Annotated in this window: 49 protein-coding genes, 1 rRNA gene, 1 pseudogene and 1 riboswitch (1 of these 52 running past the window's edge); of the genes and pseudogenes, 21 read left to right on the top strand and 30 right to left on the bottom strand. The window is 70.3% G+C overall.

Annotation, left to right across the window (positions count from 1 at the left end):
• Positions 1-947: the 5' portion of a LacI family DNA-binding transcriptional regulator gene (locus tag BM085_RS36560; protein ID WP_093891351.1), read on the bottom strand. Its footprint begins 139 nt before the window's first position; the window shows 947 of its 1,086 coding nt (coding positions 1-947); it begins with the start codon at positions 945-947; its stop codon lies off the left edge, out of view.
• Positions 948-1,083: 136 nt separating this feature from the next.
• On the opposite strand from BM085_RS36560, the gene BM085_RS36555 reads away from it, so the two are divergent.
• The gene (locus tag BM085_RS36555) at positions 1,084-1,773 is read left to right on the top strand and encodes a TetR/AcrR family transcriptional regulator (protein WP_093891350.1); all 690 of its coding nucleotides are present in this window, start codon (positions 1,084-1,086) and stop codon (positions 1,771-1,773) included.
• A gap of 156 nt (positions 1,774-1,929) precedes the next feature.
• On the opposite strand, the gene bldC is transcribed toward BM085_RS36555, so the two are convergent.
• Together bldC and BM085_RS36545 are read right to left on the bottom strand one after the other, a co-directional pair.
• The gene (gene bldC / locus BM085_RS36550; RefSeq protein WP_012895355.1) at positions 1,930-2,133 is read right to left on the bottom strand and encodes a developmental transcriptional regulator BldC; all 204 of its coding nucleotides are present in this window, start codon (positions 2,131-2,133) and stop codon (positions 1,930-1,932) included.
• Positions 2,134-2,452: 319 nt separating this feature from the next.
• A complete protein-coding gene (locus tag BM085_RS36545; protein ID WP_093891349.1) occupies positions 2,453-3,310 on the bottom strand; it encodes a DUF8083 family protein in 858 nt (285 codons plus the stop codon).
• Between the two features lie 222 nt (positions 3,311-3,532).
• On the opposite strand from BM085_RS36545, the gene BM085_RS36540 reads away from it, so the two are divergent.
• On the top strand, positions 3,533-4,636 hold the full coding sequence (locus tag BM085_RS36540; protein WP_177245455.1) for a Leu/Phe/Val dehydrogenase: 1,104 nt from the start codon (positions 3,533-3,535) through the stop codon (positions 4,634-4,636).
• 150 nt (positions 4,637-4,786) lie between these two features.
• Positions 4,787-5,020: a DUF3073 domain-containing protein gene (locus tag BM085_RS36535; RefSeq protein ID WP_031157741.1), complete on the top strand. Its 234-nt coding sequence runs from the start codon at positions 4,787-4,789 to the stop codon at positions 5,018-5,020.
• A 356-nt stretch (positions 5,021-5,376) separates the two neighbouring features.
• Here the strand turns inward: BM085_RS36535 and purM are convergent, their stop codons facing one another.
• Together purM and purF are read right to left on the bottom strand one after the other, a co-directional pair.
• Entirely contained in the window at positions 5,377-6,402 is a 1,026-nt protein-coding gene (gene purM / locus BM085_RS36530) for a phosphoribosylformylglycinamidine cyclo-ligase (RefSeq protein ID WP_093891348.1), read from the bottom strand.
• 100 nt (positions 6,403-6,502) lie between these two features.
• Entirely contained in the window at positions 6,503-7,939 is a 1,437-nt protein-coding gene (purF, locus tag BM085_RS36525) for an amidophosphoribosyltransferase (protein ID WP_093891347.1), read from the bottom strand.
• A 572-nt stretch (positions 7,940-8,511) separates the two neighbouring features.
• Here purF and BM085_RS36520 point away from each other — a divergent pair.
• Positions 8,512-9,732, top strand: a complete 1,221-nt coding sequence (locus BM085_RS36520) for a DUF4190 domain-containing protein (RefSeq protein ID WP_093891346.1) — start codon at positions 8,512-8,514, stop codon at positions 9,730-9,732.
• 250 nt (positions 9,733-9,982) lie between these two features.
• Here BM085_RS36520 and BM085_RS36515 read toward each other — a convergent pair whose 3' ends face one another.
• Positions 9,983-10,429: a sterol carrier family protein gene (locus BM085_RS36515; RefSeq protein WP_245789911.1), complete on the bottom strand. Its 447-nt coding sequence runs from the start codon at positions 10,427-10,429 to the stop codon at positions 9,983-9,985.
• 138 nt (positions 10,430-10,567) lie between these two features.
• On the opposite strand from BM085_RS36515, the gene BM085_RS36510 reads away from it, so the two are divergent.
• On the top strand, positions 10,568-12,652 hold the full coding sequence (locus tag BM085_RS36510; protein WP_218158927.1) for a PhoX family protein: 2,085 nt from the start codon (positions 10,568-10,570) through the stop codon (positions 12,650-12,652).
• A gap of 156 nt (positions 12,653-12,808) precedes the next feature.
• Here BM085_RS36510 and BM085_RS36505 read toward each other — a convergent pair whose 3' ends face one another.
• Entirely contained in the window at positions 12,809-14,254 is a 1,446-nt protein-coding gene (locus BM085_RS36505; RefSeq protein WP_093891344.1) for an MFS transporter, read from the bottom strand.
• An 82-nt stretch (positions 14,255-14,336) separates the two neighbouring features.
• Between BM085_RS36505 and BM085_RS36500 the strand changes: the two genes are divergently transcribed.
• Positions 14,337-14,999, top strand: coding sequence for a TetR/AcrR family transcriptional regulator (locus tag BM085_RS36500; RefSeq protein ID WP_093891343.1), 663 nt, complete (start codon positions 14,337-14,339; stop codon positions 14,997-14,999).
• 245 nt (positions 15,000-15,244) lie between these two features.
• A complete protein-coding gene (locus BM085_RS36495) occupies positions 15,245-16,024 on the top strand; it encodes a methylenetetrahydrofolate reductase (RefSeq protein WP_093891342.1) in 780 nt (259 codons plus the stop codon).
• Between the two features lie 3 nt (positions 16,025-16,027).
• Here the strand turns inward: BM085_RS36495 and BM085_RS36490 are convergent, their stop codons facing one another.
• The 8 genes from BM085_RS36490 to purS form a co-directional block, all read right to left on the bottom strand.
• On the bottom strand, positions 16,028-16,513 hold the full coding sequence (locus tag BM085_RS36490) for a hypothetical protein (RefSeq protein ID WP_143121220.1): 486 nt from the start codon (positions 16,511-16,513) through the stop codon (positions 16,028-16,030).
• A gap of 204 nt (positions 16,514-16,717) precedes the next feature.
• Entirely contained in the window at positions 16,718-18,205 is a 1,488-nt protein-coding gene (locus tag BM085_RS36485; RefSeq protein WP_093891340.1) for an MFS transporter, read from the bottom strand.
• Positions 18,206-18,340: 135 nt separating this feature from the next.
• On the bottom strand, positions 18,341-19,009 hold the full coding sequence (locus BM085_RS36480; protein ID WP_093891339.1) for a Crp/Fnr family transcriptional regulator: 669 nt from the start codon (positions 19,007-19,009) through the stop codon (positions 18,341-18,343).
• Positions 19,010-19,072: 63 nt separating this feature from the next.
• Complete coding sequence (locus tag BM085_RS36475; RefSeq protein WP_093891338.1) at positions 19,073-21,127, bottom strand: adenylate/guanylate cyclase domain-containing protein; 2,055 nt, start codon at positions 21,125-21,127, stop codon at positions 19,073-19,075.
• A 417-nt stretch (positions 21,128-21,544) separates the two neighbouring features.
• Positions 21,545-23,842 carry a phosphoribosylformylglycinamidine synthase subunit PurL gene (gene purL, locus BM085_RS36470; protein WP_425443293.1) on the bottom strand — a complete coding sequence of 766 codons (2,298 nt, stop codon included), beginning with the start codon at positions 23,840-23,842 and terminating at the stop codon, positions 21,545-21,547.
• On the bottom strand, positions 23,839-24,522 hold the full coding sequence (gene purQ / locus BM085_RS36465) for a phosphoribosylformylglycinamidine synthase subunit PurQ (protein ID WP_093891337.1): 684 nt from the start codon (positions 24,520-24,522) through the stop codon (positions 23,839-23,841). Before purQ ends, purL begins: the two co-directional genes overlap by 4 nt.
• A gap of 296 nt (positions 24,523-24,818) precedes the next feature.
• Positions 24,819-25,259: an ATP-binding protein gene (locus tag BM085_RS36460; protein ID WP_093891336.1), complete on the bottom strand. Its 441-nt coding sequence runs from the start codon at positions 25,257-25,259 to the stop codon at positions 24,819-24,821.
• Positions 25,260-25,429: 170 nt separating this feature from the next.
• Entirely contained in the window at positions 25,430-25,675 is a 246-nt protein-coding gene (purS, locus tag BM085_RS36455; RefSeq protein ID WP_031157712.1) for a phosphoribosylformylglycinamidine synthase subunit PurS, read from the bottom strand.
• 323 nt (positions 25,676-25,998) lie between these two features.
• Here purS and pdhA point away from each other — a divergent pair, with 323 nt between their 5' ends.
• From pdhA to BM085_RS36425, 5 genes are all read left to right on the top strand, one after another.
• Positions 25,999-27,090 carry a pyruvate dehydrogenase (acetyl-transferring) E1 component subunit alpha gene (pdhA, locus tag BM085_RS36450; protein WP_031157710.1) on the top strand — a complete coding sequence of 364 codons (1,092 nt, stop codon included), beginning with the start codon at positions 25,999-26,001 and terminating at the stop codon, positions 27,088-27,090.
• Positions 27,087-28,070, top strand: coding sequence for an alpha-ketoacid dehydrogenase subunit beta (locus tag BM085_RS36445; RefSeq protein WP_093891335.1), 984 nt, complete (start codon positions 27,087-27,089; stop codon positions 28,068-28,070). The genes pdhA and BM085_RS36445 overlap by 4 nt, the downstream gene beginning before the upstream one ends.
• Positions 28,071-28,084: 14 nt before the next feature.
• On the top strand, positions 28,085-29,515 hold the full coding sequence (locus tag BM085_RS36440; protein ID WP_093891334.1) for a dihydrolipoamide acetyltransferase family protein: 1,431 nt from the start codon (positions 28,085-28,087) through the stop codon (positions 29,513-29,515).
• A 693-nt stretch (positions 29,516-30,208) separates the two neighbouring features.
• The gene (locus BM085_RS36435; protein ID WP_245789910.1) at positions 30,209-31,957 is read left to right on the top strand and encodes an ABC transporter ATP-binding protein; all 1,749 of its coding nucleotides are present in this window, start codon (positions 30,209-30,211) and stop codon (positions 31,955-31,957) included.
• A gap of 793 nt (positions 31,958-32,750) precedes the next feature.
• Positions 32,751-33,044: a Dabb family protein gene (locus BM085_RS36425; RefSeq protein WP_093891332.1), complete on the top strand. Its 294-nt coding sequence runs from the start codon at positions 32,751-32,753 to the stop codon at positions 33,042-33,044.
• 203 nt (positions 33,045-33,247) lie between these two features.
• On the opposite strand, the gene BM085_RS36420 is transcribed toward BM085_RS36425, so the two are convergent.
• The 3 genes and pseudogenes from BM085_RS36420 to BM085_RS36415 form a co-directional block, all read right to left on the bottom strand.
• Positions 33,248-33,430: a hypothetical protein gene (locus BM085_RS36420; protein ID WP_218158928.1), complete on the bottom strand. Its 183-nt coding sequence runs from the start codon at positions 33,428-33,430 to the stop codon at positions 33,248-33,250.
• A 44-nt stretch (positions 33,431-33,474) separates the two neighbouring features.
• Positions 33,475-33,519: pseudogene (locus BM085_RS46490) on the bottom strand (hypothetical protein); the annotation flags it as partial.
• 153 nt (positions 33,520-33,672) lie between these two features.
• Positions 33,673-34,563 carry an alpha/beta fold hydrolase gene (locus BM085_RS36415; RefSeq protein ID WP_093891331.1) on the bottom strand — a complete coding sequence of 297 codons (891 nt, stop codon included), beginning with the start codon at positions 34,561-34,563 and terminating at the stop codon, positions 33,673-33,675.
• Between the two features lie 148 nt (positions 34,564-34,711).
• On the opposite strand from BM085_RS36415, the gene BM085_RS36410 reads away from it, so the two are divergent.
• A complete protein-coding gene (locus BM085_RS36410; RefSeq protein ID WP_093891330.1) occupies positions 34,712-35,047 on the top strand; it encodes a winged helix-turn-helix transcriptional regulator in 336 nt (111 codons plus the stop codon).
• 176 nt (positions 35,048-35,223) lie between these two features.
• Here BM085_RS36410 and BM085_RS47600 read toward each other — a convergent pair whose 3' ends face one another.
• From BM085_RS47600 to BM085_RS36380, 6 genes are all read right to left on the bottom strand, one after another.
• Complete coding sequence (locus BM085_RS47600; RefSeq protein WP_093891329.1) at positions 35,224-35,478, bottom strand: transposase; 255 nt, start codon at positions 35,476-35,478, stop codon at positions 35,224-35,226.
• A 136-nt stretch (positions 35,479-35,614) separates the two neighbouring features.
• Positions 35,615-35,839, bottom strand: a complete 225-nt coding sequence (locus BM085_RS36400) for a DUF6458 family protein (RefSeq protein WP_093891328.1) — start codon at positions 35,837-35,839, stop codon at positions 35,615-35,617.
• A 52-nt stretch (positions 35,840-35,891) separates the two neighbouring features.
• Entirely contained in the window at positions 35,892-37,112 is a 1,221-nt protein-coding gene (locus BM085_RS36395) for an adenylosuccinate synthetase (RefSeq protein ID WP_093891327.1), read from the bottom strand.
• Positions 37,109-38,065 (bottom strand): hypothetical protein, encoded by a 957-nt coding sequence (locus tag BM085_RS36390; RefSeq protein WP_093891326.1) that lies wholly within the window; start codon positions 38,063-38,065, stop codon positions 37,109-37,111. The genes BM085_RS36395 and BM085_RS36390 overlap by 4 nt, the downstream gene beginning before the upstream one ends.
• Before the next feature lie 164 nt (positions 38,066-38,229).
• The gene (locus BM085_RS36385) at positions 38,230-39,186 is read right to left on the bottom strand and encodes a lipopolysaccharide kinase InaA family protein (RefSeq protein WP_093891325.1); all 957 of its coding nucleotides are present in this window, start codon (positions 39,184-39,186) and stop codon (positions 38,230-38,232) included.
• A complete protein-coding gene (locus BM085_RS36380; RefSeq protein ID WP_093891324.1) occupies positions 39,183-39,917 on the bottom strand; it encodes an NUDIX hydrolase in 735 nt (244 codons plus the stop codon). The genes BM085_RS36385 and BM085_RS36380 overlap by 4 nt, the downstream gene beginning before the upstream one ends.
• Before the next feature lie 231 nt (positions 39,918-40,148).
• Here BM085_RS36380 and blaOXA point away from each other — a divergent pair, with 231 nt between their 5' ends.
• Positions 40,149-41,057 (top strand): class D beta-lactamase, encoded by a 909-nt coding sequence (gene blaOXA / locus BM085_RS36375; protein ID WP_093891323.1) that lies wholly within the window; start codon positions 40,149-40,151, stop codon positions 41,055-41,057.
• A 168-nt stretch (positions 41,058-41,225) separates the two neighbouring features.
• Here blaOXA and BM085_RS36370 read toward each other — a convergent pair whose 3' ends face one another.
• The gene (locus BM085_RS36370) at positions 41,226-43,049 is read right to left on the bottom strand and encodes an acyl-CoA dehydrogenase (protein ID WP_093891322.1); all 1,824 of its coding nucleotides are present in this window, start codon (positions 43,047-43,049) and stop codon (positions 41,226-41,228) included.
• A gap of 213 nt (positions 43,050-43,262) precedes the next feature.
• Here BM085_RS36370 and BM085_RS36365 point away from each other — a divergent pair, with 213 nt between their 5' ends.
• The 3 genes from BM085_RS36365 to BM085_RS36355 all read left to right on the top strand — a co-directional run bounded on the left by BM085_RS36365 (position 43,263) and on the right by BM085_RS36355 (position 45,045).
• Entirely contained in the window at positions 43,263-44,048 is a 786-nt protein-coding gene (locus BM085_RS36365) for a class I SAM-dependent methyltransferase (RefSeq protein ID WP_093891321.1), read from the top strand.
• A gap of 19 nt (positions 44,049-44,067) precedes the next feature.
• Positions 44,068-44,134: riboswitch (guanidine-III (ykkC-III) riboswitch) on the top strand.
• 17 nt (positions 44,135-44,151) lie between these two features.
• On the top strand, positions 44,152-44,475 hold the full coding sequence (locus BM085_RS36360) for a DMT family transporter (protein ID WP_086578115.1): 324 nt from the start codon (positions 44,152-44,154) through the stop codon (positions 44,473-44,475).
• Between the two features lie 99 nt (positions 44,476-44,574).
• Positions 44,575-45,045, top strand: a complete 471-nt coding sequence (locus BM085_RS36355) for an SRPBCC family protein (RefSeq protein ID WP_093891320.1) — start codon at positions 44,575-44,577, stop codon at positions 45,043-45,045.
• A 68-nt stretch (positions 45,046-45,113) separates the two neighbouring features.
• Here BM085_RS36355 and BM085_RS36350 read toward each other — a convergent pair whose 3' ends face one another.
• Positions 45,114-45,581 carry a hypothetical protein gene (locus BM085_RS36350; RefSeq protein ID WP_093891319.1) on the bottom strand — a complete coding sequence of 156 codons (468 nt, stop codon included), beginning with the start codon at positions 45,579-45,581 and terminating at the stop codon, positions 45,114-45,116.
• A 90-nt stretch (positions 45,582-45,671) separates the two neighbouring features.
• Here BM085_RS36350 and BM085_RS36345 point away from each other — a divergent pair, with 90 nt between their 5' ends.
• Positions 45,672-46,121 carry a GNAT family N-acetyltransferase gene (locus tag BM085_RS36345; protein WP_031157682.1) on the top strand — a complete coding sequence of 150 codons (450 nt, stop codon included), beginning with the start codon at positions 45,672-45,674 and terminating at the stop codon, positions 46,119-46,121.
• 81 nt (positions 46,122-46,202) lie between these two features.
• Entirely contained in the window at positions 46,203-46,988 is a 786-nt protein-coding gene (locus BM085_RS36340; RefSeq protein ID WP_143121218.1) for an alpha/beta hydrolase, read from the top strand.
• Here BM085_RS36340 and BM085_RS36335 read toward each other — a convergent pair.
• Together BM085_RS36335 and BM085_RS36330 are read right to left on the bottom strand one after the other, a co-directional pair.
• A complete protein-coding gene (locus BM085_RS36335; protein ID WP_093891317.1) occupies positions 46,957-48,981 on the bottom strand; it encodes a molybdopterin-containing oxidoreductase family protein in 2,025 nt (674 codons plus the stop codon). The two genes, BM085_RS36340 and BM085_RS36335, sit on opposite strands and share 32 nt — an antisense overlap.
• A gap of 93 nt (positions 48,982-49,074) precedes the next feature.
• The gene (locus BM085_RS36330; RefSeq protein WP_093891316.1) at positions 49,075-50,637 is read right to left on the bottom strand and encodes a M28 family metallopeptidase; all 1,563 of its coding nucleotides are present in this window, start codon (positions 50,635-50,637) and stop codon (positions 49,075-49,077) included.
• Between the two features lie 854 nt (positions 50,638-51,491).
• On the opposite strand from BM085_RS36330, the gene BM085_RS36320 reads away from it, so the two are divergent.
• Positions 51,492-53,918: a lysylphosphatidylglycerol synthase transmembrane domain-containing protein gene (locus BM085_RS36320; RefSeq protein ID WP_245789908.1), complete on the top strand. Its 2,427-nt coding sequence runs from the start codon at positions 51,492-51,494 to the stop codon at positions 53,916-53,918.
• A gap of 4 nt (positions 53,919-53,922) precedes the next feature.
• Here the strand turns inward: BM085_RS36320 and mgrA are convergent, their stop codons facing one another.
• Both mgrA and BM085_RS36310 read right to left on the bottom strand, forming a co-directional pair.
• Positions 53,923-54,951, bottom strand: a complete 1,029-nt coding sequence (gene mgrA, locus BM085_RS36315) for an L-glyceraldehyde 3-phosphate reductase (RefSeq protein WP_093891314.1) — start codon at positions 54,949-54,951, stop codon at positions 53,923-53,925.
• Positions 54,948-57,035 carry a S9 family peptidase gene (locus BM085_RS36310; RefSeq protein WP_093891313.1) on the bottom strand — a complete coding sequence of 696 codons (2,088 nt, stop codon included), beginning with the start codon at positions 57,033-57,035 and terminating at the stop codon, positions 54,948-54,950. The genes mgrA and BM085_RS36310 overlap by 4 nt, the downstream gene beginning before the upstream one ends.
• Before the next feature lie 568 nt (positions 57,036-57,603).
• On the opposite strand from BM085_RS36310, the gene BM085_RS36305 reads away from it, so the two are divergent.
• Positions 57,604-57,671, top strand: a 16S ribosomal RNA gene (locus BM085_RS36305); the annotation flags it as partial.

Raw genomic sequence — 57,671 nt, 5'->3', positions numbered from 1 at the left:
TCGACGGTGGTCAGCGAGATCGGCTGCGCCGCCGAGAGATGGGTGTTGTCGTACCCGATCACCGAGAGGTCCTCGGGCACCCGCAGGCCCAGCTCGGCCGCCGCGGCGAGCACGCCGATGGCGACCGCGTCGTTGGCGGCGAAGATCGCGGTGGGCCGGGGGTCGCGGGTCAGCAGGCTCCGCGCGGCCAGCATGCCGCCCTCTTCGGTGCAGTCGCCCTGCTCGACCATGATGTACGGCGCCAGCGCGTGCCTGCGCATCGCGACCAGGTAGCCCTCGCAGCGGAACCGTCCGGATGAGGAACGGGTGCCCTCGATGTGGGCGATCCGGCGGTGACCGAGCTCCACGAGGTGGTCGATGGCCAGGCGGGCGCCGAGCTGGTCGTCGTCCACGACGATGTCCACGCCGCCGAGGTCGATGTCGCGTTCGCCCACCACGACCGTCGGCGTGTAGCCGGTGGCCTCGATGAGCGTCTCGCTGGTGGGCGCGATGCCGAGCAGCACGAGCCCGTCCACCCGCAGTTCCAGGAACGCCTCGACCGCCTCGTCCTCGAACGCCGGATCCCACTGGCTGTTGCCGATGAGCAGCCGGAGCCCGTCGCCGTGCAGGCTCTCCTGCAGGCCGTCGAGGAACTCGGCGTAGAACGGGTTGTGCAGGTCGGCGACGAGCGCCCCGACCAGGTGGGTGCGGCCTTCGACCAGGCTGCGCGCGACCGCGTTGGGCCGGTAGCCGAGTTCTCTGGCCGCCTGTAGCACGGCTTGCCTGCGGTGCTCGCTGACGTGCGGCGAGCCGCGCAGAACAAGCGAGACCAGTGATTTGGAGACACCGGCCCGCTCGGCCACGTTGCGGATCGTGGGCCGTGGGCGTGGTCCGAAGCCGTCCGGCGAGACGGGCTCGGCGAACCCACGGGCTCGGGTGACGGTGGTGTTGACCGACGGTCCTGACATGGCTCTCCCCCGGGATGGTGGATGGGCACCTGTCACTCAAAACGATCGAGTTCCGAATGGGGTACGGCTTCCGCCCAAGGGAACTCCGATCTTGACGCCGCCGCCGCCGTAGATGGACTCCGATAGTCTGCGGACTGTGGGTTCGACATCCGGAGCCGCCAAGCAGGACAAACCTGCGGCGGAGGGCGCGCGACCGGCGCGGCGCAGACTCAGCGTGGACCGGCGTCGCGAGGAGCTCATGGCGGCGGCTCTGGAGCTGTTCAGCACGCGTGACGCCGAAGACGTCTCCATCGACGACGTGGCCTCGGCGGCGGGCGCGTCACGGGCCCTGGTCTACCACTACTTCGGCGGCAAGCAGGAGCTCTACGTCGCCGCGCTGAAGAGCGCCGCGGCCCAGCTGGAGGCGCGGTTGCGGCCCCCCGAGGGCGGCCGCCCGCTCGACGACCTCGCCGGAGGGCTGAGGCGCTACTTCGACTTCGTCGAGGAGCACGCGGCCGGCTTCGCCGCGCTGCTCAAGGGCGGCCCCGCCAATCGCAGCGGCGAGATCGGTGAGATCGTCGACAGCGTCCGGCACCGCCTGTTCCGTCTCATCATGAAACAGATGCGGGTCGACGAGCCGGGGCCCGCGCTCCGGATCACGCTGCGTTCGTGGATCGCCTCCGTCGAGACCGCCGGTCTCGACTGGCTGGAGCACCGGGACATCGAGCGCCCGGCGCTTGAACGCATGCTGGTCGATCAGATGGTGGCGCTGCTCGGGGTGGCCGCGGCTCACGATCCGCAGGTCGAGCAGCTCCTTGAGGGCCTGGTCCGCGAACACGCACCGTAGCCGGCCGGGTCGCGGAAGATCGGCGAGGGCCGTACGGGACGATGCCGGGGCGGCGCCGGGCGGGCGACGCCGCTCCCCACAAACAACCCGTGTGGCCTACGCGCTCACGCGGTGGGCGCACACGTGGTTCCCCCCAGGTCCGTGACGGCCCCCGTCTTACTCGGTGCGCTGCTGCGGAATCCCCGCGAGCAGCGCGCGAACCTCGGTCTCCCGGTAGCGGCGGTGCCCACCCAGGGTGCGGATGGACGTCAACTTGCCGGCCTTCGCCCACCGTGTAACGGTCTTGGGATCGACGCGGAACATGGTTGCGACCTCCGCCGGGGTGAGCAGCGGCTCTGCCTCGGGTGTACGAGCTGACATTTGTGCGGCCTCTCCTCCATGTGGACCGGCGACAGCGATCCTGCGACTTGACGCTTGTCACGGATGTCCCCCTATGGCCCCTTGCGTGCGGCTGTTCGGGCCATATGCGGCATCACCCGATGTGACCATACAGCCACGTAGAGCGATTGGCGAGCCTTTGAGTGGCTCATCTCTCTTGTGTACCTGTTGTTGTCACGCTCGGTGATTCTAGCGACACGTTTCGTGGTATCGCAGTGAAAACGGCAAACTACTCAGTTCGTAGACGTGTCGCCGGTCATCGACCGAACTACTTATGCAGGTCAGAGGGATGATTTGCGACTCAGTTTGCTGATTCGAGAAGTTGTATTGATCGCCAACGGAGAATCACCCGCTGGTACATGGCGAAGGCCAACTCTTCCTCGCCGGTTTCCAGACCGGTGAGAGCGGCCGCGAGCTCCGCCGCGGACTGGTCGGCCTGGAGTTTCTCGGCGTCCATGAGATGGACGATGCCGCCGTAGTCGAGCTCAACCAGCGAGTGCGGGTGGAACTCCTCCAGCCAGCGTGCCACCTCCTCGACCTCGGCGGTCACCGCCACCTCGCCGACCTGCCTGCGGATGATCTGCAGGGCGCGGGCGCTGCGGCGCCGGGCGTGGGCCATGGAGGTGACGTAGATGAGGTTACGGGTGGTGGTCGTGCCCCCGGGCCCCCGCTGCCCGTCGAGGACCAGCCAGCGCTCGTTGCCGTCGAAGGGCACGAACCAGGACGTGGGAACGTGCCAGGTCGAGGTCCGGATGTGGGTGCGCAGGGCGGCCGAGTCGCTGCGGCGCTTGAACCTGTCGAAGTCGTCGGCCGTCTGCTCCGCGACGGAGACCGGCACGAACCGCTCCATCAACCTCACCGGCGTCGCCCCGCGGAAGCGCGAGAAGGCCAGCCACGACCGCAGCCTGCTCTGCCAGGGGCAGACGTAGAGCACGTCCTCCACGCGTCTGAGATAGGCGTTGGGGCTCTCCTGGGCGGGCGCGGGGGTGGGCGGAACCCCCAGGAGGCGGAGGACCGCCTCGCCGTGCTCGGCGTGGAGCGCGCTCGCGCGGCGGGGCCGGTCGGTCGCCTCGGCGTAGGCGGCCCACGAGACGCGTTCCGACGGGGTGAACGCGGCCAGTGGTTCATAGACACGGAGGTACGCGGCATAGGGCAGCACGACCGCATCGTGTCACGAAGGACCTGCTGTTGTCCGGTATCGACCCTGTGTGGGCCGTGGCGTCGCTTGTCGCGTCCCGAGTACCGAGGTGGCGTCACCTGTCGCGTCTCGGTCAGTGAGACCGAGCCGTTCCCCCCGTCGTTCCACCCCGAGTTCTGGTTACGCTGAGAGTGATCTCCGCCGCGACGGAGCGGCGGACCTGAACGACCGGGAGTCACCACCGTGACCGACGTCTTCGGGCTGTCCCACAAGGACACCAGCCCCGCAAGCGGCCAAGCCAAGCACGAGCAGGTCATCTTCTGCTCCGACGAGCGCAGCGGCCTCCACGCGATCATCGCGATCTACAACACCGCCCTCGGCCCGAGCCTCGGGGGCACCAGGTTCTACCCCTACGAGAACGAGCAGGCCGCACTGGCCGACGTGCTCAACCTCTCGCGGGCGATGGCCTACAAGAACGCCCTGGCCGGACTCGACCTCGGCGGCGGCAAGGCCGTCATCATCGGCGATCCGGCGACCGGCAAGAGCGAGGCGCTGCTGCGCGCCTACGGCCGGTTCGTGCAGTCCCTGGGGGGCCGCTACTTCACGGCGTGCGACGTGGGCACCTACAGCGAGGACATGGACATCGTGGCCCGCGAGAGCTCCTACGTGACCGGCCGCACGGTGGCCAACGGCGGAGCCGGCGACTCCTCGATCCTGACCGCCTACGGCGTGTTCCAGGGCATGCGGGCCGCGGCCGAGCACACCTACGGCGCGCCGTCGCTGCGCGGCCGGCGGGTCGGCGTCGAGGGGGTGGGCAAGGTGGGTCACCGCCTGATCGACCACCTCGTCGAGGACGGCGCCGAGGTGGTGCTCTGCGACGTCAGCGAGCAGGCGGTCGAGCGGGTCCGGCGGCGCCACCCCCAGGTCGAGGTCGTCGCCGACCGGCTGGAGCTCACCGGGGCCGACATCGACGTCTACGCGCCCTGCGCGCTCGGCGGGGCGCTGGACGACGACACGGTCGCCCGGCTGCGCGCCACGATCGTCTGCGGCGGGGCCAACAACCAGCTGGCCCACCCGGGAGTGGAGAAGGAGCTCGCCGACCGCGGCATCCTCTACGCGCCCGACTACGTGGTCAACTCCGGCGGAGTCATCCAGGTCGCGGACGAGATCCACGGTTTCAACATGGACAGAGCCCGAGCAAAGGCGACCCAGATCTACGACACGACTCTCAAGATTTTTGCCGCGGCGGCAGAGGATGGCGTTCCCCCGGCGGTCGCAGCCGATAGGCTAGCCGAACGCAGAATGTCGGAAGTCGGGCGAATTAGGGGCATTTGGCTAGGCCACTAGTCCCTCACGCCCATACGGCGTACCGAGCCGGGCGTAAAACAGGTACGGTTGTAGTCGAACGAGAGCTGACGCCTCAAGTCAGGTGGCGTCAGTGCGTGGTGCGTTAGCGACGAGGGGTCGGGCACGACCCCACACGAGGGGGTCGAGCCAATGGGGCGCGGCCGAGCAAAGGCCAAGCAGGTCAAGGTTGCTCGCCAGCTGAAGTACAACAGCGGTGGCACTGATCTTGAGCGTCTTCGCGACGAGCTCGGAGTCAGAGACGACTCCAACCACAATGACGACGCCGACGACTCCTACGATGAACTGGCGGATCGGTATGCCGATTACGCCGATGACTTCGGCTCCGGAGACGACCGGGACGAAGGGTCGCCCGGTCGCCGCTAGGCGAGCTTCAGGTTGTGTGAGCAGGCACCCGGTGGTCGAAGACCACCGGGTGTTTTCTCCTTGCGCGTCAGCCCGTGACAGCGCCCCGGTGATCCGGGGCGCTGTTCGGCATGTCCGCCCCTGACAACGGTTTCCACAGGTACGGCGGTGCACCGGTGTTTCCGCGCGCGGGGTGCGCCGGCGGGGAGCCGTCGTCTCCGTCCCCGATCCGGCGGCCTTCGCGGGTACGGCGGGGCGCCGGTGTTTCCGCGTGCGCCGAGGCCGATGGACGGCCGTGCCGTACCAGGTGGTCCCCAGCTGCGGTGTGGGGCGCCGGCCGGTGACGGCCGGCGCCCTTCTGGCATCGGGTCGCCGGGCTAGCGGTAATGTGCCCGGCCGGTGCCGGGGACGACCTCGCCGAGCACCCAGGCCGGGAGGCCCCGCTCCTTGAGCAGGGCCAGGGCCGGGTCGACGGCGTCGGCGGGGACGATCGCCGCCATGCCCACACCCAGGTTGAAGGTGCGGTCCATGTCGGCCTGGGCGACCTTGCCGTGCCCTGCGAGCACCTCGAAGACGGCGGGCGGGGTCCACGACGAACGGTCCAGCAGCGCGTCCAGCTCCGGCGGCAGGGAGCGGGACAGGTTGCCCTCCAGACCGCCGCCGGTGATGTGCGCGTACGCGTGGACGTCGATCGAGCGGGCCAGCTCCAGGCAGTCCAGGGAGTAGATCCTGGTCGGCTCCAGCAGCTCCTCGCCCAGGGTCCGGCCGAGCTCGGCGAGCTCGGCCTCCAGGGAGAGCCCGGCGAGCTTGATGATGTGCCGGACCAGCGAGTAGCCGTTGGAGTGCACGCCGGAGGAGGCCAGCGCCAGCACCACGTCGCCCTCGCGCACCCGGTCCCGGCCGAGCATCCTGTCGGCCTCCACCACGCCGGTGGCGGCGCCCGCGAGGTCGTACTCGCCGGCGCCCATGGCCCCGGGGTGCTCGGCCGTCTCGCCGCCGATCAGGGCGCAGCCCGCCAGGCGGCAGCCCTCGGCGACGCCGCCCACGATCTCGGCGATCCGCTCGGGGACGACCTTTCCGCAGGCGATGTAGTCGGTCATGAACAGCGGCTCGGCGCCGCAGACCACCAGGTCGTCCACGACCATGCCGACCAGGTCGATGCCGATCGTGTCGTGCTTGTCCAGGATCTGCGCCAGCATGACCTTGGTGCCCACGCCGTCGGTCGAGGTGGTCAGCAGCGGACGGCGGTAGCTCAGCAGGGCCGAGGCGTCGAAGAGACCGGCGAAGCCGCTGGCGTCGTCCACCACCTCGGGCCGTCGTGACCGCGCGACCTTCGACTTCATCAGCTCGACGGCGCGCTCGCCCGCGTCGATGTCCACACCGGCAGCGGCGTAGCTGGTCATGCGTCCCCCTCCCTCGGTCGCACGACCGAGGTGCTGTGCTTGTCGGCCCGCCCGAGCGCGGCCTCCCTGGCCGGCCCCGTGGTCTCCGTGCCGCGGCGGCTCAAAGCTTGGCCTCCAGGACGTACTTGCCCACGTTGTCGCGGTCGATGGCGATCGGGTAAACGCCGTCGAAGCAGGCGCGGCAGAGCCGCTCGGCGGGGATCGTGGTGGCCTGGGTCAGGCCCTCCAGCGAGATGTAGCCGAGGGAGTCGGCCCCGAGAGAGGCGCGGATCTCCTCCACGCTCAGCGAACCGGCGATCAGCTCGGCCCGGGTGGCGAAGTCGATGCCGTAGAAGCACGGCCAGGAGACCGGGGGGGAGGAGATCCGGACGTGGACCTCCCGCGCACCGGCCTCGCGCAGCATCTTGACGATCGCCCGCTGGGTGTTGCCGCGCACGATCGAGTCGTCCACGACGACCAAACGCTTGCCCGCGACGACTTCCTTCAGCGGGTTGAGCTTGAGCCGGATGCCGAGCTGGCGGATCGTCTGCGACGGCTGGATGAAGGTCCGGCCGACGTAGGAGTTCTTGACCAGGCCCTGGCCGTACGGGATCCCGCTCTCCTCGGCGTAGCCGACGGCGGCGGGGGTGCCCGACTCGGGCGTCGGGATGACCAGGTCGGCGTCGACCGGGTGCTCGCGGGCCAGCACGCGGCCGACTTCGACGCGGGTGGTCTGCACGCCGCGCCCGGCGATCGTGGTGTCGGGGCGGGCCAGGTAGACGTATTCGAACAGGCAGCCCTTGGGCTCAGCCAGCGCGAACCTGCGGGACCGCACGCCGCGCTCGTCGATGGTGATCAGCTCACCGGGCTCGATCTCGCGGACGAAGATGGCGCCCACGATGTCCAGGGCGGCGGTCTCGGACGCGACGACCCAGCCGCGCTCCAGCCGGCCCAGCACCAGCGGGCGGATGCCCTGCGGGTCACGGGCCGCGTACAGCGTCGTCTCGTCCATGAACACGAGCGAGTACGCGCCCTTGACCTGGGGCAGGAGCTCGGCGGCCGCGTCGTCGATGGGCTGGCTGCGGTCCTGGGCCAGCAGCGACGTCAGCACCTCGGTGTCGGTGGTCGCCCTCGTCGAACCCGGAGCGAGACGCCGGGCCAGCTCCGGGGTGTTGATCAGATTCCCGTTGTGGGCGAGCGCGAGCCCACCCTCCTCGGTCGAGCTCAGCGTCGGCTGGGCGTTCTCCCAGACGCTCGACCCGGTGGTCGAGTAGCGGCAGTGACCGATGGCCAGGTGGCCGCGGAGGGTCCCGAGCACCGACTCGTCGAAGACCTGGGACACCAGGCCCATGTCCTTGTAGACGAGGATCCGGCTGCCCTCGCTGACTGCGATGCCCGCGGATTCCTGCCCGCGGTGCTGCAGCGCGTACAGCCCGTAGTAGGTGAGTTTGGAGACTTCTTCCCCAGGGGCCCAGACGCCGAAGACGCCACATGCGTCCTTCGGGGGTCGGTCCTGGGGGTCAAGGTCATGGCTCAGATGGCCGTCGCCCTTCAGCACATGCTTCAGTCTAGGTCGGACTCTTCGTTGCTCGCACCCCGGGGGCAGGTCTGCCCGATGTCCCACTTTGACGGAACAATCGTCGGGGTTTTGCCGTGTCGGTCTGTTTCATCGCAAACAGGCAGGGGAGTGTGAGGTATCCGGCATGCCTACGCGTCGGGAGAACAGACGTGACAACACCTGAGGATCCCAACCAGCCTGACCCGCGGCGCGAGTCGCGGGACCGGCGATCCGAGCGGGAGGGGGCGGGCCCGGAGCAGTCCTCTGGCGTCTCCGAAGAGGCGGCCGTTCCGGGCGAACCGGACGACTCCGACTCCACGGTTTTCCGCCCGGAGGACCCTTCCACGTGGTCGGCGCCCGATCCCGCCGACCCTCTGCGCTCGTCGTCCGAGCCCGTCCCTCCGACCGGCCGGTCCGGTCAGTCCCCCGAACCCCCTTCCGAGCCTTCCGTGCGGCCGTCCGAGCCCGAAGAGCCCGCGCCGGGGTCGCCCGAGCCTGTCGGCCCCGGTGAGACTCCGGGATGGCCGCCGACCTCCACGCCTGAGGAGCCGTCGCTGCCGGAGCATCCGGATGTGCCCACCGCGCCGGAGGTCCCCAGGCCGGTCCAGGCGGATCCGGGCACCACCGACGTTTTCGAGTCGCCGGCCACTCCGGCCGCCGGGACCACGCCCTCCTACCCGATCCCGGGTGGCACACCTGCCTACCCGGGCTGGGAGAGCGCCTCGGAGTCACCGGCCTCGGGCGGCCGGGACGACAGGGACGGCACGGACGTGCCGCCCAGCGCCGCCCAGCCCTCGCGCTACGATCCGCCGACGTCCCCCGAGGGCTTCCCCGCGGCCTCGCACCGGCAGCCCGAGCAGGCCGGGCAACCCGAGCAGGCCGGGCAGCCTGAGGAGCCTGAGCAGGCCAGGTCATCCGAGCAGGGCAGGCCATCCGAGCAGGCCGGGCCACCTGAGCAGCCTGGGCAGGCTGGGCCGTCCGGACAGTTCGGGCAGCCCGAGCCGTCCGAGCAGCCCGAGCTATCCGAGCAGGCCGGGCCAGCCGGGCCATCCGGGCAGCCCGCCGGTGGCTTCCCCGCGGACTCGCCGAGACCGGGCGCCCCGTACGGCGGCCCCGCGGCCCCGTACGGCGGCCCGGCGACTCCGCCCGGAGGTCCCTCGGGTCCGTACGGCGAGGCCACCCCAGAGGCCCGCCGCGGGCCGGGCGACGAGGCTCCGACGGAGAACATCTCCGGTATGGGTCCCTACGGAACCGCGCCCTCCACCGGCGCCCAGGCGGGCCGGCCGGATGATCCGTCGCGGCAGCCGCCGTACGCCCCACCGGCCGGCGGTCCGTCCTACCCGTCCGAGGGCCCGCCGCAGGGCGGCCTGTCCTACCCGTCGGGCCAGCCGTACCAGGCGGCGCCGCCGGGAGGCGCCTATCCGGGAGGTCCCGGCTATCCGGGCGGCCCGCCGTACCCGGCCTATCCGGGTGACGACCGGTCGCGCCAGCAGGGCGGGGGACTCGGCACCGCCGCGCTCGTGCTCGGCATCGTGAGCCTCTTCCTGCTCGTCGTGTGCGGTCTGGGGGCGCTGACGGCCATCGTCGGCCTGATCATCGGCATCGCCGCGGTCGTCAAGAACTCCAACCGCGGCCGCGCCTGGGTGGGCATCGCCCTGAGCGTCCTGACACTGATCATCGCCGTGGTGGTGCTCAGCTGGTTCTACAGCAAGGTCGGCGACTGCCTGAACCTGCCGCCCGAGTTCCAGCAGCGCTGCATCCAGGAGAAGTTCGGCGGCCAGTTCACGCCGTGACCGTGTGGAACGCCCCTGGGGCGGCACCCGGTTCCGGGACCGCGCCCGGGATCGCACCCGGCTCCGGGAGCGCACCGAGGGTCGCACCCGGCTGAAGTCATACCCGGCCCCGGAGCCACACCTGGCCTCGGAGTCACATTCGGCCCCGGAGCCACACCTGGCTCCGGGGCCGGCCCGTGGCACCGACGGGCGGTCCCGTGGACGGATCGCCGGACACCGGGCCCGGATCGCCGGACACCGGGCCCGGCGTTTACCGAACCGGCAGGTAATCCGACAGGTCGGCCCGGGCCCCGCTCGCGGAGACCTTTCCGGCCGCCACCGCCTCGGCCCACGCCAGCCGTCCCGTGGCCAGCTCCAGCCAGGTCCGCGCGTCGGTCTCCACCACGTTGGGCGGGGTGCCCCGGGTGTGCCGGGGCCCCTCCACGCACTGCACCGCCGCGTACGGGGGGACGCGCACCTCGACGGTCCGCCCGGGAGCCGCGGTCGCCAGCCGGTCCAGCAGGTGCCGTACGGCGAAGCGCGCGATCTCCCGCTCCGGCTTGATCTGCCGTCCGTAGGCCCGCAGCACCACCGGCACGCACGCCGCCAGCAGCGCCGGAAGGTCGCCGGGCCCGTCGTAGGACGGTTCGTCGAGTGCGATCAGCTGGGCGTCCAGCGCGGCGCGGACCTTGGCGGGGTCGGGTCTGTGAGGTGGCACGGACCCATCATGCCCGGTCGGCATGCCAATCGATTACGACAAATGGTTCATCATGGGGGCAAACGCCGTTCACCTTGGGTTCTACCGGTGCCTGTAGCGTCCCGGCCGGAACGATCGCGCACCCCTTTGGAGGCCCCTGTGGCGAACCTGTCGCCGCGCAGACTGCTCCCGCTGCTCACGAGCCCTCACAAGGGGGGACGGACCGCCCTCACCTGCCGGTTCCGGTGCGGCAACCAGTGCGCCCACGACGTGCTGAACACCAGCGACAACGCCTACTTCGGCGATGTGGTCGCCGAGGCGATGTCCCGCCGCGGCGTGCTGCGCGCCGGCGCCCTCGGCGCTCTCGTGGCCGGCGTGGGAGTCACCACGGCGGTCCCGGCCGCCGCCGACCCGGCCGTGGAGGCGCGGACCGCCTCCGGCTTCGGCGGTGACCGTCACGGCGGCAGCGGTCTCCGCTTCACCGCCGTCCCGCCGAACACCGACGACAAGGTGACGGTCCCCGAGGGCTACGAGACGGCGCCCGTGGTGCGCTGGGGCGACCCGGTGCTGCCCGGCGCCCCCGCCTTCGACTTCGAGAACCAGACCGCCGCCGCGCAGGCCGCCCAGTTCGGCTACAACTGCGACTTCGTGACGTTCTTCCCGCTGGGGCAGCAGCGCGGCCTGCTCTGGGTGAACCACGAGTACACCGATGAGAACCTGATGTTCCGCGGCTACAAGAGCGGCGACACCGCGTCGGAGGAGCAGATCAGGATCGCGCTGGCCGCGCACGGCGGTTCGGTGGTCGAGGTCGAGCGGGTGGGCCGCTCGGGCCGGTGGAATCTGGTCACGCAGGGCCGCCGCCGCTACAACCGGCGTGTCACGGCGCAGACCCCGATGGCGTTCAGCGGCCCGGCCGCGGGCAGTGACCTGCTGAAGACCGCGGCCGATCCGGCGGGCGCCAGGCCGCTCGGCATGCTCAACAACTGCGCCGGCGGCACCACCCCGTGGGGCACGGTGCTGAGCGGCGAGGAGAACTTCAACCAGTACTTCGTCAACGGCAACGGCGTGCCCGAGGCGCAGAAGCCCTCCCTCACCCGGTACGGCGTGAGCGCCACGACCGGCATCCCGAGCGGCAACCGCCGCTTCGACCGGGTGGAGGAGCGGTTCGACCTGGCCAAGCACCCCAACGAGGTCAACAGGTTCGGCTGGATCGTGGAGATCGACCCGTTCGACCCCGACTCCACCCCGGTCAAGCGCACCGCCCTCGGACGGCTGGCCCACGAGGGCGCCACCACCTCCCTGGCCGGGGACGGCCGCGTCGTGGCCTACATGGGAGACGACTCCCGCTTCGAGTACGTCTACAAGTTCGTCTCCAGGAAGCGCTACATCCCCGGCTTCGACCGGCACAACCGGACGCTGCTGGACGAGGGCACGCTGTACGTGGCCAGGTTCACCGGCGACAGCCCGGCCGCGGAGATCGACGGCACCGGCAAGCTCCCCGCCGACGGCCTGTTCGACGGCTCCGGCGAGTGGATCCCGCTGGTCACCGGCGACGTCTCGCACGTGCCCGGGATGACCGCCCAGGAGGTGCTCGTCTATACCCGCCTGGCGGCCGACAAGGTCGGCGCGACCAAGATGGACCGTCCCGAGGACGTGGAGCGCAACCCGGTCACCGGCGGCGTCTACGTCGCGCTGACCAACAACTCCAACCGGACCCCGGCCCAGGTGGACGAGGCCAACCCGCGCCCGTCGAACAAGCACGGCCACATCCTGGAGATCGCCGAGCGCCGTAACGACGCCGGGGCCACGACCTTCGCCTGGTCCCTGCCGCTGGTCTGCGGTGACCCCGACGACCCGTCGACCTACTTCGGCGGGTTCGACAAGTCCAAGGTCTCGCCGATCTCCTGCCCGGACAACGTCGCCTTCGACGCCGAGGGCAACCTCTGGATCTCCACCGACGGCAACCAGCTCGGCGCCCACGACGGCCTGTTCGCCATGCCGGTCCGCGGCTCCGAGCGCGGCCATCTCCGCCAGTTCCTGAGCGTCCCGGTCGGCGCCGAGACCTGCGGCCCGCTGGTCAGCCCCGACCAGCGCAGCGTCTTCGTGGCCGTCCAGCACCCCGGCGAGACCAACGGGGCCACCCCCGAGGCTCCCACCAGCCACTGGCCCGACGGCGGCACCAGCCAGCCCCGCCCGGCCGTCGTGGTCGCCTGGCACAGGCAGGGCAAGAAGATCGGTTCCTGACCCCGGCGCCGCCCGCGCCGTGACGGGCGCGGGCGGCACGGTCCCGTCTTCCACGCACCGGTGCGACGGGGCGCGCGGTCTCTTCTCCCACGCACCGGTACGGCGGGGCGCACGGTCCCGTCTCTCACACGTCACCGGTGCGGCGGGCGCCCGGTCTCACGCCACCGGCACGGCGGGGCGCCCGGCGGGCGTCTCCAGGCTCTCCGGGGTCCGGGGGGTCCGGGGGGTCCGCAGGGCGAACAGGCTGACCGGCACGCCCACCAGCACGATGGCCGCCGCGATGACCAGGGTGGACTGGTAGGCCTCCAGGAAGGCCGTCAGCGGCGCGGCGCCGTCCCGGAGGATCGAGGTCTGCCGGCCGTTGAGGATCGCGCCGAGGACGGTGATCCCGAGCAGGCCGAAGATCTCCCGGGAGACGTTCAGCACGCCCGAGGCCACCCCGGCACGGCCGGTGGGGAGCGTGCCCAGGATGGCCGTGGTGAGCGGCACCAGCAGGCCGCCGCCCAGCCCGTAGACCAGGAACCACGGCAGCAGGTCCCCGAACGAGCCGCCCTCGCCGATGAAGGAGATCCCGAACACCGCCACGGCCATCAGCAGGAGCCCGGCGGCCACGGTCCGCGCGGTCCCGAGCGCGCCGCTGATCCGCGAGGCCACGGCCGCGGTCACCGCCATCACCAGGGCCATGGGCACGAACGAGACCCCGGCCTCCATCGGTGAGAAGCCCAGCGCGTTCTGCAGGTAGAGCGCGGTGAAGAAGTAGATCCCGAACACCCCGAACGACCACAGCCCCATCGAGAGCACGCCTCCGCTGAAGACCCGCGACCGGAACAGCGACAGGTCGATCATCGGCTCCCGGCCCCTGGTCTCGATCACTGTGAACGTCACCGCCGCCGCCACCGCGAGTCCGAAGGCGCCCAGGATCTCCGGCGAGGTCCAGCCGGCCCCGTCGCCCTCGATCAGCCCGTACGTCAGCGCGGACAGCGCCAGGCTGGACGTCACCAGTCCGGGGACGTCCAGGCTGTGCCGTACCCGGTCCTGCGAGGCCACTCTGATCGCCCACAGGCCGAGCCCGAAGGTCGCGATCCCGATCGGCACGTTGATCAGGTAGATCCACCCCCAGTCCCACCGCTCGCTGATGAACCCGCCGGTCAGCGGGCCGAGGGCCAGGGCCAGCGCGCCGACCGCGCTCCACATGCCGACCGCCGTGGCGCGTTCCCGGGGGTCGGGGAAGATCGAGGTGAGCAGCGCGAGCGCGGTGGGCGTGAGGAACGCGGCGCCGACGCCCTGCAGCGCCCGGGCGGCGATCAGACCCGTGCCGTCCGTGGCCAGACCGGCGGCCAGCGACGCCACAGTGAACACGCCGAGACCGATCATGAAGATCCGCCGCCGTCCGAAGACGTCCGCCAGGCGCCCGCCGACCAGCATCAGCCCCGCGAAGACCAGGATGTAGCCGCTCACGATCCACTCCAGCCCCGAGATGCTCAACCCGAGGTCCCGCTGGATCGTCGGCAGTGCGACGTTGACCACGTTGTTGTCCAGATATGTCATGAAAGTGGCCAGCGAGATCGCTCCCAGCGCCCACCACTTGCGGGTAGCCGTCACTTCAACTCCCCTACGTTGTACTTGTACGGCGTACATGTACGGCGGATAGTGGATCGTGTACGGCGTATAGTTGTCAAGCGTGATGGGAAAACTGAGCCGCGAGGCCGTCGTCGACCAGGCGCTGGAGATCGGCTCCGCCGAGGGACTGCAGGCGGTGACCATCCGGCGGCTCGCCCAGGAGCTGGGGGTCACCCCGATGGCGCTGTACTGGCACTTCAAGAACAAGGAACAGCTGATCATCGGCATGGCCGACCACCTGGTCGAGGGGTTCGTGATCACCGAGGACTACGACAGGCCGTGGCAGGAACAGCTCCGCGAGCTCGTCGCCGGCCTGATCAAGGTGCTGCGGCGCTACCCGTGCGCGGCGGCCGTGCTGGAGGAGGTGGACCACATAACCGTGCCGAGCTTCCTACGGGTGTGGGACACCGGGCTCGGCCTGGCCAAACAGGCGGGATTCTCCTATGAGGAGAGCTGCCTGATCTCCAGATACCTGCTGCAGGGGGCGATCGCCCTGGCCGCCGGCCCGACGGACCGCCGCCCCGGCCTGTCGGACCAGGACGCCGCCGAACATGTGCGCGTCAAGCGCGTCGGCCTCCAGTCCCTGCCGCCGGACGTCTACCCGCACATCGTGGAGATGGCCGCCCCCCTCTGCGAGCGCGGCACGGCCGAGTTCTACGACACCTTCGGCGTCGACCTGCTGGTGACCGGCATCGAGACCCTGGCGGCCCGCCTCCATCGGGACTGAACACCGCCCCCGCCCGGACTTCGCGCCGCCTGGGCCGTACGGCGACCTGGACTCCGCGCCGCCTGGGCCGTACGGCGACCTGGACTCCGCGCCGCCTGGGCCGTACGGCGACCTGGACTCCGCGCCGCCTGGGCCGTACGACGATCCGGCTCCGCGATGACGTGGCTCCGCGATGTCCGGACTCCGCGCCGACCGAGCAAGCAGGCGTGTGGTCCCCCGGGCCGCGGCCCCTTAAGTTGATCTATATGACAGATCGTTCGTTTGAGCTCGTCTGCGAGGTCGAGCCGCCGACCCGCCCGGACCTGAGACACGTCCGCCACCAGATCGGCACGCTGAGCAAGATCGCTCACTCGTTCCTGATCCCGGACAACCACATCGGCCGCGCCACGGTCTCCAGCGTCGCCGTCGCGCACGAGGTACAGAAGATGGGTGGGCGCAGCATCGCGTGCATCAACTCCCGCGACCGCAACCTGCTGGGATTCCGCCGCGACCTGCTCACCGCCGCCGCCTACGGGGTGGACCAGTTCCTGTTCGTCTACGGGGACAAGCCCACCTCGGGCAACCGGACCAGCGACCTCACCGTGCGCTCGATGATCGAGGAGGTGCGCTCTCTCGGCGAGGACCCCGCCTTCGCCCAGACGCCCGCCTTCCGGGTCGGCACCGCCGCCGGGCTGCGCCCGCTGCCCGCCTGGAAACGCACGGCCGACTTCATGTTCGTCCAGGTCAGCTTCTCTGTCGAGGCGCTGCTCCGGTGGCGCGAGGCCAACCCCGTGGACCTACCGGTCTACGCGGGGGTGATGGTCATCGCCAGTGAGAACCACGCCCGCCGCCTGGCCGACGCGATCCCCGACATCGACATTCCCGCCGGCCTCGTGGAGCGGGTCGCGTCCGACCGGCTCGCCGGGGTCGAGGCGGCGTGCGAGCAGGTGCTGCGCATCCGCGACTCGGGCGCGTTCGACGGCGTCCACCTGATCCCGGTGGCCCGCTACCGCGAGGTCGAGTCCCGGTTGAGCGGCATTCTCTGACGGTCAGTCGAAGAACTGGGCGATCCGGAATCTGCGCACCTGGAGGGGGACGGAGTAGCGGCTGATCACCCGGATTTTCCTGATGCGGGTCTTCTGGTTGATCGTGACCTTCACGCACTTCATGCAGACCTCGTGGTCTCCGGGCAGGGCGTAGTAGGAGATCGAGACGGCGCGGCGGCCGAGGCCCCTGTTGGAGAGCCCCAGTCCGACCTCCCGGTAGAGCCGTGTCGAGCCCTTGAGGGTGAACGCGGTGGAGCCGATGATCGCGTGGTTCGCCGCGGGGGGACAGTGCGCGAGTATCCGGACGTTGTTGTTCTGGCGGGGCCACTCCGGTAGGACCCGGAGTGACGTGCGGTTCTTCAGCTCGGCGGGGATGTGGTCGCCGGTGACCGCCCCGATGCCCGCCGGCGGCGGAGGGGAGGCCGTGGCCGGGACGCCCGAACCCATCACGAGAGCGGCGGCCATTCCCAACCCGATGACGGAACGCACGTGCTCCTCCTGCCGGACGGACGCTCGGGCGCCGGCGGCAGGTGCCCGCCGGGCGACGGAGCGCGGGTGACGGTGGAGGGGATAGCTGGGGCGGTCCCGGTGAGACCACCCGGGAGACCGCCCTGACCAGGCTGTCGATCTCATTATGCCGACCGCGTCGCGCCGAGCGGGGCGCCACGCGGTAGCGGGCGCCCGCCGGGCCCGCTACCGCGGAGCCGGGTCCTGTCCGGGCGGCGCGGCCCGCGCTCTGGCCAGCACCGACATCAGGGCGCCCGCGAGGGCGACGGCGAACAGGACGGCGTAGGTCCTCCGGAAGCCGTCCATGAGCTGGCCCACGGCGACGGGGGACATGCGCGACAGCGTGCCCTCGTAGACCAGGTCGCGTAGCTCGGGGCTGACCGAGCTGGTCAGGACGCTCAGGGTGAGCGCGACGCTGAGCACGATCCCGACATTCATGATCATGAGTCGGAAGCCGTTCACCAGGCCGAGACTTCCGGCGGGCAGCGCGGCCATGACCTGGGTGGTGTTGCCGGTAAGGAAGGTGCCGCTGCCGCAGCCGCACAGGAACAGGCCCGCCCCGACGATCCAGTACGGCGTGGCGGGGTCGGTGTTCAGGGCCAGGACGCCGAGCCCCGCCGCGCTCAGCAGCGAGCCTCCGACCGACAGCACGTAGGGGGAGATCCGGCGCCCGAGCGACCCGGCGGCCGGGGAGGCCAGGGCCATGCCGATCGGGACCGGGAGCACGCCCAGGGCGGCCGTGACGGCGTCGACGCCCCTGGCCGCCTGGAAGTAGAGGGCGACGAGCAGGATCAGCGCCGCGCGGGCCAGCGCGTTGCAGAACGAGGCGAGGTTGGCGAAGGCCAGCATCCGCTCGCCGAAGAGCCGCACGTTGAGCACGGGGTGTGACGCCCTGCGCTCCACGATGACCAGGACCGGGACGAGGGCCAGGGCGAGGGAGGCGCCGACGATCACGACGGGGCTGGACAACCCCCGCGACCCCGCCTCGGACAGCGCGATGAGTGCGGCCGACAGGGCGGTGAAGACGATCAGGTTGCCGAGCGCGTCCACCGGCTCGCGTGGCCCCCGGGCGACCCGGCGGAGGGTGAAAGCGCCCCAGACGAAGGCGATCAGCCCGGCGGGCACATTCACCCAGAAGATCCACTGCCAGCCGGCGGTCTCGGCGACGAGGCCGCCCAGGGTGGGGCCGGCGAGCTGGGCGACCGACAGGGTGCCGATGTAGACCCCCATGCCCTGGCTGAGACGGTCGGGTGGGAAGGCGTCGGTGATGATCACGGTCCCGTTGGCCAGGATCATGGCCGCCCCGACGGCCTGCACCGCCCGCATCGCGATCAGGAACCAGACGCCGGGCGAGAGCCCCGCCAGCAGCGACCCCACCGTGAAGAGGGCGAATCCCGCCAGGTAGACCTCCCGGCGCCCGAGCAGGTCGGCCACCCGGCCGAAGAACACCAGGGTCGCGGTGTTGACGAGCAGGAAGGCCAGCAGGATCCACCCGGAGGCGAACGCGTCCGCGTGGAAGTGCCTGACCACCGCGGGAAGTGCCACGTTCAGCGTGCTTCCCGAGACGCCGATCAGCACCAGGCCGAGGCTGGTGACCGAGCAGACCCGCCACGCGTAGCGGAGCCTCGACACGTATTCGGGGGAGCCGGGCAGGTCCTGGGGGAGGGAGACCATGGGCTCCAGTCTGACCTACGCCGTACTCCGGCTCCGGGGGAGATCGCCGTGCTCTCGACGACCCCGACGCGTCATCCGCCGAGCCGCCGGGCCGACCTGCTCTGACGCCATCGCGCGCCCCGGCGGCCGGCGGTGTCAGCGGGCCCGTCTGCGCAGGGCCTCCAGGTCGTGGATGATCACGCGACGGCGGCCCGTCTCGATCAGGCCCCGGTCCCGGAGCGAGCGCAGCGCCTTGCTGACCGCCTCGCGGGAGGCCCCGGTCCAGCCGGCCAGCTCGTCCTGGGAGAGCGGCAGCGTCACCCGCACGCCGCCGTTGACCGGCTCGCCGTACCGCTCGGCCAGCTCGACCAGCCGGGTCGCCACCCGGCCCGTGGTGTCGAACGCGCCGTACTCGATCCGCTTGCGGTCGGAGTCGCGCATCTTGCCGATCAGCGTCCGCATGAGCAGCACCGCGACCCGGCCGTGCTCCTGGAGGTAGCCGGGGAAGTCGCGGATCGCGATGCCCTCGACCGGCTCCAGCGCGGTCACCGTGGCCGACCTCGGCAGGCCGTCCAGGGCGGCGAACTCGCCGAGCAGCGCGCCCGGCCCGCGTACCGCGAGGATGACCTCGGTTCCGGTGGCGGTGTGCGAGGAGACCTTGACCCGGCCGGATGTCAGCAGGAGGACCCAGTCGGCGACGTCGCCCTCGGTGCACACCGCCGCGCCCCGGTCCCAGCGCCGGGGCCGCCCGGCCGCGTGCATCGCCGCGACCTCGTCGGCTGTGAGCAGGGTGACGAACTCGCCCGGTTCGGGAGTGGGACTCATGGGCACCTCCTGGCGATGTCGATTACGGCTGTACGGCTCTCGCGGGCGAGCGGATCCGGATCTCTACGACAGACCGGACAGCACGTACGCGTGGACGGGCTTCTCCTTGCCCTTGAGCGCGAGCTCGCCCAGGGAGCGGACCCTGGGACGGGGGGTGATCTGGTCGAGGGTGCTCTGGCCGATCACGACGGTACCGGGTTCGGCCACGCCTTCCAGCCGGGCGGCCACGTTCACGCAGTCGCCCATCGCGTTGAACCCGCGCAGTTCGGGACTGCCGATGTTGCCGACCAGCGCGAGCCCGGTGTTGATCCCGATCCTGAACCGGGGGTAGCCCGGCGTTCCGGCGCAGATCTCCTCGGCCGCCTCCTGCATGGCCAGGGCCGCCTTCGCCGCGGCGGCGGCGTGCCCCGGCTGCGGGGCGGGCGCGTTGAACAGCGCCAGCAGCGCGTCCCCCACGAACTGCACGATCGTGCCCCCGTTGCCGAGGATGATCGGCACGGCCGCCGTGTGATAGCGGTTCAGCATCTCGACGATCTCGGCCGGCGTGGCCCGCTCGGAGAAGCTCGTGAAGCCCTTCAGGTCGGCGAAGAGCGCCGTCAGCTCGACCAGCTCGCCGCCGAGCGCCGCCGTCCGCGGGTCGGCCAGCAGGGAGTTCGCCACGTCCGGGGACATGTACTGCCGGAACAGGGTGGACAGCTCCCGGTAGAGCCGGGCGTTCTCCAGGGAGAGGGACAGCTGGCTCGCCAGCGTGGCGGCGAGCGCCTCGTCCTGCGGGGTCCTGCCCACCGGCACCTCCAGCGCCCCGGCGAGCTGCCCCTTCACGGTCAGCGGGTGGACGACCGCCCTGTCCAGCAGGACGGGCCGGTTCCCCGGGAAGTCCCCGGGACCGTACTCCCTGGAGCCCATGGCGACCCGCCCCTCCGACACCAGCGTGATGCGCACGTCGCCGTACGCCTGCCGCACGCGGTCCAGGGCCCGGGTCAGCAGCTCGCGCTCGGGCAGCCCCACGCGGGCCTGGTTGCCGGTGTCCACCAGGGCGGCGAGCCGTTCGGACAGCTCCCGCTCGTTGGCCAGCGCCGCGCCGGCCCGGTCGAGCACCGCCGCCTGCCCCTCGGTGAGCCCGAACTTGCCCGCCAGCCGGGTCGCGGCCGGGACCTTGGTCTCGGCCCTCCGCCGGATGTGGCCGACGAGCTCCTCCAGGGCGTCCTCGTACTCAGCCCTGATCTTCCGCACGGTCGCCGACAGCGCCACCGAGTCGAACAGCCCCGCGCCGGTGCCCTCCCGCCGGAACTGCAGGTGGGCGCTGTAGGCGACGAACACGAAGGCCATGGTCAGCAGCACGTGCCACAGCCACCACGACAGGTGCCAGTTGTGGCGCGACATCCCGGCGATCATCGCCTCGGTGAGCAGGGCGTAGGCGGTGACCAGGCTGACCAGCATGGCGGCCGGGCGCCTGCGGTGGAGCTGGAACATCATCGCGGTCGCCACCGCGTACAGGGCGACCCCGACCAGCTCGAATCCGCCGAGACCGGCGCCGCGCGGGGGAGCCGGGGAGCTCAGCGCGGTGAGGCCCGGCACCAGCGAGGCGACTCCCCACACGACGAGCAGCGCGACGAGCCCGCCGCGCAGCCAGACCTGCGACCTGAGTACGGCCTGGGCCGCCCGCTCGTTCAGCGGCAGCGCCGAGACGGCCGCGAAGACCGAGGCGACGAGGAGGCCGATCGGCTGGGAGAGGTCGAACCCGTAGGTCCCCTTCGCAAGGATGATCCGGGGGGTCGCCAGGCCGTGCATCAGGAAGAACCCCGCGCTGCTCAGGAAGACCAGCGAGACCAGCAGCAGCCGGGCGTCCGCCCGCCGGGCCGACGCCTGGCCGATCATGGCGCCCAGGACCAGGTTGATCCCCGCCACGGCGATGATCAGCCAGAAATGGCTGAGGTTGTCGTGCCACTCGATGTTCAGGTCGTCGTGGTTGGCCAGCAGCAGCCAGAGCCCCAGCATCGGCAGGGCCAGGTGGATCACCCAGACGACCGCGCGGACCGGCTGGGTCGCCGGCGGGAGATACGGCTCTGACCTGGTGCGCTCCTGGGGTGATGTGCTCGAGAGGTCGTTCGTCGGCACGGGTGGCCTCCGTGGATGGGGGAACCCCGGTGGGCTCCCTGTGGCGTCCGCCCACGCCCACCGGGCGGGGTTCCCCCGAACGGACCGATTATCGCGCACCTCGTCAGCCGGTACGGAGATTTACGCGTGTGTGAACAAGAAGACGCGTTACGCGCGGATCGTCAACCCGACGGCCGCCTGCAGGGCGACCGAGATCAGGGTGACCTGGGGTGACGGCGGCACCCAACGGTGGCGGCTCCAAGGGCACTGTCTACGCGGTGTGCCTCAAGAAGGCTGAGTCATAGCTGAAGTGAGCGAGGCCCCTCCGGACGGTCGCCGGAGGGGCCTCCTGCCTTTCCGGCTCGATCGATCCGCCGGAACATGGAAAAAGGGGTACGGCTCGCGTGAGCCGTACCCCTTTTCGCGTGCCGGAAGCGATCAGCCGAAGATGCCCGGCAGGGTGGCCGTGTGGGTCTCCCGGAGCTCGGTGACCGGGACGTCCAGGACGCCCTCCACCGTCAGGGACGTGCCGCCGGTGGTGCCCAGGCCGTAGCAGGGGACCTCGTGGGCGGCGCAGAGGTCGGCGAAGGCGTCGAAGGACTCCGGCGCCACGGTCACCAGCGCGCGGGCCGACGACTCGCTGAACAGGTCGACGAACGCGTCCTCGCCCGTGAGGGAGACCGTGCAGCCGACCCCTTGGGCGAGGCAGGCCTCGGCCAGGGCGATGGCCAGGCCGCCGTCGGACAGGTCGTGGGAGCCGGTCAGCAGGCCGCGGGAGGCGGCCTCGGTCAGGACGAGCCCCATGGCCCGCTCGGCCTCCAGATCGGCCTGGGGCGGCAGGCCGCCGAGGTGGCCGTGGGCCACGTGAGCCCATTCGGAGCCGCCGAACTCCTCCTCGGTGTCCCCGAGCAGGATGATCTTCTCGTCCGGGCCGGTGAAGCCGCTGCGGACCCGCTTGGCCACGTCGTCGATCACGCCCAGCACGCCCACGACCGGGGTCGGGTGGATCGGGGTCGATCCCGTCTGGTTGTAGAAGGAGACGTTCCCGCCGGTCACCGGGACGCCCAGGGCCTTGCAGGCGTCGGCCAGGCCGCGCGTGGCCTCGGCGAACTGCCACATGACCTCGGGGTCCTCGGGGGAGCCGAAGTTGAGGCAGTCGGTCACCGCGAGCGGCTTGGCGCCGGTCACCGCCACGTTCCGGTAGGCCTCGGCCAGCGCGAGCTGCGCGCCCGCGTACGGGTCGAGCCGGGCGTAGCGGCCGTTGCCGTCCGTGGACAGCGCGATGCCCCGGGTCGTCTCCTCGGCGCCCGGCATGACCTCGCTGATCCGCAGCACGCCGGCGTCGGCGGGCTGGGCGAGCACGGTGTTGCCGCGGACGTAGCGGTCGTACTGGGAGGTCACCCACTCCTTGGACGCCAGGTTCGGCGAGCCGAGGAGCTGCAGCAGCGTCGCCCGGAGGTCGTCGGGGCGGGCCAGCCGCGCCGGGTCGTCGGCGTTGAGCGCCACCTGACCGGCCGGCTCGTGGAACGGCCGTTCGTAGACCGGGCCGTCGTCGGCCGCGGTGCCCGGCGGGATGTCCACGATGGTCTCGCCGTACCAGGTCATCACCAGGCGGCCGGAGTCGGTGACCTCACCGATCACGGTCGCCGGGATGTCCCACTTGGTGCAGATCGCCATGAAGGCATCGATGTCGTCGGGTGTGACGACGGCCATCATGCGCTCCTGCGACTCGCTCATCAGGATCTCTTCGGGCCGCAGCGAGGGGTCGCGCAGCGGGACCAGGTCCAGCCGGACGTCCATGCCGCCGGTGCCCTTGGCCGCGAGCTCGGTCGTCGCGCAGGAGACGCCGGCCGCGCCGAGGTCCTGGATGCCGACGACCACGTCCGCCTGGTACAGCTCCAGGCAGCACTCGATCAGCAGCTTCTCCATGAACGGGTCGCCCACCTGGACGCTGGGGCGCTTGGCGTGCGACTCGTCCTCGAAGGTGGCCGAGGCCAGGACGGAGGCGCCGCCGATGCCGTCGGGGCCGGTCAGCGCGCCGAACAGCACGACCTTGTTGCCCGGCCCGGGGGCGGTCGCCAGCTTGATCTGGTCCTTGCGGAGCAGACCCACGCAGAGCGCGTTGACCAGCGGGTTGCCGATGTAGCAGGGGTCGAAGACGACCTCGCCGCCGACGTTGGGCAGGCCCAGGCAGTTGCCGTAGTGGCTGATGCCCTCGACCACGCCGGGCAGCACCCGCCGGGTGTCGTGGGCGTCCGCCGCGCCGAACCGGAGCGCGTCCATCACCGCGATCGGCCGCGCGCCCATCGACATGATGTCGCGGACGATGCCCCCGACACCGGTCGCCGCGCCCTGGTGCGGCTCGACGTAGGACGGGTGGTTGTGCGACTCGATCTTGAAGGTGGCGGCCCAGCCGTCGCCGATGTCCACGACACCGGCGTTCTCGCCCATGCCGACGAGCAGGGCGTCGGACTCGGGGGCCTTGGTGCCGAACTGGCGCAGGTGCACCTTGGAGGACTTGTAGGAGCAGTGCTCGCTCCACATGACGCTGTAGATGGCCAGCTCGGAGCTCGTCGGCCGGCGGCCGAGGATGTCGCGGACCCGGTCGTACTCGTCGGTCTTCATGCCCAGCTCGGCGTACGGCTGGCGCTCGCCGGGGGTGTCCTCGGCCCGCTTGACGGTGTCCAGATGCGCCTCGGGCTCCTGGCCGCCGCGCTTGTCGGCTCGCTCGCTCACAGGTTCACCAGCTTCTTCAGGATGGAGGAGAAGAATCCGCGGCCGTCCGTGCTCGGCGCGCCGGTGAGGTCCTCGACGGCGTGCTCGGGGTGCGGCATGAGACCGACGATGTTGCCGGCCTCGTTGCGGATGCCGGCGATGTCGTTCAGGGAGCCGTTGGGGTTGCCTCCGACGTAGCGGAAGACGATCTGGCCGTTGCCCTCCAGCGCGCTCAGGGTCGCCTCGTCGGCGACGTAGCGGCCCTCGCCGTGCTTGACCGGCAGCACGATCTCCTGGCCCTCGGTGAAGTCCGACGTCCACGGGGTGGCGGTGTTCTCCACCCGGATGCCCTGGTCGCGGCAGATGTAGTGCAGTCCGGCGTTGCGCATCAGCGCGCCGGGCAGCAGATGGGCCTCACAGAGGATCTGGAAGCCGTTGCAGGTGCCCAGGACGGGGAGTCCGGCCCTGGCGGCGGGGATCAGCTCCTCCATCAGCGGGGCGAACCTGGAGATCGCCCCGCACCGCAGGTAATCCCCGTAGGAGAACCCGCCCGGCAGGAAGACCGCGTCCACCCCCTTGAGATCGGGATCCGCGTGCCACAGCGGGACGGCTTCGCCGCCTGCGTGGCGCACGGCGCGGGCCGCGTCCTGATCGTCAAGAGTTCCGGGAAAAGTGACGACGCCCACGCGGGCAGCACTCATGACAGCGTTCCCCTCCACAAACGAGCACCGCGCCGACGTCTCACACATCGGACGACGGTCTGCGGCGGTGCGCCCAGGCTATCCGCTCCCGGCCGGGAGGTCACACGCGGAGTCGTCCGATCACACAGCTCACCGCCGTGGAACCGGTCCGTGACGTGGAGGATCGCCCAGCGGCGGCGGCTCGGAGGTCATACGGCGGCGAGCATTCAGCGGCGGTGCGGGGCTTATACGGCGGCGAGCATCCGGCGGCGGTGCGGGGCTTATACGGCGGCGAGCATCCGGCGGCGGTGCGGGGCTTATACGGCGGCGAGCATCCGGCGGCGGAGGAAGGCGGCGTCCTCGTCCCAGTCGAGATGCTTGCGCAGATGCACGGTGGTGCCCCGGCCGGGGGTGATGTCGAAGGAGATCTCGTCCACCACGGCCTGCATGATGAGAATCCCCCGGCCGTTCTCGGTGTCCGCCGGGGGATAGTGCTCGGGCACGCTCAGGAGGCCGTGGCCCCTGTCGATGATGCGGACGTCGCAGCGGCCGTGGCCGATCGCGGCCTCGACCTCGTAGCGGTTGGCGGGGCCACCGTGGCGCACGGCGTTGGCGCACGCCTCGGTGACGGCGAGCAGGATGTCGGACACGCAGCCCTCGGTGACGCCGAGTGAACGCAGCGAGTCGCCCAGGGCTCTGCGGACCATGGGAATGCCGATGGCCTCTCTCGGCAGAGCCAACGAGAACTCGATATCCACCGGATCCCTCCCGGGCCAGACGTCACCCTGTCAAGGTTTCCCCCCAGAATCCGGGCTAACCGCAAAATAACCTTAATGTTATTTACTGTTGGTCAAGCTGTGGGATTAGGGCATATCCGGAGTGTGATTTACCCGGACGTAAGGAAACTCTCCACGCGATATAGGACGATCTACGACTCCACGGTGACTGTGTAGTCCTCGATCACGGTGTTGGCCAGCAGGGTCTCGGCCATCTTGCGGACGTCCGAAAGCGCGGCCTCGTCGGCGGGACCTTCGAGGTCCACCTCGAACCGCTTGCCCTGCCGTACAGCCGAGACACCGGAGAAGCCGAGCCGCGGCAGTGCGCGGGCGATGGCCTGGCCCTGCGCGTCGAGAATCTCGGGCTTCAGCATGACGTCGACGATGACGCGCGCCACGGTGTTCCTCCTGGTTGCAGCGGGGACGGTTCGGCGCCTCAAGCGTAACGGGCTTCTTACGGCAGTTCGTCGCCGGGTCCGGCGACCCTCCGTGCGCGGGCCTCCGTGCGGAGGTGAGGGTAAAGATGCGAGGGTAAAGAGGGGTTCAGCGGGAACGGGGAGCGTATGGACATCGAGGTAGGTCTTGCGCACAGGTATGTGACCTCTGCCACGATGTCCACAAACGCAGACGAACCACCACCAGACGGGTCGGATGCGTCGCTAACCGGCCGCACGGTGATGGCGAACCCATCCAGGCGGCCCCGAGCACACAGGAGCGGCATGTGACAGCCGACGCCCCTCATGGTGCGGAAGCACCCCCGGAGCTCGTCCAGTTGCTGACCCCCGAAGGGGAACGGGTCGAGCATCCCGACTACGACATCGATCTGACACCCGAGGAGATCCGCGGCCTCTACCGGGACCTGGTCCTGGTCCGCCGCGTCGACCTGGAGGCCGTGGCCCTGCAGCGCCAGGGCGAACTGGGCATCTGGGCGTCCCTGCTCGGCCAGGAGGCCGCGCAGATCGGCTCGGGCCGGGCGCTGGCCGAGACGGACATGGCCTTCCCGACCTACCGCGAGCACGGCGTGGCCTGGTGCCGGGGCGTCGACCCGGTGAACCTGCTCGGCCTGTTCCGCGGCGTCAACCACGGCGGCTGGGACCCGGCCGAGCACAACTTCCACCTGTACACGATCGTGATCGGCAGCCAGACCCTGCACGCGGTCGGCTACGCCATGGGCGTGCAGCGCGACAGCGCCGAGGCCGCCACGATCGTCTACTTCGGTGACGGCGCCACCTCCCAGGGGGACGTGAACGAGTCGTTCATCTGGGCGTCGGTGTTCAACGCGCCCGTGGTGTTCTTCTGCCAGAACAACCAGTGGGCCATCTCCGAGCCGCTGGAGAAGCAGTCCCGCATCCCGCTGTACCGCCGGGCGAGCGGGTTCGGCTTCCCCGGCGTCCGGGTCGACGGCAACGACGTCTTCGCCTGCCTCGCCGTCACCCGCAAGGCGCTCGCCGACGCCAGGTCCGGGCAGGGGCCGATGCTGATCGAGGCCTTCACCTACCGGATGGGCGCGCACACCACCTCCGACGACCCGACCCGTTACCGGGTGGCCGGGGAGCTGGAGGCGTGGAAGCTCAAGGACCCCATCGAGCGGGTCCGCGCCTACATGTTCAAAAACCAGCTCGCCGACCAGGAGTTCTTCGACGCGATCGACGCCGAGGCCGATGATCTGGGCCGGGACGTGCGCAAACGCTGTCTCGCGCTGCCCGATCCCGAGCCGCTGGCCATCTTCGACCACGTCTACGCGGAGCCGCACCGGTTGATGGACGAGGAGCGCGCCCAGTTCGCGGCCTACCTGGAGGGGTTCGAGGGATGAGCACTCTCACGCTGGCGAAGGCGCTCAACGAGGGCATGCGCAAGGCCATGGAGGACGACCCCAAGGTCCTCATCATGGGCGAGGACGTGGGCAAGCTCGGTGGCGTGTTCCGCGTCACCGACGGGCTGCAGAAGGACTTCGGCGAGCAGCGGGTCATCGACACGCCGCTGGCCGAGTCGGGCATCATCGGCACGGCGATCGGGCTCGCGCTCCGGGGGTACCGCCCGGTCTGCGAGATCCAGTTCGACGGGTTCGTCTTCCCCGCCGCCGACCAGATCATCACCCAGCTCGCCAAGATGCCGCTGCGGTCGCTGGGGAAGGTACGGCTGCCGGTCGTGGTGCGGATCCCGTGCGGCGGCGGAATCGGCGCCGTGGAGCACCACAGCGAGTCGCCCGAGGCCTACTTCACCCACACCGCGGGCCTGCGGGTGGTGGCCTGCTCCAACCCCGCCGACGCCTACACGATGATCCAGCAGGCGATCCGGTGCGACGACCCCGTGGTCTTCTTCGAGCCCAAGCGGCGCTACTGGGAGAAGGCCGAGGTGGACACCTCCGCCGCCCCCGCCGGCTGGCCGCCCTTCGACCAGGCCCAGGTGGTACGGCCGGGCACGGACCTCACCGTGCTGGCGTACGGGCCGATGGTCAAGACCTGCCTGGAGGCGGCGGCCGCGGCGGAGGAGGACGGCCGGTCCCTGGAGGTGGTGGACCTGCGCTCGCTCAACCCGCTGGACGTCGCGCGGGTCACCGAGTCGGTCCGCAAGACCGGACGCTGCATCGTGGTGCACGAGGCGCCGGTCTACAACGGCTTCGGCGCCGAGGTGGCCGCCCGCGTCACCGAGACCTGCTTCTACAACCTGGAGGCGCCCGTGCTGCGCGTCGGCGGGCCGTCCACCCCCTACCCGCCCTCCAGGCTGGAGGATCACTACCTGCCGGACCTGGACCGGGTCCTCGAGGCCGTCGACCGCGCGTTCGCGTTCTGAGAGGGGAGGAGACGATGAAGCAGTTCAAGCTCCCCGACGTGGGCGAAGGCCTGACCGAGGCGGAGATCGTCCGCTGGCACGTGAAGGCCGGCGACCCCGTCAAGGTCAACCAGATCATCGTGGAGATCGAGACCGCCAAGGCCGTCGTCGAGCTGCCCTGCCCGTTCGAGGGCGTGGTGGCGGCCCTGATGGCCGACGAGGGCGAGACCGTGGACGTCGGCAGGCCGATCATCTCGGTCGACGACGGGACCGGCACGGCCCCCGCCCCCGCTTCCTCTGCCGCCCCCGGCCCCGCCCCCGAACGCGGGCAGGCCCTGGCCGAGGACATGGTGCCCACCCCCCCGAAGGAGGAGCGCCAGCCGGTCCTGGTCGGCTACGGCGTCAAGATGGGCGCGGCCAAACGCCGTCCCCGCAAATCGGCGTCCACCCCGCCCGCGGGCTCGCCGGCTCCGCGGAGCGTCCAGCCGCCCGCGCGGCAGGACACCGGGCCGTTCACCGGCGAGAGCGCCGCGCCCTCCGTGCGGGAGGGCGTCCGGGAGAACGGGGCGGCGGCCGGTGCCGCGCCCGCCTCCGGAGGGCGCGTCGCGACGCTGGCCAAGCCTCCCGTGCGGAAGCTGGCCAAGGACCTCGGAGTCGACCTGACCACGCTCACCGGGAGCGGTCCGCAGGGCTCGATCACCCGGGACGACGTCCAGTCGGCGGCCGGGGCGGTCCCCGCTCCGGCGGCGGTGCGGGCCGTACAGGCGGGTGAGGAGCGGATCCCGGTCAAGGGAGTGCGCAGGGCGACCGCGCAGGCCATGGTGGCCTCCGTGTTCACCGCGCCGCATGTCACCGAGTTTCTCCAGGTCGACGTCACCGAGACCATGGACGCGGTCGGGCGGCTGCGACGGCTGCCCGACTTCGCCGAGGTCAAGGTGTCGCCGTTGCTCCTGGTGGCGAAGGCGGTGCTCGTCGCCGCGCGCCGGTATCCGATGATCAATTCGGCGTGGGACGAGGCCGCGCAGGAGATCGTGGTCAAGCACTACGTGAACCTGGGCATCGCCGCGGCCACCCCGCGTGGCCTGCTCGTCCCCAACGTCAAGGACGCCCACGCCATGTCCCTCCCGGACCTCGCCAGGGCCCTCGGCGCCCTCGCCGAGACCGCCCGTGCGGGCCGTACCCAGCCGGCCGACATGGCCGGAGGCACGATCACGATCACCAATGTGGGCGTGTTCGGGGTGGACGCGGGCACGCCGATCCTCAACCCCGGAGAGTCGGCCATCCTGGCCTTCGGGCAGGTCAGAGACATGCCGTGGGTGGTGGACGGGCAGATCGTGCCGCGCAGGGTCTGCACGCTGGCGCTGTCGTTCGACCACCGGGTCGTGGACGGGGAGCTCGGCTCGCTCTTCCTCCGTGACGTCGGCGCCATGCTGGAGGACCCGCTCCGCATGCTCGCCTGGAACTGAAGCCGCGGAAGTCGCAGGCACGCCTGGAACCGAAGCCGCGGAAGTCGCGAGCCCGCTCCCCGGAGGGAGCGGGCTCGCGCTGTCTGAGGCCGCCCCGTCGCCCGAGGCTCCCGCGGCGGTGCCCCGGCGCGCCTTCCCCATTTGGCGTTCATTTACCGACCCGCTGCTTCCGGGTTTCCTTATGGAGAACTTATGGGGTTCTCCGGGAGGTCGGAGCATCCCGCCCGGCGCGTGGGGCGATGGCCTTTTCATGGACACGGCAGACCCTCCTCTGGGGATTCTCCAGGGTGCGCTTTAAATACCGTCGCCTTGCTTGGATGTGCCATGGGGCTGCCGATGGCGGATGCGAAAGAACCTGTCCGGCCCTTCCTGGTGGGTTATTGGAATGGCCGGTTAAAGGATCTCCAATCCACACTGAGTTCGGAGATTAATGCGCATCTGGGTGATATTGTCGTATTTGGCAACTCCGCGTAAGAACGGCCAGAAGGGAAAGCCAATGAGACTGGACAAGTTCTTCCCGGCTAACCGCGCCCCGCTGGGTTGGGGCGGATGTCGTCGTCGTCGCTGCGGGTGCGGCCGAGGCTGGGGCGGCGGCTGGGGCGGCGGCTGGTGGTGGTAGCCAAGTCAGATGAGAACCGGCGGGTAACCCGCCGGTTCTCCTTTGCGCTCCCCTCGGCGGACGGAGCCGGGCCGGTGGCGGACCTGCCGTCCCCGATCGCGCCGGCGGTCTCCATCCGGGACGCCTTCCGGCGGTTCTGGCCCTGCACCCGCGGCGTCCGCAGGTTGTTCGTGGTCGGCGTCGTGCTGGCGATCGTGGCGGCCCTCTGCGAGGTCGCCGCGATCTGGCTGTTCGGGCGCATCACCGACGAGGTCCTCAGCGCCCAGAACCTGGGGGCGTTCTGGACGCCCGCGTTCACCTGGCTCGGCCTCGTGGTCATCGCGGGACTGGCCTCCTTCGTGGGCTCCTACGCCACGGCCCTGGGCGGGGAGCGCTTCCTGCTGCGGTTGCGGGACAGGGTGTTCGCGCACATCCAGACGCTCACCCCCGACTTCTTCGACAACCGCCGGCTGGGCGATCTGATGGCCCGGCTCACCGACGACATCGAAGCCATCGAGGAACTGGTCGGCTCCGGTGTGGTCCGGCTCCTCACGACGGCCGCCAGCGTGGTCTTCTTCGCCGGGGCGGCCTTCTACATCCGGTGGGATCTCGCGCTGGTGACGTTCGCGATGGTCCCGGCGTTCCTGATCGTCTCCAAGGTCTTCGCGTCGAAGTTCAGGACCGTCGCCGCTCGCGAGCGGCTCAGCAACGGAGCCATGAACAGCGTCATCGAGGAGGGTCTGGCCAACCAGTCCCTCGTCCAGGCCTACAACCGGCAGGAGGCCGAGGCGGACCGGCTGCACGCCGAGGGTCATACCTGGCTACGGGCCAACGTGGCCCAGGCCCGGCTGTCCGCGCTGTACGGGCCGGTCGTCCAGGTCATCGAGACAGTCTGCCTGCTGGTCGTCATCGGCTTCGGCGCGTGGGAGATCGCGGCCGGCCGCCTCACCATCGGCGGCCTGCTCGCCTTCGCCGCCTACCTCGCCTACCTCTATCCGGCGGTGCAGAGCCTCGGGCAGATCGCGCTCACCGTCTCCGAGGCGGCGGCGGGCTCCGACCGCGTCATCGAGATCCTGCGGACCCGGCCCGCCGTCACCGACCGGGCCGGGGTGGTTCCCATGGCCGCGCGGAGCCGGGGCCGGATCGAGTTCGACGAGATCGGCTTCACCTATCCGAACAGGACCAGCCCCACGCTGCGGAATCTGTCCTTCCGCGCGGAGCCGGGCGAGCTGGTCGTCTGCACCGGGCCCAGTGGCGCGGGCAAATCCACCCTCACCAAACTCCTGCTGCGGTTCTACGACCCCACCGCCGGGCGCATCCTTCTCGACGGAGTCGACATCCGGGACCTGCCGCGCCGGTCGCTGCGCGACAACATCACCGTCCTGCAGCAGGAGAACCTGCTCTTCTCCGGAACCGTGCGCGACAACATCGCCTACGGTCGTCCCGGCTCAAGCATGGACGACATCGTCCGGGCCGCCGTCATGGCGGACGTGCACGACTTCATCAGCACGCTCCCCCGGAAATACGACACGCCCCTCGGCCAGCGCGGCCGGCTCGTCTCCGGCGGTCAGCGCCAGCGCATCGCCATCGCCCGGGCGATCCTGCGCGACGCCCCGGTGCTCGTGCTCGACGAACCGATGACCGGACTCGACTCCCTCACCGCGGCACGGATCATGGAGCCTCTCCGGCTGCTCATGTCCGGCCGCACGACCATCCTCATCACCCATGACCTCCGCCTCATCCCCGAAACGGCGCACACGATCGTCCTCGGCGCCGCGCAGAGCCCGGGCCGGACGGGGATCAGGCTCTCCAGGCGCCGCAGCGCGGCACCGCGCCCGGTCTGATGCCGGAGGCGTTTCCCCGAAGGCCCCGGAAAACGCGATGAGCCCGCTCCCCGAAAGGAGCGGGCTCGTAGTGGAGGCGAATGGACCCGTCCGTTCTCACCTCGGATGAGGGTCTGCCGGAAAACGCTCCCGGTTGTTGTCCGGCCGGGCCTTTCCCGGCCCGGCCGGACAACAACCGTGTTCTCGCCCCGGCCGCTCGTGGTTCTATGACGGGCGGCGGCCTGCCCGCCTCCGGCCTACCACCAGCCGCCGCCCCAACCGCCCCAGCCACGGCCACCGCCGCCGCCCCAGCCCCAGCCTCGGCCGCCGCCGCCCCAGCCACAGCCGCCGCCACAGCGGCAGCAACGGCGTCTCCAGCAACCGCAGCCTGTGACGACGTTCGCGGCCGTGGTGGCGGTCTGGACGGCCGGGGCCGACGCCACGGGCTTGACCGAGGCCTGTGCGGAGCCTGCTACGAGTGCTCCGGCGAAGAGCCCCGCGCCCATCATGCTCGCGATGAACGAGGCAGCAGTTTTGGTTTTCATGCGTTCCTCCGGGTTTCACGCGAAGACGGATCCGTCCTCATGGATTGCTGGACAATCCACAGACTGCCGGAGGAGGAGCGATCAAGACACCGCAAAGCACTTATGCTTTGGCAAAGCACCGCAGAGCTGTATAAATAAGAAATAAATTGCCATATCTACGCATTTCAGGACAAAGAGTTCTACCCATGCTAAAGGTGATTTAGTCCCCACCGTCGGGTCTCCGTGGGCGTGGCCGTACGCTGGCTGGGAACTCGAACGAAGGGAAGATCATGTTCCGGCATGTCGTGCTTTTCACCTGGGCCGAAGGGGCCACCGACGAGCAGAGGGCCGCGGTCGCGACCGAGCTCGGCAAGTTGCCGGAGATCATCACGGAGATCCGCTCCTACGCCGTCGGCGCCGACGCGGGCGTGAACCCGGGCAACCACGAGTTCGCGGTCGTCGCGGACTTCGACAGCCTCGACGACTATCTGATCTACCGTGACCACCCGGCGCACCAGGCCGTGATCGCCGAGCACATCAAGCCGATCCTGGCCTCCCGGGCGGCCGTGCAGTACGCCTTCTAGGGCCTTGTACGGAGTTTGGATCTTCAGGCGGGTTGGAGGCTTCGGTTCCACGAGATGGCTCCGCGTAGATGAAGGCCCGCGAGATAGCTCTCGGGAGTCTTGTCGAAGCGGAAGGCCAGGCCGCGCCATTCCATGATCTGATTGATGCAGCGTTCCGCCGTGCTGCACTCCTTGTGCAGATCCTGATCGTAGCGGCCGCCCGGTCAGCCACGATCAGGAACAACCCGGCCGCCCACCAGTACGGCAGCCGGGCTGCCACCGGCCGAGTCGAGGTCTGCCGGGGGCAGCTCGACACGGACGCGCCGGGCGGTGAGGAAGACCGTCCCCGCGGTGCGGCCCGCCAGCAGGCGGACGGTCGCGGGACGTCGGCGGCGCTGCCCTTGCACCGCACCCTGGCGCGGCGGTTGCGTAGATCCAGCTCGTCGACGTCCAACGCGAGAACTTCCTCAGCTCGGGCCGCCGTGTCGTACAACATCCGAAACAGGGTCTTGTCCCACAATGACAGCTCCGGCCGGGGCAGGGGGGCGGCGCCGTAGCCTGCGGCTCGTCACAGCCTCCTGACGAAGGACGCGCAGGAAGCGGCTTTCAGCACGATGCCGGCACGGATCGGCGCCGCCGCCTGCGACCGTCAGATCGTCTTCTTGAGGAATCGGAGAACGAGCTCGTTGTACCGGTCCGGCTTTTCCACGGGGACGATATGCCCGACACCTTCGAGGAAGGCCGTTTCGGAGCCCTCAGGAAGGGCTGCGCGGATCGCCGCCATGGTTTCCTCGTCCAGAACGACGCTCTTGTCCTCCGTGCCATGGAGGTACAAGGTCGGCTGAGTCGGCAGAGGACCCCAGAGGGCTCCCTGTTCGGCCGCCCACTCCGGCGTCCCCATCTGCTTGGGGCCGAAGTTCGTTCGGTAGAGATCGAGGGCCGCCCGCAGCCTGGCGGGCTCACCCAGGGCCCTGCGCGTCCCCTCCCACTCCTCGGTGGCGTCGTATCCGGGTCCGGTCCACCTCTCCTGCAGGATCTGCCGCAGGTATGCCATGTCGTTGGCGGCCAGGACCTCCTCTGCCATGTCCATCTGGAAGAACCAGAAGTGGTTCATGTTCTCGATTCCCTCGTAGGTGCTGGAGTAGCTGCCGAAGAACTGCAGGGGCGGGACGTCGCTGGCCACGACCCGTGACCACCGCTCCGGTGCCGCGACGGCGGCGCCCCAGGCGATGCCCGCGCCCCAGTCGTGGCCCACGAGGATCGCATTGCCGTCACCGTTCAGTGCTTCGTGCAGGGCGTTGGCATCGGCGACGAGATCGCGGAGGCGCATGCTGCCGTCCGCGGGAAGCGCGGTGGGGGCGAACCCCCGCATGTTGGGGGCGACGGCTCGATAACCTGCCGCGGCGAGAGCCGGGATCAGGTGGCGGTAGGTGGCGTCGCCGGACTCCGGGAAGCCGTGGAGGAGCAGGGCCAGCGGCCCCTCCCCCTCCTCGACGTAGGCGAAGTCTATGCCGTTGGCGTTGATGCGGCCGTTCTTCATCGTGATCTCCGTGCTTGTGAGAATGGTGTGAGCGGTGCTGCGGGATGGGCCCATCCGATGCGTGTCCGATCCTGTTCCCTTGCGGAATTTCTCACAAGTACCTACTATTTTTTCAGGTACTTACCTTTTTTTCAGTATCGGAGGAACGGTGAAGAAGCAGAGCTACTCATGCGGACTCGACGCCGCCGTGGACGTGATAGGCGGCAAGTGGAAGGCGCTGATCCTGTGGGCGCTACACGACGGTTCGCGGCGTTTCGGGGAGCTGAGGAGGGCGGTACCCGGCATCAGCGAGAAGATGCTGATCCTCCAGCTTCGAGAGATGGAGCACTACGGCCTTGTGCGCCGAGAGGTGTACCACCAGGTCCCGCCGAAGGTGGAATACTCCCTGACCGACTTCGGCCAGTCACTCAACGCCGCTCTCATCCCTCTCGGCGAGTGGGGCGAGAAGCACATGAAGACCATCGAGGCCATCCCGGCGGCCTGACATCCGTCCTGCACTGTCCCGGTTGCAGGCATCCGGGTGGAAGGTGGTGTAGTCGTAACACTCAGGGCACAGCGGTTCGCCGAGTCGGAATCGTCGGGGCCGTGCTTGAGGGCACGGGACATGACGCGGGCCGAACAGCCATGCGGCAATCACCTCCTCACCGATCGCCGCCTGCGTCAGGGCCTGGAAGACGCCCATGACCGCCCACGACCGAAACCAGTCGTAAACGGTCGACCACGGAGCGTACTCGACAGGTGGGCCCGCCATGGGCTGCCAGTGCGAAACCGCCACATCACGGCGTTGAACTGCCGCCGCAGATCCGGGATCGGGCCCCGCTCACCCAGCGGCAGATGCGGCTCGACCAAAGCCCACTCGTCATCGGTCAGGTCACCACGCGCCCTACCCTTTCGCCTGTCAGGATCGGACGGCACCGCGCAGGAGAATCAACAACCCCATGATCTGAACCCAGGACAGGCCCTGGTGCTCCGTTCCCCAGCGGGGAAGGCCGTCTCCGGCGGCCTAGGGTTCTCGACCGCCTGTTCGCGACTCCCCTTGAGGAAGGTCGCACTAGAGATCCGGCGGATTGTTCTCGCGGTGCATCAGGCGATCCTCCGACGTCTGCCCGCGCTTGGGGGCCAGTACGACGCTCAACACGATCCCGACGGCACCGACGATCATGAAGATCAGGCCGATGACGTCGATGTGCACGTTCTCGCCCAGCACGTCGGGCTCGATGGCGAACCGGAGAATGGCGCCGAGCGTGAGAAAGAAGATGCTTACCCCGACACCCATCAAGTCCTCCGGACGCGAGTAATGGTCAGGTAAAGGGAACGTACGTGGGTGGTCATACCCTTTCGGGGGCGATCACACTACTCAGGCGCGTCTTGTCGGCGGCGGTGGGTCCGGCCGAGCCCAGCCAGACCGGGACCCCCAGGGCGTCGGCGACGGCCGCGGGCCAGTCGCCGGCGCCGATGCCGTCGGTGTAGCGAGGACGCGCCCTCAGCACCCGCCGGGTCAGCCCGGCCTGCCCGTCGAGGTCGCCCGCCGTCCCCGCCGCGAGCTCGCCGATGTCGTAGGAGACGCACATCCGCGACACCGGCGCGTCCAGGTGGGTGAGCGCGAGCGCGTCGGCCCCGCCCGTGACCGCCAGCGCGTAACGGTGGGCCACCGCGTCGAAGTGGCCGGCGCGGAAGGGCCCCTGCCACGGCCCCGTCGCGTTGTGGACCTCGTCGATCTCCAGCGTCGGGTCCTCGGTGACCAGCGGGCCGGGCCCGTGCCGGGGCGTGTAGGTGCGCAGCACGCCCAGCCGTACGGCGGGCACCCCGTCGAGCAGGGCCAGCGCGTTGGCGAAGGTCGTCGTGCTCCAGGTCGTGTAGGGGTGGAAGCCGTGCCACTCGTCGAGCAGCACGCCCTGCGCCCCCTCGAAGACCACCGGACGCCTGCGCAGCAGGGCGGCCGTGAACGAGGAGTCCACGAGGATCACCCGCTCGGCGAACGCCCGGTAGGCCGCGACGCAGTCCTCCACCGCGGGCCCGCTCACCCCCAGCGCCTCGCGGAGCGCGTGCAGCTTGCGCGCGAGCAGGGCCGGGTTCTCGCAGTCGCCGGCGGTCGGCCCGAGGCCCGGATTGTCCAGGGCGTAGGCCATGGTCTCGCCGATGCCCATCCCGCACGACCCGTGCCGGTCGTCCCCGCGCGCCAGCTCCCGGGCCCGCCCCGCCGCCACGTGGTACGGCGTGGCGAGCAGGGCGTCCCGATCCACGGTGAGCAGGCCGAACGGGTCGGGCACGCCCAGCTCGCCCAGGTGCGCGGCCTCGGAGGCCAGGGCGAGCGGGTCCACGACCATGAAGCGGGACAGGTGGGTCGGCACCCCCCGGAGCGTCCCCGACCCGAACTGGGCGAACGTGTGGTGCCGCCCGTCGGGCAGGACGACGTTGTGGGCCGCCTGCCCGCCCCCGTTGAACCTGACGACCGCCTGGACGGGACCTTGGGCGCAGAGCCAGTCCACGACCGTGCCCTTCCCGGCGTCGCCGTACCCGAGGTCGGCCACGATCACGTGCTCGTTCACAGCCGGATCACGCCGCTGTCGCCGCCGAGGTCGAGGCCGTCGGCCACCACCAGCGCGCGCCGGTCCAGCCTGGCCAGGGCCTTGCCCACCGCGGCGCCCGCCGTCGAGCCCAGCTCGTCGAGATCGCTCAGCCCCTGGTCCAGGTCGATGGCGTCCTCGCCGAGGCCGACCGTCAGCGCGATCGTCTCGCAGACCGCGTCCAGGTCGTCCAGCTCCAGCACGTTCTGGCCGAGCAGGCCACGCCAGGCCGCCAGCGTCCGCCGGTCTCCGGCGTAGCTGGTCCCGGCGGGGAGGATGTAGTAGACGTCGTACATCCTGGTCAGCTCGGCGACGATCTCCTCGGTCGTGACGTCGCGCCTGAGCCGGTCGCCGATCACCGCGCCGACCTCGCGGCGCTTGACCTTGGGGTAGGGCAGCTCGTCGCCGATGATGAACAGATAGCCCCGGCGTCCGCGCTTGTCGAAGCAGTCGAGCGAGGTGTGCCGGGCCATGAAGTACATCGCCAGCTCGTACGACTCGGTCCGCTGGCCGCCGCCTCCGCCCTCCAGCAGGATCCTGCCGAGGTCCTCGTCCATCCGGTTGTCGGACTCGAACTGGCCGATCTGCAGCGGGGCCCGGTCGCAGGTGGCGTCGCCGATCGCGCCGAAGAGGATCTGCGGGTCGGCCGCGTAGCCCTTGCGGACCAGCAGGCCGAGCAGATCGGGCAGCTTGCTCTGGAGTGTGCGGGGCACCCCGCGCATCGAGCCGGTCACGTCGAACAGGACGGCGACGGCCACGGTCTCGGGGTGCTCGTCGGAGTCACGGCTCTCCCGGGCGGCCACGCCGTACGGGTTGAGATCGTCATGCACGGCGCGCGCACCGCTGTCGCTGTAGGCGAAGGCGCTGGCGCCCTTGGCGGCGCGGTAGCCCGCGGCGGCGGTGTACACGTCGGTGGACCAGATGCCGCTTCCCATGGGGTCTCCCGGGGTCGTTCTTCACAGGTTCTTCTCAAGTAGAGATAAACTCAGTATGAGAATAACTATGGGCCGCGTCAACCCCTCCGCACATGCTCCGTCCTGCCCGCCGGGGCCTCCCGGGACCCGTCGGAGCCGCGGGGAGGGGCGCCGGCGGGCGAGGGTCACAGGTGGAGGGGCCGGTATTTCCTGGGGCCGTACAGGTCGTCGAGCAGCTCGTCGAGCTCGCCGAGGAGTCCCCAGGCGTCGCGAGGCGGGCCCGTCAGGCTCCCCCGGACGAAGCGGCGGATCGGGGCGGGGACGTCGTCGCCCATGAGGGCGGCGACGCAGCGGGTGGCGAGCCGGATGTCGAGGGCCTGGGTCGCCGGCCCTCCGGCGAGGATCTCGGGCGGGTAGTCGTCGCGGTGCCGGGCCACCAGGGCGGTCAGCGGGCGGCCGAGCGGCACCGACTGGCTCCAGTCGACGAGCACCAGGCCGTGGTCGACCGGGTGGACCAGCACGTGGTGCCCGAACACCGCGCCGTGCACCACTCCCGCCCGGTGGGCCATCCCGATCGCGACCAGCAGCCGCCGCCAGATCCACGCCACGTCCCTCGGGTCGAGCACCGGGCGCAGCCGGGCGATCTCCGTCAGGCTCATGAAGCCGTCCGGCGCACGGCTGATCACGTTGGCCTGCCGCTCGACCCCGCCCGAGCGGTGCCGGAAGGACTCCACCAGCCGGGGCACGTACGGCAGGAGCAGCGGGTCGCCCTCCCGCGCGATCGTCGCGAGCGCCGCCGCCTCGCGCCGCATCAGGTCGTTGTCCGCGTGACTGCGCGGGAGCTTGAGCAGCGCGTCGTCGTCGCAGCCGTACAGCACGGCCGAGGCGCCGCGCCGGAACACGCCCGCGATCCGGTGGGTCCCCCGCCCGGTGGTGATCACCGTCTCGGCGCCCCGGCCCCGGGCGGCCCACAGCTCCGAGAGTCTGGCGAAGGCCCCGGAGGCGTCCGGTCCGGACGCGAGGTCGGGGTGGAGCAGCCGTGCCAGCCGCCGGTACGTCCGGTGCGGCGCGTCCCCGCCGAACAGGTCGTCCGGTGTGCGGGCGCCGGAAACCAGGGCGATCGCCTCGGCCGTGGTGGTCATCCGGCCGCCTCCTCGCGGGCGGGCCGCAGCAGCGCGGGATGCAGGAGCCGCGCGTCGCCGGCCCGGTAGAGCCGGGCCCGGGGGCCGCCCCGCGTCCCGCCGCCCTCGGTGGTCTGCCCGGTGCCCTCCACGAATCCGGGCACCGACAGGACCTTGCGGTGGAAGTTGCCCGCGTGCAGCGGCACGCCCCAGACCGTTTCGTAGACGCCGCGCAGCTCGGTGATCGTGAACGTCTCGTCCACGAAGGTGGTGGCCAGCGGGGTGTACTCCAGCTTGGCCCGCGCCCGTTCCAGTCCTTCGCCGAGGATGCGGTCGTGGTCGAACGCCAGCTCCGGCAGCCGGTCGATCCGCCGCCAGGCGGCGTCGGCCGCGTCCGAACCGGCGCGGGGATCGGGAAGGCGGGGGGCGAAGGCGAGGTAGGAGACCGACACGATCCGCATCCGGGGGTCCCGCCCGGGGGCCCCGTAGCTGGCGAGTTGCTCGATGTGCACGCGCGGGGCGAGGCCGGTCTCCTCGGCCAGCTCCCGCGCCGCGGCCTCCGGCAGATCCTCGTCCGGCCGGATGAACCCCCCGGGCAGCGCCCACCGCCCCGCGTGGGGCTGCTCGCCCCGTTCGACCAGCAGCACGTGCAGCGCGCCCTCGCGGATGGTCAGCGCCACCACGTCGACCGTCACCGCGACCGCCGGGAAGGCCCGGGGGTCGTAGCCCGCCAGGAACTCGGAATCGTCCATCGCATGCCCTCCGCACACCACAACATTCTCATTATGAGAATAACTATTCTCGCATATCAACGCCCGGGATGGTTCCGGACCTCGATCCGGCTCTCCTGTGCCCGGACAGCATGGCCCTGGCCAGTATGGATATCCATTTCAATATCTGTCGTCCTCTCATATCGATATTGGACATGACGTGGGTCGCTCTGGTCTGCTCTTCCGGTGAAGATCGAGAGCAAGGAGCCTGGCATGCAGCATTCCTCCGACCCCGCCCGCCGACGGCGGGTCCGCACGACGCTGGGCGTCGCCGTCCTGACGGCGTCCGCGCTGTTCGGCGGGACCGCCGCCCACGGCGCCGCGGGTCCTTCCGGCGGCGAGACCGCCGCCGCCGGGACCGCGGCGGCGCAGTCCGCGGTCCAGCAGCGGACGGTCGTCCGGGACGACCTGCAGGCGCTGTTCCGCCAGGCGGGGGTGCGCGGCACGTTCGCCCTCCTGGATGTGAAGACCGGGCAGACCACGGTGGTCGACCGGCGCAGGGCGGAGCAGCGGCTGATCCCCGCGTCCACCTTCAAGATCCCGCACGCCCTGATCGCGCTGGAGACCGGTGCCGTCAAGGACGAGAACGAGGTGATCCCGTACGGTGGCAAGCCGCAGCGGTTCCCGGAGTGGGAGCATGACATGAACCTGGGCGACGCGATCCGGGTGTCCAACGTCCCCGTCTTCCAGACGATCGCCCGGCGGATCGGCGTCAAGCGGGAGAAGCAGTGGGTGAACCGGCTCGGCTACGGCAACCGCCAGATCGGCACCGTGGTCGACCAGTTCTGGCTTGAGGGCCCGCTGGAGATCTCGGCGACGGAGCAGACCCGCTTCCTGTCGCGGGTGGCTCGCGGGCAGCTGCCGGCCTCCCAGCGCAACCAGCGGACGGTGCGCGAGATGCTGAAGATCGAGGAGAAGGACGGCTACGCCCTGTACGCCAAGACCGGCTGGGGCATGTCCACCAAGCCGGGCATCGGCTGGTGGGTGGGCTGGGTCGAGCGCGGCGACCGGCTCTACACCTTCGCGCTCAACATCGACGTCAACGCCGACGAGGACACCAAGAAGCGGATGCCGCTCGCCCGCGAGCTGCTGAGCCGTCTCGGCGCCCTCCCGGCCGCCTGAGCGGAGCGCGTCTTCCCTCCGCGAGCCGTGAGGCCGTACGGCCCGCTCCCGCCCGCGAGCCGTGAGGCCCGTACGGCCTGCGGGGGAAACGGGCGAGGGGCGCCCCGGTGAGACCGGGGCGCCCCTCGGTGTCGCCTGCCGCGGGAGCAGGTGGCCGGGTGGAGAAGGTCAGAAGGCCTCTTCGGGCAGCTCCATCAGGTCCTGGTTGGTGGCGGCCAGCACGCGGCGCTCCGCGGCGAGGCGGGGCAGGACGGTCTGGGCGAAGAACGAGGCGGCGGCGACCTTGCCGGTGTAGAAGGCCGTGTCGCGGTCGGAGGAGCCCAGCGCGGTCAGCGCCACCTCGGCCTGGCGCAGGAGCAGCCAGCCGATCACCAGGTCACCCAGGGAGAGCAGGAACCGGGTGGTGTTGAGGCCGACCCGGTAGACCTCCTTCGGCGCGTCCAGTGAGCCGATGGCCCAGCCCGCCAGGGTGTCGGCCATGGCCTTGACCTCGTCCGCGGCCTCGTCGAGGAGCTTGCGCTCCTCCTTGAGGCGGCCGTTGCCGGCCTCGGAGGCGGCGAAGGCCTTGATGTCGCCGTACAGCGTGCCGAGCGCGACGCCCTGGTTGCGCAGGACCTTGCGGAAGAACAGATCCAGGCCCTGGATCGCCGTCGTGCCCTCGTAGAGGGAGTCGATCTTGGCGTCCCGGATGTACTGCTCGATCGGGTAGTCCTGCAGGTAGCCCGAGCCGCCCAGGGTCTGCAGCGAGCGGGCCAGCAGCTCGTAGGAGCGCTCCGAGCCGACGCCCTTGACCAGCGGGAGCAGCAGGTCGTTCATCGCCTCGGCGTGCTCGTCCCGGCGGCCCTCGAAGGCCGCGATCTGCACCGCGTCCTGGTAGGTGGCGGTGAGCAGGACCAGCGCCCGCATGCCCTCGGCGTACGACTTCTGGAGCATGAGCTCGCGGCGCACGTCCGGGTGGTGGGCGATGGTCACGCGCGGGGCCGACTTGTCGGCCATCTGGGTGAGGTCGGCGCCCTGCACGCGGGCCTTGGCGTACTCCAGGGCGTTCAGGTAGCCGGTGGAGAGCGTGGCGATCGCCTTGGTGCCCACCATCATCCGGGCGTGCTCGATGATCATGAACATCTGCTTGATGCCCTCGTGCACCTCGCCGATCAGCGTGCCCACGGCCGGGTGCTTCTCGCCGAAGGTGAGCTCGCAGGTCGTGGAGACCTTCAGGCCCATCTTCTTCTCGACGTTGGTGACGTAGACGCCGTTGCGCTCACCGAGCTCGCCGGTCTCCAGGTCCACGTGGTACTTCGAGACCAGGAACATCGACAGGCCCTTGGTGCCCACGCCGTGCCCCTCGGGACGGGCCAGGACCAGGTGGAAGATGTTGTCGGCCATGTCGTGCTCGGCGCTGGTGATGAAGCGCTTGACGCCCTCGATGTGCCAGGTGCCGTCGTCCTGCCGGATGGCCTTCGCGCGGCCGGCGCCCACGTCGGAACCGGCGTCGGGCTCGGTGAGCACCATGGTGGCGCCCCACTGCTTGTCGATGGCCAGCTCGGCGTAGCGCTTCTGCGCCTCGGTGCCGATGACGTGCATCACGTGGGCGAAGGCCGGGCCGCTGGCGTACATCCAGATCGCCGGGTTCGAGCCGAGGATCATCTCGGCCAGCGCCCAGTTCACGCTGTTGGGCAGGCCGGGACCGTTGAGCTCGGCGGGCAGACCGAGGTTGGTCCAGCCGGCGTCACGGTAGGCGGCGAAGGACTTCTTGAAGCCCGCCGGCATCGTCACCGTACCGGTGGCGGGGTCGAAGACCGGGGGATTGCGGTCGCCCTCCTCGAAGGAGTCGGCCAGCACCCCCGTGGCCAGGCGGTTGACCTCGTCGAGGATGGTCCGCACGACATCTTCGTCAAGGTCGGCGTAGGGGCCGGTGCCCAGGATGTCCCGGCGCCCGAACACCTCGAAGAGATTGAACTCCAGGTCACGGATGTTGCTCTTGTAGTGGCCCATGGGGTCTGCTCCTTGAAACCGGGGGAACCGGGACTCTGTACATACTCGTCAGTAACCTTACCGACAATGCTACCCGCCAGTAACCCCTGGAAAACCGTACTCATAGGACGTTTGTCACACTCCCCGCGGCAAGGTCCGCGTTACGTGAAGCTCCTCTCCCGCTCCCTCCTCGTGTCGATCGACCGGCCCTGCGGACTTTCCTAAGCTCGTCCCATGGACGAACAGTGGCGAGCGGATCTCGCGCTATGGGGCATCCCCGACGAGATCGTGGCGCGGGCCCCGGCCAACCCCTGGGAGCACTCGCCCGCGCGGTTCGCCGAGCGGACCGACCGCGCGCTCGCCGCCCCCGAGGGGCCGACCCTGGCCCGGATCGCCGAGGCGCTTCCGGCCGGAGGAAGCGTGCTGGACGTCGGCGCCGGCACCGGGGCGGCCTCGCTGCCGCTGGCCGGGAGCATGGGAGAGCTGATCGCGGTGGACTCCTCCGCCGCGATGCTGGCCGAGCTGATCTCCCGGGCGGACAGGCTGGGCGTCCCCACCCGGATCATCCGGGGACGGTGGCCCGACGTCGCGGCCGAGACCCCGGCGGCGGACGTGGCGGTCGCCGCCCACGTCGTCTACAACGTGCCCGACCTGGCCGCCTTCCTCACCGAGCTGTCCGGCCACGCCCGCCGCCGGGTCGTCCTGGAGCTCACCGAACACCATCCGATGAGCTGGCTCAACCCCCTCTGGGCGCACTTCCACGGCCTCGTCCGCCCGGAACGGCCCACGGCCCACGACGTGATCGCCATCGCCGAGGGGCTCGGCCACGAGGTCCGTCAGGTGCGGCGCCTCGCCCCGCTGACCCGCTTCACCACGCTGGAGGAGCTGGGCGACAGCGCGTGCCGCCGGCTCTGTCTCGGCCCGGACCGGGCCGAGGAGGTCATCGCGGCGGCGGTCGAACTGGACATGTGGCCGGTGCCGCGTGACCGGTGGTTCACGCTCTGGTGGGAATCGGAATGAGGTTTGCTACGCTTCGACAGCAGAGCACCCATACGGGAGGCTCCCGGACGAGACGCGCCGTACCCGGTCTGAAAAGACGACGCTCCTGTTGGAGGGAGCCGTCATGGCCTGGGTCATCATCGTCGTCGCCGGTCTGTTCGAAGTCGCGATGGCGTACTCGCTCAAGATGAGCCACGGATTCTCCGTACCCCTGCCGAGCATCGGGTTCGTCGTCTTCGCCGTGCTCAGTTTCGGCCTGCTCGCCATGGGCCTCAAGAGCCTTGAGGTCGGTACGGCCTACGCCGTCTGGACCGGCATCGGCGCGGTCGGCACCGCCTCCCTGGGCATGCTGTTCCTCGGCGACGACGTGTCGTTCCTCAAGATCGCCTCGATCGCCCTCATCCTCGCCGGCGTTGTCGGCCTCAACCTCGCCGGCGGCGGCCACTGAGCCCGCGAGGGCCATGACGGGTTCCGCGTCCGCCGGGCGGAGTACGAGAGGGCGCGGTAGCCCTTGCCGGAGGGATGTTCTGTCGGACATGCTGCGGTCATGAGCCCCCCGAGTGCGTCCGTGAGCATCCACGTCTCGGCGCCGCCCGCAGTGGTCTACGACCTGGTCACCGACATCGCCGACATGGGCGAGTGGAACGTCGAGTGCCGGGGGGCCAGGTGGGTCGGGCGGGTCGCGCAGGCACGGCCCGGGGCGCGGTTCCGGGGGCGCAACAGTCGCGGGTGGCGACACTGGTCCACGCTCTGCACGGTGACCGCCGCCGACCCCGGCAGGGTCTTCGCCTACCACGTCCGCGCCGCCGGCCTGCTGGATGTGGCCCTGTGGCGCTTCGGCATCACGCCCACCGAGGCGGGCTGTCACGTGGAGCAGAGCACCTGGGACACCCGCGGCCCCCTCATGCGTGTCGTCGGCGGGATCGTCACCGGCGTCCGGGACCGGGCCGCCCACAACGAGGCCAACATGCGGCGGACCCTGGAGGGCCTCAAGAGGGTGGCGGAGCGGCGACCCTGACCAGTCCGTCGTGGGCACGGGCCGGTGACCCTGATCCGTCCGCCGCGGATATGGGGCGGCGATCCCGGTCAGCCGCCGTGGGGCAGGGAGGACTGTCCTCTCCCCCTGAGGGTCAGGGCCAGCACAGCGGTGATCAGATACACCGCGACACCGCCCTGGAGCGCGTCCAGCGCCGCGCCGAACACGCCCTCGTTGTCGACGACGAGCTGCACCGGATACATGAGCGCGGCGGCGCCGAGCGCCGGGTAGAGGGAGAACCGCCAGGGGCGGCGCAGGGCCCAGAGGCGGGCCTGCCGGGTCACCCGGTCCGCGACCTTGGGCCTGCTGATCGAGCCGACCGCCGCGATCAGTGTGAACAGGCCGATGCCGAGCGACAGGGCCCACGTCAGGTCGGCGGCCCCGGGCAGGATCACCCCCATGCCGAAACTGGCGGCCGCGACCGCGCCGCCGGTCACCGCGGCGGCCTTCCACGGCGCACCGCGCAGGGCCGCTCCGGCGAGGGACATCTCGTCACGTCGAGTCAGTTCGTCGTTCATGCCTTCAGAGTGCCCCTTCGGTCCCCTTGTCCACATCGGGGAGCAACCCTGACCCGCCCCTGAGCCCTGCCCCCCGATAGGTTGACCGCCATGTCAGTGAACTTCCGTACCGCCCGGGCCGAGGACGTCCCGCTGATCGTGGCCATGATCGCCGACGACGCGATCGCCGCCGCCCGCCAGGGGGCCTACGGAGACGAGCACCGCGCCGCCTTCGAGGTCATCGACGCCGACCCCAACAACGAGTTGATCGTGGCGGAGCTGGACGGCGAGGTCGTGGGCACCATGCAGCTCACCTACATCCCCGGCATCTCCCGGCGGGGGGCGCTCCGGATGCAGATCGAGGCGGTCCGGATCGACTCCGCCCTGCGCGGCCGGGGTCTGGGCCGCCAGATGATGGAGTGGGCGGTCGAGCGGGGCCGGGCCCGCGGCTGCGCGCTGGTCCAGCTCACCACCGACAAGGCCCGCAAGGACGCCCACCGGTTCTACGACTCCCTCGGCTTCGTCGCCTCCCACGAGGGGTACAAGCTCGCGCTGAGCTGATCGGCCGGCCCGCCATCCATGGGATGGTAGATCTTCTTGTCCTACGGCCCCGGCTCCGGGACCTGCTCGAAAGGGAGAGCGATGGGAAGACACGCACTGGGTCTAGGGGCGCTGGCCCTGCTTCTGGCGGCCTGCGGGGGCACGGCCGGCAGCCAGGCAGGGGGGCCCACGCCCCCTTCCCCCGTTCCGGCCCGCACTCCCGGCACGACCCCCACCCCCGTCGCGAGCCCCACCCCCACCCCCACTCCCACGGGGGTGAACATCGACGGCTGCGTCACCGAGGAGACGGGGAAGATCTTCGACTACAAGCGCGGCGGCACCACCACCAAGGGCGTGATCATGGGCAAGGGGCCCGTGGGAGTGGTCGTCTCCTACGAGCGCCAGGGCAGCGTGTGCGACTGGCTCCCGCTGGCCGACCGGCTGGTCGCCGAGGGACACCGGGTCCTGCTGTTCGACCGGAACAACACGGCGGCGCCCGAGGAGGACACCGTCGCGATGGCCCAGCGGCTGCGCAAGGCGGGCGCCACGAAGGTGGTCCTGGTCGGCGGGTCGATGGGCGGACGGCTCTCCCTGCTCGCCGCCGGCAAGCTGGACTTCCCGGTGGCCGCGGTCATCAGCGTCTCCGGGACGATCCAGCCGGGGGAGGTGGACGACCTCAGGGCGCCCTTCCTCCAGGTGACCGGGGACGCCGACCCCGAAGCCCCGGTCGACATGCTGCAGATCGTCTACAACGAGGCCGTGAAGTCAGCCGACCGCCAGCTGCTCGTCCTCCCCGGTTCCGCCCACGCCAGCGAGCTGTTCACCGGAGACCAGGGAGAGAAGGCGCTGAGCGCCGTCACGTCCTTCGTCGAGAAGCACAAGGGCTGAGCTCGACCAGGTTGTCGTGGTAGACGGCGCCCCGGCCCATGTCGGCGTCGCGCTCGTCCACCACGGCGTTCACCGTCGCGCCGCCGGGGCTCAGCTTGCGCCAGTGCCCCTTGGTGGAGGCCACCACGCCGGGCCGTACCCTGTCGCTGATCTCCACCACGGCCTCGAACTCGCCGTTGTCGTTGAACACCCGCGCCCGCTGCCCGTCGCTCAGCCCCCGCTGGGCGGCGTCCGCCGGGCTGACCAGGACCCGGGGCCCCTTCGAGCGCCGCAGCAGCTCGGGGTTGTTGCCGAAGGTGGTGTTGAGGAACGTGTGGGAGGCCGGGGTGATCAGCGCCAGCGGGTACGGCCCGCGCTCGGCGGACGCCGTGTGCGGGGGGACGTAGGCCGGCCCGGCACCGAACTCCAGCCTCCCCGAGGGCGTCGGGAAGCCGTCGGCGAAGGGCACGAACGGCTGCGGCACGTTGAGCCGGACCCACCCCTCCTTGCGCAGCCGGTCGACCGTTATGCCCTCCAGTGACGGGTGCCCCGACGCGAGCAACTGCTCGGCCAGCTCCAGGTCCGAGTCGTACAGCGACGGTTCGGTCAGGCCCATGTGCCCGGCCAGGCGCCGGAACGTCTCCATGGTGGACAGGCACTCGCCCGGCGGTTCGACGGCGGGCTCGTTCCACATCAGATACATGTGCCCGTAACCCGCGTGCAGGTCGGTGTGCTCGATCTGCATGGTCGCCGGCAGGACGATGTCGGCGTAGTCCACGGTGTCGGTCGGGAACTGCTCCATCACGACCGTGAACAGGTCCTCGCGCAGCAGCTTCTCGCGGATGCGGTCCTGGGCGGAGGTGGAGCCCATGGGGTTGGCGGCGTACACCCACAGGCACTTCACCGACTCGTCCAGCCCCTCGGCCAGCCGGGTCATCGTGAGCTGCCGGACCGGCGCGGCGAGCAGGTCCTCGCGGCTGTCGACGTTCAAGGGGAAGTAGGCGGTGGTGGAGTAGGCGACCCCGCCGCCGGGACGGCGCCAGTCGCCGGTCACCCCGGGGATGGCGGCGATCGTGCGCATCGCGGTGCCGCCGCCCGCGTGCCGCTGGATGCCCATCGTGGCCCGGATGCCGGTGGGCCGGGTGTGCGCCAGCCGTACGCCCAGGGCCCGGATGTCGGACTCGGGCAGTCCGGTGATCTCCGCCACGCGCTCCGGCGGGTGGCGCAGGATCTCCGCGCGGAACCCCTCCCAGCCGCTCGTGTGGTTCTCCAGGTAGTCGTGGTCCTCCGCGCCCTCGGAGAGGACCACGTTCAGCAGCCCGAGGGCCAGCGCCGCGTCGGTGCCGGGCCGGATCGGCAGGTGCTCGTCGGCCTGCTCGGCGGTCCGGGTGCGGATCGGGTCGATCGCCACCACGTGCGCCCCGGCCGCGCGGGCGTCCTGGATGAACTTCCACAGGTGGTGCCCGCTGGTCAGCGTGTTGGTGCCCCAGAGCAGGATCAGCTTCGACAGGGCGAACGTCTCGGGGTCCATCCCGCCGGCCGTGCCGTTGGTCCGCGACAGCCCGACGTTGCCCGCCGTCGCGCAGATGTTCAGGAAGTGCTTGGAGGCGCCGAGCGCGTTCCAGAACCGCCGGCCCGCCATGCCCTCGGACCCCTGGATGTAGCCCAGCGTGCCGGTGCCCAGATACGGCCAGATCGCCTCGCCGCCGTGCTCGTCGATGATCCCGCGCAGCCGTACGGAGATCTCCTCCAGAGCCTCGTCCCAGCTGATCCGCTCGAACCGGCCGGACCCCTTGGGGCCGATCCGGCGCATCGGATGGAGGATGCGGTCGGGCGCCCGGGTGTGCTCAAGGTAGCGGTTGACCTTCACGCAGAGCGCGCCCCGGGTGTAGGGGTGGTCGGGATTGCCGCGCATCTTGACGGCCTCGCCGTCCCGGACGGTCACCACCCACGAGCATGTGTCCGGGCAGTCCAGCGGGCAGGCGCCCAGAACCTGCAGTTCCCCCAGTGACATGTCCCCGACTCTAGCCGCGCACGGAAAAGCACGGGAAAGAGGGTGCGGCCGGACCGGCCGCACCCTCTTTCCCCGCGCTCTCGTCGCGCGGTGCTACCTGGGGACGCCGCTGTGGTCGTGGTCGTGGTCGTGCCCGAGGCCGCCGCCGCCGGTCCCCGGCCGGGTGGGGCCGGGGGCGCCGCCGCCGGGCAGGGTACGGCTGTAGGCGTAGACGAACGCCGCCGTCGCGATCGCGCCGGAGTTCACCGCGAGAGCCTTGTCGTCGATGTTGGCGAGGGTGTCGCACGCCTGGTGGTAGCACTTGTCGTAGGCGACCCCCGCCTCGCCGCCGAACTTGGCGGCCTCGTCGGCGGTCTTGATGCCCTCGGCGCCGGTGAACAGGCCTCCCGCGGGGATGCCGACCCCGATGAAGGGGCCGTAGTCCGAGCGCCCGGTGAAGTCGGTGCCGGTGTACGGCTTGCCGATCGCGGTGAAGTACGACTCGAAGAGCTGCTCGATCTTGTCAGAGCCCGCGGGGCCCGCCGGAGCGCCGGTCGCGTCCGAGTCGTCGCCGTCATAGATCCCGAACACGTAGTTCGGCGAGGCGATCATGTCGAAGTTCAGGTACAGCTTGATCTTCGCCTTCTCCTCGGCGGAGAGACCGGCCACGTAGTGCGCGGAACCGAGCAGGCCCAGTTCCTCGGCGCCCCAGAAGGCGAAGCGGAGCCTGTTCCTGGTGGGCAGGACGCTCGCCTTCAGCGCCGTCTCCAGGATGCCCGCGCTGCCGGAGCCGTTGTCGTTGATGCCCGGCCCCTCGACGACGCTGTCCAGGTGGGAACCGAGCATGACGACCTTGTCCGGGTCCCCCCAGCGGCTTTCGGCCAGGACGTTGCGCGTCTTGCGGTGCGGGTCGCTCTCGGTGTCGGCGGAGAGTGTCACCGTCGTTCCGGCGGCGGCCAGTCCGTCGCCGACGGCGAAGGTGGTGCTGACGACCGGGATGTTCGTGGTGGGGGCGCCGAGCGTGCCGGTCAGCAGGATCCGGCGGTCGTCGGCGCCCTCACCCGGCTGCCCCTCGTTGAAGATGATCACGCCGGCGGCGCCGGCCGCCTGGGCCAGCTCGGCCTTGAGCTGGAAGTTGCAGGTACCGCGCTGGATCAGCGCGATGTTGCCGCGGGTGAACCCGGCGAAGTCGCTCGCCTCGCAGCCCGAGGTGGAGCTGGGCTCCGGGCTCGGCGGCAGGACCAGGTCCACCCCCTGCACGGTGCCCGTGACCTTCCCCGAGCCGGAGTACGTCATGGTCCTGAAGTCCGTGTTGCGGACATAGGTCTTCGCGCCGGGCGAGACACGGTCGAGCACGGTCGGGGTGACCTCGCGGAAGAACGGGAACTCGAACTCCTGCAAGCTGACCTTGTATCCCGCGTCCCGCAGCTTGTCCGCCACATAGGCGGCCGAGGCCTCGTGACCCGGGGTGCCCGCGGCGCGAGTGCCGCCGTTGGCGTCGGCGATCCGCTGGAGCCTCTCCACGTGCCGCTTGACGGCCGCAGCCTTGACCGACTGGCTGAACGCCTGCGGGTCAGGTCCGGCGGCGGAGGCCGGGACGACGGAGACCACGGGCAGAACCAAGGCCGAAGCCGCGGTGATCGCGGTCAGCAGACTCTTGTGAGCGCGTGCGCGCATGCAAACTCCTCTGGCACCGGCAAGAGCGGGGCAGGAAATCCCCCATGATCGCGATGGGACGGACGGTAGGAGTAATCGCGATCTTTAACGACCGTCTCCACATTTGTTGTCGAGCGGAGTCGAATCAGCGTTCCGGGCGTTCTCCGGCCCTACTTGACGGTAGTCGTGTCGTGGGCATTAGTGCGCGCAGTCGTATCCGATGTCGTCCCCGGAAGCGGCCGGCCGCCGGGGAGTGGCTATGGTCGGGTACGGGAAAACCACGGCGGCGAACGGGCTGCAGCGCATGATGATCAGCTTTTCAGGACGTCGCCTGCCCCGGCCATCATCGCCGCAGGTCCCAAAGTCAATTCTCGATCTCGGATAGGTAGGCGATGTTCGCCAGATCAGTCTCGTCAGAGCTGGCGCTCCCCGAGAACCAGGCGTCCAGGATCTCCTCCGGCAGAGGCGCCGACGTCAGCCGGAGGCTGACGGCCGGCCCGTCGGCGTCGTTCCAGCGCCGGGCCCCGGCCGCCGTCGCCGCGTCCACACACAGGGCCGCCCAGCCCCCGGCACCTTGTTCGCCGCGATCGACGCTCCGGTCCCCGTCCAGCGGCACACGACCGCCTGGTCCGCCGCGCCCGAGGCGACATCCTCGGCGGTCCGGGAACAGCACCACGCTCAGTCGGCCCGCTCATCGGTCATGGCGCCATGGCCGATCACCGCGTGCCCCCTTTTTTCGGATCTCAGGCATCAGGATGGGAGCTATACCGTCGAGACTGTCGGAGGCTAGTGAGATACGCATGCCTCCGATTGTGGACACTGGAAGAGAAGATCGGTGACGCACCTGTAATGCGGAACATGCAGAATCGCTGGCGGTGACGAAAATCAGAGAACGCGGCAAAGCTGCGCCCGTTGACGACATGGGGTCGTCGACGGGCGACGATTCCGTCGTGCTCGTCGTCGAGCCACTTCTCCCACAGCGGATCCGGCGCCCCTCCGATCTTCTGCGCTTCCTGGCCACCCTGATGGCACTGGCGGCCGTGGTGCTGCTCGCCCTCGTCGCGCAGAAGACACTGAACGGCCTCGAAAGCGACGTCATCGACGGCACGAGGCGGGCGCCGTTCCTGCTCAGCGGCCTGGTCGGGGTGCTGAGCGGGGCGGCCATGCTGGGCGTCCCCGCCGCCTACGCCATCGAGCGGGTGCTCCACCGCGACGGTCTCCGGGTGGCCGAGGGACTGTTCGCGGCCATCACCGGAATGGTGCTGTCCTTCGCGCTCGGCGAGTGGCTGCTCACCGCCGGCCCCGACGACCTGCGAATCCTGCTGACCGGCGACCGCACCGGGGTCGAACCCCTCAACACGCTGCTCACCTCGGTCATCGCCTACGTCACCGCGGTGCGGATATCCCGCCGGCCCACCTGGCGGGCGGCCCTGTGGAGCGCGGTCGCGCTCAACGCGATCGCCCTCTTCGCCGCCACGGCCGCCACCATCCTCGGCATCGTCGTCTCCATCCTGGTCGGCCTGGCCGTCGGCTACGCCACCCTGTACGGCGTGGGCAGCCCCAACACCCGCCCGCCGGGCAGCGCGGTCGTCGCGGCGGTCGCCAAGCTCGGCTTCGCCCCGGTCAGGGCCCGCAGGCTCGACGACGACCACCAGAGCAGCCGGCGATACGCCATCGGCCTCAAGGACGGCAGCCGCCTCGACGTCACCGTCCTCGACCGCGACCGCCAGGTCGCCGGACTCCTCTACCGCCTCTGGCGGCGGATCCGGCTCAACTCCGAGACCCGCCGCCGGGCCATCCGCTCCCTCCGCGCGGAGCTGGAGCGCGAAGCCCTGATGGCGTACGCCGCGCAGGCCGCCGGGGCCAGCACACCCCGGCTCGTCGGCACCAGCGAGATCGGCACCGAGGCCGCGCTGCTCGCCTACGAGCACACCCCCACCCGCGCGCTCGACGACATCCCCGACGAGGAGATCGACGACAACCTGCTCGCCCAGATCTGGGAGCAGGTCCTGCTCCTGCAGGTCCAGCGGCTCGCGCACCGGCGCCTGACCGGCGACAGCATCCACGTCGACGACGAGGGCCGCGTCATCCTCATGGACGCCCGCAGCGGTGAGATCGCCGCCGGCGATCTCCTGCTCCGCCTCGACATCGCCCAGCTGCTCACCTATCTCAGCCTCCGCGTCGGAGCCGAGCGCGCGGTCCGCGCGGCCGCGTCCGTCGCCGGCCCGAACACGCTGGCCGGCGCACTCCCGCTGCTCCAGCGGATCGCGCTCACCCGTGAGACCAGGGCCGCGCTCAGCAAGGACAAGGAGCTGCTGACCGCGATCCGCGAGCAGATCGTCGAGCTGGAGCCCAAAGTCGAGGTCGAGGAGGTCCGCCTGGAGCGCTTCCGCCCGCGGACCCTCATCACCATCATCGCCAGCGCCTTCGCCGCCTACTTCCTGGTCTACTACATCACCCAGATCAACCTGAACATGATCAGCTCGGCCAAGTGGAGCTGGACCGGCGTCGCGCTGGTCGCCTCGGCGATGAGCTACGTCGCGGCCGCGCTGATGCTCAGGGGCTTCGTGCCGGAGAAGCTCCCGCTGGGCCGTACCGTGCTCGTCCAGTTCGCCGGGTCGTTCGTGAAGCTGGTCGCCCCGGCCGCGGTCAGCGGCGTCGCCATCAACACCCGCTACCTGCAGAAACGCGGCATCCCCCCGGGGCAGGCGGTGGCCAGCGTGGGTGCCTCCCAGCTCATCGGCCTGGGCTTCCACATCACGCTGCTGCTGCTGTTCGCCTACATCACCGGCTCCAGCGCGGCCACCTCGTTCACCCCGTCGCGCACGCTGGTGTTCATCGTGCTGGCCGTGGCCGTGCTGATGCTGGTCGCCGTGTCCATCCCCCGCCTGCGCCGGATGATCACCTCGCGCATCCGGTCGCTGTTCTCCGGGGTCATCCCGCGCCTGCTGGACGTGCTCCAGTCGCCCCGCAAGATCATCGAGGGATTCAGCGGCACCCTGCTGCTGACCATCTTCTTCGTGGCCTGCCTCGACGCCAGCGTCCGCGCCTTCGGCGGCTCCCTCAGCTTCGCCGCCGTCGCCATCGTCTTCCTCGCCGGCAACGCCATCGGCTCCGCCGCCCCGACCCCCGGCGGCCTCGGCGCCGTCGAGGTCTCCCTCACGGCCGGCCTGACCCTCTCCGGCCTCTCTCCCGAGATCGCCACCTCGGCCGTGCTGCTGTTCCGGCTGCTCACCTTCTGGCTGCCGGTCCTGCCCGGTTGGGCCTCGTTCGCCTACCTGCAGCGACACGAGGCCCTTTGAGGGATCAGGCCTCGCTGGAACTGGACCAGAGGTTGACGCCCGCCTCGACCGCGTCCTTGTCGATCGCCTCAAGCTCTTCGTCGGTGAAGGACAGGCCGCCCACCGCCCCGAGGCTGTCCTCCAGCTGCCGGACGCTGCTCGCGCCGATCAGCACCGAGGTGACCCGCCTGTCGCGCAGCGCCCACGCCAGCGCCATCTGGGCGAGGGACTGGCCGCGCCGCCGCGCGATCTCGTTGAGCGTGCGGACGTGCCGCATGCTCTCCTCGGTGAGCATCTCCGGGGTGAGGAAGTGCCCCAGCGAGGCCCTCGACCCCTCGGGGACGCCGTCGAGGTAGCGGTCGGTCAGCATCCCCTGCGCCAGCGGCGAGAACGCGATGCAGCCCACGCCCTCCTCCTCCAGGACGTCGAGCAGGCCGCCCTCGATCCACCGGTTCAGCATCGAGTACGACGGCTGGTGGATCAGCAGCGGCGTGCCCATCTCGCGCAGGATCCGGGCGGCCTCGGCGGTGTGCTCCGGCGAGTAGGACGAGATGCCCGCGTAGAGCGCCCTGCCCGACCGGACCGCGTGGTCCAGCGCGCCCATCGTCTCCTCCAGCGGCGTGTCCGGATCGAACCGGTGGCTGTAGAAGATGTCGACGTAGTCCAGCCCCAGCCGCTTCAGCGACTGGTCGAGGCTGGACAGCAGGTACTTCCGCGACCCCCACTCGCCGTACGGCCCGGGCCACATGTCGTATCCGGCCTTGGTGGAGATGACCAGCTCGTCGCGGTATCTCGCGAAGTCCTCGCGGAAGTGCCGGCCGAAGTTGGTCTCCGCCGAGCCGTACGGCGGGCCGTAGTTGTTGGCCAGGTCGAAGTGGGTCACGCCCAGGTCGAAGGCCCTCCTGAGGATGGCCCGCTGGGTGTCGAAGGGCCTGTCGTCGCCGAAGTTGTGCCAGAGCCCCAGGGAGACCGCCGGGAGCCTCAGCCCGCTCTTCCCGACCCTGTTGTACGGCTGGAGGCCGTCGTATCTGCCCTCTGCCGCGATGTAGGTCACGGGGTCACCTTGGCCGTGTCGAGGATCCAGGAGAGGGTGAGGGCCTCCTCGCGCCAGGAGTCGTACCTGCCGCTGCGGCCCCCGTGCCCGGCGCCCATCTCCGTCTTGAGGAGGAAGGGCCCGCCGTCCGCGACGTCGCGGAGCCTCGCGATCCACTTGGCGGGCTCGTGGTAGAAGACACGGGTGTCGTTGAGGCTGGTGATGGCGAGGATCGGCGGGTAGACCCGGTCGTCCACGTTCTCGTAGGGCGAGTAGGACTTCATGTACTCGTACACGTCCGCGTTGTGCAGCGGGTCGCCCCACTCGTCCCACTCGATGACGGTCAGCGGCAGCGACGGATCGAGGATCGTGTTCAGCGCGTCCACGAACGGCACCTCGGCGACCACGCCCGCGAAGGTCTCCGGGGAGAGGTTGGTGACCGCGCCCATCAGCAGGCCGCCGGCCGAACCGCCCCTGGCGATGATCGCGCTCGACCGGTTCGCCGCCTTGAGGTGCTCGGCGGCGGCCACGAAGTCGGTGAAGGTGTTCTTCTTCTTCTGGAACTTGCCGTCCTCGTACCAGCGGCGCCCCATCTCACCGCCGCCTCTGACGTGCGCGATGGCGAAGACGAAGCCCCTGTCGAGCAGGCTCAGCCGGGCCACCGAGAACGACGGGTCGATCGAGATCTCGTAGCTGCCGTAGCCGTACAGCACGGTGGGCGCGGGCCGTTCGGTGCCCTTCCTGGCCACGATCGAGATGGGGACCCGGGTGCCGTCGGAGGCGGTGGCCCACTCGCGGAACTGCTCGTAGTCGGCCGGGTCGTAGCCGCCGAGCACGACCTTCTGCTTCAGCAGGATCAGCTCGCGCGCCTGCAGGTCGTAGTCGTAGACCGAGGGCGGGGTGATCATGCTGGTGTAGCCGAGGCGGAGCCGTTCGGTGGCGAACTCCGGGTTGCCCGCGGGCGAGACGTCGTAGATCGGCTCGGGGAAGGAGATCTCGTACGCGGAGTCGAGACGCTCGCTCCGGTAGGTCCCGGCGTCCCGGGGCAGGATGCGGATGCCGGTGAGGCCGTCACGGCGGAAGTGCACGACGGTGTGGCTCTGGAAGGCATCGACGTCGAGCAGCCGGGTGTCCTCGCGGTGCTCGATCAGCGGGGTCCAGTCGCCCGGGGCGTCGAGCGGCGCGGTGGCCAGCTCGAAGTTCTCCGCGTTCTGGTTGTGCAGGACCAGGAAGTGGTCGCCGGCGTGGTCGATGCCGTACTCGACACCGGTCTCGCGCGGCCGGACGAGACGGAACTCACCCGCCGGGTCGTCCGCCTCAAGGATGCGGACCTCGCTGGTGATCTTGCTTCCGGCGGAGAGCACGAGGTAGCGCTCGCTCCGGCTGAGCCCGATGCCGATCCAGAACCGCTCGTCGCCCTCCTCGTGGACGAGCACGTCCTCCTCGGCCGAGGTGCCGATCGTGTGCCGGTGGACCCGGTTGGGCCGCCAGGCCTCGTCGACCGTCGTGTAGAAGAACGCGGTGCCGTCGGCCGACCACGCCCCGCCGTAGAAGATGCCGGGGATCTCGTCGGGGAGGGTCTCTCCCGTGGCGAGGTCCTTCACCTTCAGGGTGAAGCGCTCGTCGCCGGTGAAGTTGACGGAGTAGGCCAGCAGATCGCCGGCGGGGCTGACCGCGCTGGTGCCGATGGCGAAGAAGCCGCTCTCCCCGGCCAGCTCGTTCCCGTCGAGCAGGATCTGCTCACCGGGAAGCGACTCGCCCGCCTTCAACTCCGGGGGAGTCTCGCCGTCGGCGGCCACCCGGCACTGGATGCCGTACTGCTTGCCCTCCACGGTCCGGGAGTAGTACCACCAGCCGTTCTTGCGGGTGGGGACCGAGAGGTCCGTCTCCAGGGTCCGGTCCTTGATCTCCTGGAAGATCGTTTCCTGCAGGGGCTTGAGGTGGGACGTGGCCTGCTGCGTGTAGGCGTTCTCCGCCTCCAGATATGCGACCGTCTCGGGGTCGTCCTTGACCGTCAGCCACGCGTAGTCATCGACCACGGTGTCCCCGTGGTGCACGCGCTCGCTGGGAACCTTCTTCGCCGTAGGCGGCGTCTGGCTGCTCACCCCGTCGAGTCTATGTTTTCCGCCGGGCCCGGCCCGGCCCGGAACACCTCGACGGGCTCCGCCGTTCCGTCCCGAGCGGTCTTCGAGGACTGCTAATCTTTCGATGTCGGCAAGGTCCGGCGCAAACCACTCCAATCACTCTGGTGACTTCGGTGTGGCTTGCTCCGTGTTTGTCGGTAAACCCTTGAAGCCAACGGTTCCAAAGATCGGTTCGCAGAGCCGCTCAGAGGCTGGTAAGTTTGAGGGGTTGCCCCGGAGACGGGGCGGTCGGAATTCCGGTAAGACCAGCTAGATCAAGTCAAGTGGTTCCAAACGGGCCGGTTTGACACGAAAAAGCGGGCCTGAAAGAATAAAGACACAACGGAACGAACGAAACGCCCCGGACGCCGGGCCAGTTGGCCGGGAAGATGGAGAACGCGTCCGTTTCTTGAGAACTCAACAGTGTGTTAAAAGCCAGTGCATGAAGCACAACCCCGTCCAACCCATCTCTGGTGGGGGACGGATTCCTTTGGTTGATACATCCGGATGCGAGTCCGGGTGCTTTCAGTCGGGAAAACCTTTCAAACATTGTTTGGAGAGTTTGATCCTGGCTCAGGACGAACGCTGGCGGCGTGCTTAACACATGCAAGTCGAGCG

This window comes from Streptosporangium canum (genome assembly GCF_900113865.1).
GTDB lineage: Bacteria > Actinomycetota > Actinomycetes > Streptosporangiales > Streptosporangiaceae > Streptosporangium > Streptosporangium canum.
The sequence above is the reverse complement of the archived record's forward strand: the minus strand, read 5'-3'. Positions and strand labels throughout refer to the sequence as shown.

Coding starts and splice junctions, on each gene's coding strand:
- bldC (WP_012895355.1), bottom strand. CDS start 2,133: ATGTCAGCTCGTACACCCGAGGCAGAGCCGCTGCTCACCCCGGCGGAG.
- BM085_RS36535 (WP_031157741.1), top strand. CDS start 4,787: ATGGGGCGCGGCCGAGCAAAGGCCAAGCAGGTCAAGGTTGCTCGCCAG.
- purM (WP_093891348.1), bottom strand. CDS start 6,402: ATGACCAGCTACGCCGCTGCCGGTGTGGACATCGACGCGGGCGAGCGC.
- BM085_RS36500 (WP_093891343.1), top strand. CDS start 14,337: ATGGGAAAACTGAGCCGCGAGGCCGTCGTCGACCAGGCGCTGGAGATC.
- BM085_RS36495 (WP_093891342.1), top strand. CDS start 15,245: ATGACAGATCGTTCGTTTGAGCTCGTCTGCGAGGTCGAGCCGCCGACC.
- BM085_RS36485 (WP_093891340.1), bottom strand. CDS start 18,205: ATGGTCTCCCTCCCCCAGGACCTGCCCGGCTCCCCCGAATACGTGTCG.
- BM085_RS36480 (WP_093891339.1), bottom strand. CDS start 19,009: ATGAGTCCCACTCCCGAACCGGGCGAGTTCGTCACCCTGCTCACAGCC.
- purQ (WP_093891337.1), bottom strand. CDS start 24,522: ATGAGTGCTGCCCGCGTGGGCGTCGTCACTTTTCCCGGAACTCTTGAC.
- BM085_RS36445 (WP_093891335.1), top strand. CDS start 27,087: ATGAGCACTCTCACGCTGGCGAAGGCGCTCAACGAGGGCATGCGCAAG.
- BM085_RS36440 (WP_093891334.1), top strand. CDS start 28,085: ATGAAGCAGTTCAAGCTCCCCGACGTGGGCGAAGGCCTGACCGAGGCG.
- BM085_RS36425 (WP_093891332.1), top strand. CDS start 32,751: ATGTTCCGGCATGTCGTGCTTTTCACCTGGGCCGAAGGGGCCACCGAC.
- BM085_RS36415 (WP_093891331.1), bottom strand. CDS start 34,563: ATGAAGAACGGCCGCATCAACGCCAACGGCATAGACTTCGCCTACGTC.
- BM085_RS36400 (WP_093891328.1), bottom strand. CDS start 35,839: ATGGGTGTCGGGGTAAGCATCTTCTTTCTCACGCTCGGCGCCATTCTC.
- BM085_RS36390 (WP_093891326.1), bottom strand. CDS start 38,065: ATGGGAAGCGGCATCTGGTCCACCGACGTGTACACCGCCGCCGCGGGC.
- BM085_RS36385 (WP_093891325.1), bottom strand. CDS start 39,186: ATGACCACCACGGCCGAGGCGATCGCCCTGGTTTCCGGCGCCCGCACA.
- BM085_RS36380 (WP_093891324.1), bottom strand. CDS start 39,917: ATGGACGATTCCGAGTTCCTGGCGGGCTACGACCCCCGGGCCTTCCCG.
- blaOXA (WP_093891323.1), top strand. CDS start 40,149: ATGCAGCATTCCTCCGACCCCGCCCGCCGACGGCGGGTCCGCACGACG.
- BM085_RS36370 (WP_093891322.1), bottom strand. CDS start 43,049: ATGGGCCACTACAAGAGCAACATCCGTGACCTGGAGTTCAATCTCTTC.
- BM085_RS36365 (WP_093891321.1), top strand. CDS start 43,263: ATGGACGAACAGTGGCGAGCGGATCTCGCGCTATGGGGCATCCCCGAC.
- BM085_RS36360 (WP_086578115.1), top strand. CDS start 44,152: ATGGCCTGGGTCATCATCGTCGTCGCCGGTCTGTTCGAAGTCGCGATG.
- BM085_RS36355 (WP_093891320.1), top strand. CDS start 44,575: ATGAGCCCCCCGAGTGCGTCCGTGAGCATCCACGTCTCGGCGCCGCCC.
- BM085_RS36350 (WP_093891319.1), bottom strand. CDS start 45,581: ATGAACGACGAACTGACTCGACGTGACGAGATGTCCCTCGCCGGAGCG.
- BM085_RS36345 (WP_031157682.1), top strand. CDS start 45,672: ATGTCAGTGAACTTCCGTACCGCCCGGGCCGAGGACGTCCCGCTGATC.
- BM085_RS36340 (WP_143121218.1), top strand. CDS start 46,203: ATGGGAAGACACGCACTGGGTCTAGGGGCGCTGGCCCTGCTTCTGGCG.
- BM085_RS36335 (WP_093891317.1), bottom strand. CDS start 48,981: ATGTCACTGGGGGAACTGCAGGTTCTGGGCGCCTGCCCGCTGGACTGC.
- BM085_RS36330 (WP_093891316.1), bottom strand. CDS start 50,637: ATGCGCGCACGCGCTCACAAGAGTCTGCTGACCGCGATCACCGCGGCT.